The organism is Levilactobacillus tujiorum (assembly GCF_012641185.1).
GTDB classification, from domain to species: Bacteria; Bacillota; Bacilli; order Lactobacillales; family Lactobacillaceae; genus Levilactobacillus; species Levilactobacillus tujiorum.
This window is the reverse complement of sequence record NZ_JAAXLK010000008.1, coordinates 57,672-115,342: the sequence shown is the minus strand read 5'-3', so window position 1 is coordinate 115,342 and position 57,671 is coordinate 57,672. Positions and strand designations below refer to the sequence as shown.

The following is a 57,671-nucleotide window of genomic DNA, read 5'->3' as shown; positions in this document are numbered from 1 at the left end:
GGGAAGTGAAGAAGCACAACGAAATTGGGTGTACCAGCAGTTGGGCCAGCAAAACTCATTAGTCATTTCGCAGATTCAGTTGCTTCCTCAGATTTCAGGAATTAAGCCGCAATTAGAACGTTTGCAAGAAGAAACAGGTAATGTTTACAGCGGCGATGCCAGTCAGGTACTTACTTGGTATCTGATATGGCTAATCAATCGTCTAAAAGATAATTCGTATTTGCTAACTGAAAATCAGGACTATCCATTAGATTCGGTTAGTCGATGGTGTGATCGCTTTTTAACGGCGCATGCTCAAGCAACAACTGCTGAAATTAACCACTTGCGTACGTTGTTATTAGCTGGTCAGTTGCAACAAGTGAACGAGGATGATAAATTTGTACAGCAATTATTAGTAGTAACTGAAGAGGTAGCGCGGCGATTCAGTACCGTATCGGGCATTGATTTGGTCACTAGTTCGTTTTTAGAGGCACTAGCAACTCATCTGTACTCGACTTACTTTAGAATCACGTCGAATGTTCAATTTCATCATGCTAATTTAGCTGATGTTAAACTTACTTATAGCTACCTCATGAACATGACGAAATACGCGCTAAAGCCTTTCGAATCATTTTTGAATACGTCGATATCAGATGATGAGCTAGCATTGATCAGCGTTTATTTTGGGGGAGAAATAAAACGAGTTTCACCAGATTGGTTTGGAGCAGGAGAGAAATCTGATGTTCTCTTGGTTTGCACCAGTGGAATTGGGACTAGTCAGCTCCTGTATCAACAGTTGACTAAGCGTTATCCTGAGATTAACTTTTCTCAGCCAATTAGTCTTCAGGAGTTTCAAAAAATCAATTTAGAAACAGTCTCAGCTAAATTGATTTTGACGACGGCTAAACTTCAGATTAATGTAAATATTCCGTCAATGTGGGTCCAAGCTATTCCTACGCACAACGACTTTCAAAAAATTAGCCAGGAATTACGTCGGCTTGATTTGTTAAGTGATTCTCAGGAAAATAAATTGGTTCATGCAGTTTTGGATATCATTACAGACTATGCACGTGTCGATGACTTTAATGGTTTAGCGACAAGTTTACACGATTATTTTAAGAAAAAGGGCACAAAAGGAACTGTAGTGAATGAACGGCCTGCGCTTGATGAGTTGATACCGGCAGAAAATATACAAATTATAGATGGTGATTTGAAGTGGGATACTGCTGTCCACCAGTTGTTCCGACCGTTAGAAAAACGTGACATTGTTCAGCGTCGCTATGCCGATCAGATTATTAAGACAACGATTAAAAGAGGTCCTTATATGGTTATCAAGGAGGGGGTTATGTTAGCGCATGCCAAACCGGAAGATGGCGTCAATAAACTGGGAATGTCACTTTTGATTCTGAAGAAGCCAGTAGAGTTGAACACTAAAGGACAAGTACGAAAATTGCGGGTTCTTTTTGGACTAGCGCCCGTAGATCGGGAAATTCATATGCGAGCTTTGGGGCAATTGTTAGCCTTGTTGCAAAATAATATACTTTATCAGAAATTATTGGTAGCCAATGAGGTTGCACAGATTCAACAAATTTTGGGTGATGCTGAAGAGCTCTCTCAGTCTGAGTCTTAACCAATTAATTAAGGATTGGATACGATAGTGCTAAATAAAAAGAAGTTAACTGAGGGATTTCCCCTCAGCTAACTTCTTTTTACTTAAAGGCTAACGTTAAGCCTAATCCCACCGTGATCAGTCCGACAACGCCCAGCACCCAATAAATCAAGTGCGGCGTGTCGCGTTCCATCTTCCGACCGAAGCTCACTTCAATTAGTGCGATGGTCGCAATTCCTAAGACGAATTTTAAACTGATCAGCAGGGGGGCGTGGGCGAAGGTTCGAATACTCAGAACGACGCCGCTAATAATCATGACGAGGTAGGCCAATCTTGCAATTAACAAGAATTGTGTGACTCGTTTTTCAGAATGACGGGTCAACCCTACGATGACTAAAATTGTTAGGATAATCCACGTCCAAAAATGTAAGGCTAACCACATCGTAACCGCTCCTTAAACTCCATTTAAGTTAAGACTACCATATCTAATAGTCGAAAGTGAATTAATTTCTCCGGTGATAAACGACTTCCGCTAAGGGGCCGTACTGGTTAACCGCAGTGAGTTCGAATTGTTGCGGCCGCGAGAGGTCGCCGAATAGCCGCTTACCTTGTCCTAACAGGATGGGGGCGATCTGAACGTAGAGGTCGTCAACCAGATTAGCCGCCAATAGTGGCATGAGGACGCCGCTGCCACCGACAATCCAGACGTTACCTTGTTTCTGTAATCGCTGGGCCAGCGTAACGACAGATTCCGTGGTAAAGGTATAGCCAGGCGTGTTGGGAAATGTTCGTTGGGTCAGTACGTAGCTTTTCATCTGTGGATTGTGCGGATTTAAAGGGGCATCAGGCGCCATGTTCTGGACGGCTTCATAGGTGACCCGCCCGAGTATTGCGCTGGTCATCTGGGCCAGCGTTGTCGTGCCGACTTCTGCCGGAATTCCTGGCAGGGTGGTCAGCCAGTCAATTTGATCATCTGGCGTTGCGAGATAGCCATCTAGTGATGTTGCCCCATAAAACTGGATTTTGCCCATGAGAAGGTCCTCCTGTCGAATAAAAAGGAACGTTCCACCATGAGTGTTACGTTCCCTTAGTTGTTCATTTAGTTGACGCCATTGAGGCTAGTTGACTTCGCCCAGTACGTGTTACCCGCAATGGTAACGCGATACCAAGTTGATTTATCAGTGGCCTTGTAGCCCTTTTTGTTAATCTTAGCCGTGGTTCCCGCCTTGAAATCTTGCGTGTGGGCGATCGTTTTGGACAGGTAGTTCGAGTTCAAAACGTGGTTGTAGAGCGCCGCATTCTGATTCGTGTTCAGCGTAGGGGTGCCACTCGCATCGCTGTAAGTCACCTTAGGGAAGTTCAGCACCTTGTTGTAGACCCAGTATTTGGCGCTGGAATTCTTGCTGAACCGGATTCGGTACCAAGTTCCGCTCCAGCCACCGCGCTTCACACCGCGACTGTCGACGTAGACTTTAGCACCACGGTGATCGGCACTGAGGTTACCCCAGCCAATCTTGCGCGCACCACTGGTTCCTTTAACGTGATTGTAGACGGTCCAGTTAGTATAGTTGTTGGCTAACGTCGCGGTTTCGTTGTTACCACCATGGTAGTAGCTCACCGTCTTTGGCTTGGAAACGACGTGTTGCGTTGAGTCGTCCGTGTCTGGCTTGACACTACCACCAAGATCGGCGTATTGCGTCTTAACCAAGTTAACAAAGTCATTCATGGTGTAAGTTGTCCCAAAGTATTTTCTAGCGTTCGTTGACCAGTAACCATCCGGATCGGTATGGGTGGTCCCACCAAGTAAGTTAGAAACATCGTGGTGAGAAAGCACGGTCGTGTAGCGCTTAGGAGTCAGACCGTATTGCTTCAAAATGTAGGCCGTGTAGTAAGCCGCATTGTTCAATTCAGAAGCGAAGGCTGCCTTAGAGTGCACTTCAACTTGTTCAAATTGAACGTAGCGTTGGTTGGCTACGGGACCGGCACCCCAACATAAGTATTTCGTATTAGCAATGTTAATAATGTTGCTAGCATCGACAAAAGTGTGGACAAAGGCATTGTTGTAGTTGTTAGTCATATAAGTAATTTCGCCATAAATGTTTGAGTTGGGGTTCGCCGTTTCATGAACCACCACACCTTCTGGTTTATTATAGCGGTAGCTGTACTGTGGAAGCACCGACTTATACGCTTTGGTAATCTTAGGTGTTCCGTAATTCTGGTTGCCAATGTAAGTGTTGATTGCATTGGCGTTGGCGGTAGTGGATGACCAGAATAAGCCCAGACATCCAGCCGTCAGAGCAATTCCCCGAACTGCCCAACGTTGCCATTTCTTCATCATAACTTCTCCTCCTACTGATTATCTTGTTTCTTAAAAAAAGCTGTAACGCAACGTCTCAATTATAACGTATTTCCTAAAGATTGAATATTAAACAAGTTAGGGGGTGATAGATTGGCTTTATTCGGGATTTGTTCTGCTTTGCTCGAAAACTAGTGATTATTAATGGTAACAATCGGATTCTCGTCAATCATTTAGCAATAGGGTGGCTAAAGTTCGCGATTCACGGTTTATTTCAAACGTTTTACATTTAGATGGCAAAGTCGGGGGAGCGTAGATGCTTGCGCTTAATGTTAAGTTTGGCTATAATTGTTATTTGCATACGAAAGGAGCGACGAACAATGGCTGAGACTTCTGAGATTAAGATTGGCGATTACGTTGCGGCAAAGAAATTTGGTCCTTTGGAACATGACTTTACAGGTGAAGTGACCAAAGTGTATGATAATTCAGTTTTAGTCGAGATTCGGGACTATGATCCTGCTGACAAGACGGCGGTCGGAGATATGAATAACCGGGCCGTTGTGCGTAAGTCGGGAGCGAAAGTTACTGGAAATAAAGCGGATAAAAACTAAATTTCCATAATTATTTTGAATTTATTTGCAAAAAGATGATGACAACTCACAGATGGTATGCTATACTTTTCTGTGTTGTGCGGGTGTAGTTTAGTGGTAAAATTCAAGCTTCCCAAGCTTGCGTCGCGGGTCCGATTCCCGTCACCCGCTTTCGAATGGGGCGGCCTTAGGGTCGTCTTTCTTATTATTCGAAAGCACCTCAGACGAAATAGTACGTTAGCTATGATTTTCAGCGAATCCGGGAGGCTGTGAGCCGGATAGTCTAACTAACGGAACGGAGCGGCTGAGACAATTAAATTGATCATTTAAGTGGACTTTTAAGTCAAACAGAGTGGTACCGCGGGAAATCTCGTCTCTTACAAATATTTTTGTAGGAGACGTTTTTTTATCCCACCGGTTAATTGAGGTAAACTAAGAGCACAACGTCATTGAAGAAGCGAACATAAGGAGGATAATTAGCATGGATTACAAACAAACAGTGGTTGCAGCATTGGCTAAGGCACTCGACGGTCAACTGACCGCAGACGAGATCGCCGCAAAGTTAGAGCGGCCTAAGACGTCCGACAAGGGTGACATGGCTTTTCCAACATTTACTTTAGCTAAGGTCTTGCATCGGGCACCGCAACAAATCGCGCAGGACTTGGCAGATAAGTTAGAGACGACTGATTTTGAAAAGGTTGAGGTTGTTGGTCCTTACCTGAACTTCTTCTTTGACAAGGGCAGTTATAGTGAAGCCACGCTGCAAACGGTTTTGACTGACGGCGCTAGCTACGGCCAAAATGAAGACGGCCAGGGCGGTAACGTCCCAATTGATATGTCATCACCTAACATTGCTAAGCCAATGTCCATGGGGCATTTGCGGTCGACCGTCATTGGTAACTCCATCGCCGAGATTTTGACGAAGAACGGTTACCACCCCATTAAGGATAACCATTTAGGTGACTGGGGGACCCAATTTGGGAAGTTGATCACGGCCTACAAGCTGTGGGGGAATGAAGCCGACGTGAAGGCTGACCCAATCAACAAGCTGGTCGAATACTATGTTCGTTTCCACAAGGAAGACGTTGAAAAGCCAGAGCTGGACGATATTGCCCGCGAATGGTTCAAGAAGCTGGAAGATGGTGACGAAGAAGCTCACCGGTTGTGGAAATGGTTCCGTGAAGCATCGTTACAAGAATTTAACGACGTGTATGACGAACTCGGTGTGAAGTTTGACACTTACAACGGGGAAGCCTTCTACAATGATAAGTTAGAAGAAGTTGTGCAAATCCTCAAGGACAAGCACCTGTTGGTTGAATCACAAGGTGCGCAAGTCGTTGATTTGAGCAAGTACGACTTGAACCCAGCGCTGATTCTGAAGAGTGATGGGGCCTCGTTGTACATCACCCGTGACATCGCGACGGCGCTATACCGTGACCGGACCTACGCACCAGCCAAGAACTTGTACGTCGTAGGTTCCGAACAGACTTACTACTTCAAGCAATTGAAGGCTGTTCTGAAGGAAATGGGCGTGAAGTCTGCGGATAACCTGCAACACGTGCCATTTGGTCTGATCACCGTTGACGGGAAGAAGTTATCAACCCGTTCTGGACGAATCATTTTGTTGGCCAAGGTGCTGGAAGAATCCGTGAAGTTAGCGGCTGAAGAAATTAACGAAAAGAACCCAGACTTGGCTAATAAGCAAGCAGTTGCGCAACAAGTTGGGGTCGGGGCCATCGTTTTCGGTGACTTGAAGAACGAACGGACCAACAACATTGACTTTGTCTTGGCCGATCAATTGAAGTTTGAAGGGGAAACCGGACCTTACGTTCAATACGCCCATGCCCGTGCAGAAAGTATGTTACGCAAGGCGGCAAACGTCGACGTTCAACCAGCCGGCAATCAAATCACGGATCCAGAAGCCTGGGACACGATCAAGACGTTGGCTGATTTCCCAGCAATCGTGAAGATGGCTTGCAAGGAACTGGAACCTTCAGTGGTTGCCAAATACGCTATCCGGTTAGCGAAGACATTCAACAAGTACTATGCGCACTCCAAGATCTTGACGGAAGATGCCGAATTATCAGCTCGTTTAGCGTTGGTTAAGGCCGTGTCAACAGTTCTGAAGGAAGCCTTACGTCTGTTGGGTGTCCAAGCACCAGACGAAATGTAATTCTGTTTTTACACGTAACCTAGGCAAAAGCCGCTATTCCTGTTCAGTAAATTGATCAGGAATAGCGGCTTTTTTGGTGCCTATTAGCAATGCTGAGGACTAATTTAGTTCGCCTAAAGTTTTAGGACTGGCTCCATCCGCAACGAGGCGGTTAAAGGTTGCGTGCACGGCCGGGTCAACTTGATTGGTTCCGGGGAGGTAGTGGATGCTTTCAGTCCCCGCTTGCAGAGCGGTCTTGTAGTACCACTTTTTCCAACGCAGGAAGTCTAGGGTATGTTGTAAGCGTGCCATTTTGGCTTCTAACTTAGCTTCGTGGTCGGCTAAGAAATCATAGCGGTCCTGTAAAGTCGCGTCACCAGTCATACACAAATCGATGAATTCACCGATCTGCTTAACCGGCACGCCGGCTTCTTTGAGGCAAACGATGACCTCTAAGAAATTAAAATCGTTGTCTTTAAACCGCCGTCGACCTGCGGCGTTGCGATCGACAAAGGGAAGCAGTCCCTCCTTGTCGTAGTAGCGAAGCGTATAAGGACTAATTGCCAACTTGTCGGCAACCTCGCCAATCGAATAGCTCATAAAAAAATTCTCCTTTTTGCGATAAGATGGTTGACTTAGAGTTAACTCTAGATTATATACTACCATTAATCACTTACATGTAGAATATATTAGGAGGATTTTAAAATGTCAGAAACAAAACCATTAGTCGTTATTTCCGGTGCCAGTTCAGGCTTTGGGGCCGAAGATGCTAAGTTGTTTAATGCGGCAGGTTTCCCCCTGCTACTATTGGGGCGGCGAGTTGATAAGATTAAAGCTCTGCCGTTGAACTTCGATAATGTCTTGGTTGCGGCCGTGGATGTTACCGACCGCCAAGGCTTTGAAGCAGCCATCCGGGAAGCTGAAAAGCAATACGGCTCCACGGATCTCCTGATCAATAACGCTGGTGTGATGCTGCTGGGTAACGTGAAACGCCAAGACCCTAAAGAATGGCAAACGATGCTTGATACCAATGTGATGGGTGTTCTGAATGGAACCCAGATCGTGTTGCCGGATATGGTTGCTCGGCACCACGGAACGATCATCAACATGTCATCTATCGCTGGTTTCAAGGCGTTTGCCAACCATGCGGCTTACGTTGCTAGCAAGTTTGGCGTTCATGGCCTGTCCGAAACGATTCGCCAGGAAGTAGCGAATGACAACGTGCGTATTTCACTGGTTGCTCCGGGGGCAGGTGAGACGGAATTGCTGACGCACGTCACGGATGCCGGCGCTTTGAAGGACTATGAAGCTTGGAAAGAGACCATGGGCGGCTTAACGTTAGATCCTAAGTATGTTGCCCAAACGGTTAAGTTTATTTACGACATGCCGCAGGAAGTTAACATCCGCGAGATTGATTTGGCGGCCACTCGGCAAGATAGCTAGGTTTGTCAGTTAAGAAGTTTCCCAATCATTGGGGGGCTTCTTTTTGCGTTGAAAACGAATATTTGGTACACTTGCTTTATAAATATGCAGAGACGTGTGGCTAAATTCCGCATCCTTTGTTATACTTAATGCAATTTTATGCGGGAGGGTGGTCGCAATGAAGAAAAGCATGCGTCAATCACGGATCGAACAATTGATTAATCAATATCCCATCGGGACACAGGAAGAGTTAATGGAGCATCTTGAAGAGGTTGGCATTCAGGCTACGCAGGCCACCATCTCCCGGGATATTCGCGAAATGCAGATTGTAAAAGCCCAGGATGGCCATGGTCATCTGCGGTACACGATTTTTAAGGCTGGGAACCGTAGCGAGGAAGAACGACTACGCGAGACCATCAACGAAGTGGTGACGGGGTTAACGCGCGTTGAATTTGTCAATATTTTGAAAACGCTGCCGAGTAACGGGAACCTGTTAGCTGCGATCTTTGACGATCTTAATTTACCAGAAGTAGCGGGAACTTTGGCCGGTCATGATACGATCTTCATCATCAGTCCTAGTGCTGAGGTGGCAGAGAAGCTTCATGACATGATCGCCAACGAGATGAATCCAGATATTGTGCATTAAAATTAGTGAGTGATAGTAATAGCGGGTGTAGGGCGATGAATCAGTTGCCCTACACCCGTTTGTATTTGGGAAATTAAGCGCGGTAGCTCGGTGTTAAGCTATTTTAAAGCTTCGTAAAGTTTCGGCGAAATTAGAAGCTAATGGGCGGACTATGCTAGAATAATGATGTTACTAAAGGTTGAAACTTAAAAAGGTTCTGTAAAGGCTATGGCATTACGCTTGAATGATTGAAAAATAGATAATTTCTGCCGCCTTGCCGTTCGCCAAATTTGAGCTGGAGCGCTGTGGGGAGGCCGGCCTAAGCCATAGAGCGGTCTTAGGCCTCGCTTTGACCCGAAGAACACGTGTCAAAGTCGCCATTTACCAAGAAAACCACTTGGTAAATCCCACGGCTGAGCTCAAATTTAGCTCACTCTCGGCTGCATAGATATTGTCTTCTATATTTGCTAACTGCTGATGTACCAAGTGATTAAACCAATTTACTAATCAAAGCCTAATGTAGCCGGAGGACCGCCTCTCAGGCCGCAGGCGTTCCCCCACAGCAGGCGGAATCTCTGCCAGCCGCAGGTGACGGGTTTAGGCTATTCTTCAGACTAAAATCCTGGTCACTTCAGCATTGGGAATGATTTTAGTCCTTTCGACCTTTAGGACGTTATCTGTGGCTTCGCTAGGCATTAGCGAACACGCAGGGTTGGTCAGCTAAGTGGCCAGACGTGATATGGCGCGGGGGAGGAGCAGTCGGCGCTGGAATAATCAGCCAGCGTTGATCGTTTTCAGGTGCATACTCACGATTATATTTGAGATAAGAAGAGGCTATTTATGAATAACCAACAACCTAATCAAAAATGGGGGGCCGGATTCAAGGCTCGCTTTAAATATTTCTGGCATCGATTCCAATTAACGCGGTGGCTGATTGTCATTGCGCTGAGTGGCTTCCTGCTGCTGAGTGGTTATCTGACGTTTATGGCTAAGACGGCCAACGTGGGCGACCTGAAGGCAGCGCTGGAAAACCCGACACAGATTTATGATCGTAGCAATCGCAAGGCAGGTACCCTGTACTCGCAGAAGGGGACTTACGTACCGCTGAAACGGATTTCACCGAATGTACAGAGCGCGGTGATTTCAACGGAAGATCGTAATTTCTACCATGAATATGGATTCTCCTTTAAGGGATATGCGCGGGCTTTCTTCTTGTATGCTAAGAATAAGGTGTTGCGCCACAACTACATTAGTGGTGGGGGAAGTACCCTGACCCAACAGTTGGCCAAAAACGCTTATTTAACGCAGGAGCAAACCTTTACTCGGAAGTTTAAGGAACTTTTCTTGTCGATCGAAATTGAGAATGTCTATAGCAAGAAAGATATTCTGTCCATGTACCTCAACAACGCCTACTTCGGCAACGGGGTTTGGGGCGTTCAGGATGCCGCCGAGCGGTACTTTGGCACCTCAGCAGAGAAGTTAACCGTACCGGAGTCGGCGGTTTTAGCGGGGATGTTAACGTCGCCTAGTGCGTACAATCCGATTGACCATCCCGCAGCCTCCAGATCGCGGCGCAACGTGGTAATTGGGCTAATGGCGGAGACCGGGGCCATTACGAGTGAGCAGGCTAAGCAATACCAGGCAACGGCCTTAACGACGAGTGATAACTACGCCTACAAGAACACGTATAAGTATCCTTACTTTTTTGATGCTGTCATCAATGAGGCCGTCAGCAAGTATGGTTTAACGGAATCTGAGATTATGAACAAAGGTTATAAGATCTACACAACGCTGGATCAATCGAACCAACAGCAGATGCAGACACTATTTAAGAATGACAATTATTTCCCAGCTAATGCGAGTGATGGCACCAAGGTGCAAGCTGCCAGCATAGCGATTGATCCGGATACTGGCGGCGTTGAAGCCGTTGTCGGTGGGCGGGGTAAGCACGTCTTCCGGGGGTACAACCGGGCCACGCAGATGCAGCGACAACCGGGCTCAACCATTAAGCCACTGGCCGTCTACACGCCGGCGTTGGAGAATGGTTACTACTATGATTCGGAGATTACCGACAAAAAGAAATCTTACGGGTCCAATCACTACACGCCGGAGAACTATGGCAATCAGTACAGCGGGAAGATCCCGATGTACCAGGCACTGGCGCAAAGTACGAATGCGCCCGCAGTTTGGTTACTGAACAAGATTGGTGTGGATAAGGGATACGAGTCCGTGAAGAAATTTGGTTTACCCGTGACCAAGTCTGATAAGAACTTGGCCTTGGCCTTGGGGGGCTTAAAGACGGGGGTCTCGCCGCAACAACTAGGTCAGGCCTATACAGCATTCGCCAACAATGGGACGATGTCGTCAGCCCACTACATTCGGAAGATTGTTGATGCATCCGGTAACGTGGTGGTTAGCACCGATGATAGTCAGGCTAAGACGACCAAAGTGATGTCGCAGAAGACGGCTAAGCAGATGACCAGTATGATGATGGGCGTCTTCAACTATGGAACCGGGGCAAGCGCCAAGCCATATGGCTATACCATTGCCGGTAAAACCGGGAGTACGGAAGCCGATGGTGATGCGGATGCCACCCGTGATAAGTGGATCGTCGGGTACACGCCAGACGTGGTCGTGACGACCTGGGAAGGATTTGACAGCACGAGTAGCAAGCATCACTTGGAGAATGTCAGTGGGACTGGCGAAGGCCCGTTATTCCAGGCAGAAATGCAAGGAATTCTACCGAATACCAAGGGCACGTCCTTCACCACGAAGGATGCGTCGACCCTGGCTAAGGCGGAGAATAACGGTACCGGTTCTGGTTCTAGTGATATCTGGGATCAGGTGCAAAATGGCATTGATAATGCCGGGAAGACCTTCAACAATGCCGCCAATACGGTTAAATCTTGGTGGGAAAAGGCAAAATCCTACGTGGAATAGCTGAAACCCGCTGGGGTTGTCTTCAAAAGCATGGTACAATGGTGAATGATTAACCTATCCGGGCGGATGCCCATCAAGGAGGAACACTAATGGCAGACATGCACGCATTGGGCGAACAAGTAGCCCAAACCTTGCAAGAAACGCAAGAATTCAAAGATCTTCAAGCCGCTTTTGATACGATGAAGGCCGATGATGAAACGTACAAGTTGTTTAAGGAATTTGAACAAATTCAAATGGACTTACAACAAAAACAAATGACAGGTCAACAACCAACGGACGAAGAAATGAAGCACGTCCAAGAAGTTGCCGGTCGCGTTTCCGAAAAGGATGCCATCAAGGCTTTGATGGACAAGGAACGGGGCGTTAACGACCTGTTAACCGATTTGAACAAGATGATTACCCAACCGATCCAAGCAATTTACCAAGGTTAGGATGAAAAAGAATCGTCGGCGCGACCATTCCATTGGGAAGACGGTGCCGACGATTTTTTTGTCAGGTCAGTTTGGGGTTTTCGAAGCTAATGGGCGAGCGTAAAATCTGCGTGCCCAGTTATTGGGCTGCGGAAATCGAATCCAGCTGATATTTTGGCAGTTTATCGTCAAAGAAAGGTAGGCCCAAACGATGAAGTTTATTCATGCGGCTGATTTACATTTAGATAGTCCATTCTTGGGACTACAACACTTGCCGAATGTCTTGCTCACGCAGGTTCGCGAGTCAACGTTTCGAGCGGCAACTCGGGTCTTTGACCGGGCGCTGGCTGAAAAGGTTGATTTTGTTTTATTAACCGGCGATTTATTCGATCGTGCGGAGCAAAGCGTTGCGGCGCAAGCATACTTATTTAAGCAATTTGAACGACTCAATGATGCTCATATTCCGATTTTTATTAGTTTTGGCAATCACGATTATTTGGCCGATCAACACCAAACGGTCAGCTATCCTGAGAATGTGACGGTGTTTGGCGCGCAAGTCAGTACGCATACGTTGACCCTGACGACGGGTGAGACGGTGGCAATCAGTGGGTTTAGTTACCCGCAGCGCTGGGTGGCAACCGATCAGACGGGAGATTTCCCAGCCCGGGCAGCCACTGATTGGCATATTGGCATGCTGCATGGGGCAGTTAATTCAGGTGGCGAGGCCCACTATGCCCCGTTTACAGTGAATGAATTGTTGGAAAAACGGTACGACTACTGGGCGTTAGGACATATCCATCAGCATCAATGCCTAAACCAGCAGCCACCGGTCATTTACGCGGGCAATACGCAGGGCCGATCAGTCAAGGAAGCGGGTGACCGAGGGGCTTATCTGGTCACCAGCGACGGGCAGACGTTGCGGCCGACTTTCTTTAGCACGGCCGAGATTCTCTGGGAGACGTGTCAGCTGACCCTTTCCGAGACGGACACGTTGACGGCACTTAGCCAGCAGCTAGTGGCTTGGCTAAGTGACCACGCCGCCCAACGGTTGACGCTGACCACGGTGGTCATTCGGTTAGCGCAACAACTATCTGATGAAGATACCGCACAGTTAGCCAGCGGGGATTGGCTTACGCTCTGGCAACGGACGCAGCAGCGGGTGATGCGGGCCGCCAACCGTTACATCGTGGCGGTGGTGTTGAACGACCAGCCTGTCAAGATTGAGGCGCCGCAGCTGGATGAACAGTATTGGGATCAAGGTGCGGCCAGTGTGTTTACCCCGACCAACCTACAATCGTTATTTGGCAAATTAGCGCAGGAGCCGGCTTTGGCTGACTGGTTTGTTCAGCAACAGACGAGTGATGAGTTGGAACGCGCGGCCCGACAACAGTTGGCGCGACTAATGGGAGAGGAGGATGACCATGTATCTTAAACGGCTGACAATCTACGGTTTCGGCAAATTTCATGACCGGACGTTTTCGTTAACAGCAGGATTCAACGTCATGCTGGGTCCCAATGAAGCGGGAAAATCTACGCTGACCCAGTTCATCAGTGCCATTCTGTTTGGCTTTCCGACCAAGAAGCATCCGGAATTGCGCTACGAACCGTTAGACGGCAGTCGGTTTGGTGGCGAAGTGGTGATGACTTTGGCCGGGACGGATTACCTGGTCAGCCGAGTGGATGGTCCGCGGGGCGGTAAGGTCACCTTACACAATTGTACCCTCGATTTGGACTTGCCAGCGGCCAACCTGCCACGGCTATTGGCCCCGGTAGATAGTCAACTGTTCAAGAATGTCTACGCCATCACGGAACCTCAGCTGAGTACGGTCTTCTCGGCTTCCAAACAGGAATTGATTGATCGCTTACGTCACGTTGGTGCGGTGGGCAGTGATTTTTGGTTACAGCAAGCGCAACGACTGGATCGCTCAGCAGAGGCCTTATATAAGCCGCAAGGTCGCAAGCCGCAGTTGAATCAGCTGTTGCAGGCGCATCAGGAGTTGACGGCTAAGTTGACTAAGGCCAATGCCACTTATGAGACCTATTGGGGACTACTTAAGGAACAGACCGAGCAACGTCACCAGCAAGCTCACTTGCGGCAACAATTAAAGGTTCAGCGGGAGATCGCCAGTCAGTATGATCAACAACTGGCCATGTGGCCTATCTTTCAGCAATGGCAAAAGCTGGATGCCGCAATGGCTCCCGTGCCCGATGGTTTTCAGGAACGCGATGCGGCCACGCTGGAACGACTGGAAAATCAAGTCAAGGCGACCACGGCTGCACGACAAGAGACGCAGACCCAGTTAGCGCAATTACAGGAGCAGGCCCAGCTGCCACCTTTATTTCAACAGTACCTACTGGTGACGGCGCAGGTCGATCCCTTACTCAACCAATTGCCAGATATTACCATTGCGGAACGCGAACGGCGCCGCTTGCAGCAGGACCGCCAAGATCTGCAGCAACGCGCGACCACTCTGGAACAGCAATACGCGGTACAGGGTCAAATGCCACGAGCTTTCTCACTCGCCACAACGCAACGCGTGCAGCAATTGGCGGCTAAGTTAACGCTGGCAACGCAAAAACGCCGACGCTTACAGCAATCACTTAATCAGTTAAATGAGCAATACCGGCAACAGCAACCGGGACGCCAGCGGCAATCTAACCCGTTGGCGGATAAGCAGATAGGTTGGCTAGCGGCTGGCCTCGTTGTTTTGGTGGGGTCGATGTTTTTACCCGCCACGATTTTTAAACTAGCAGGGGCTCTTCTCGGGGTAGCTGTGGGGTATTACGGCGTCTTTATCGTGGATAGTAGTACGCCGGCTAGCCGGCAGCAACAGACGTTGGAAGATGATATTCGCGACGTTCAGGCCCAGTTGCGAGAGGGCAGTCGGACGATGGATCAGTTGACCAGTGAACTGGATGACATTGGTGATGCTCATGGATTAGGGAATTTACCCGTTGAGCAGTGGTCGGCAGCCCAGAAGGCAATTGTTGAGTGGGATCGGTTAACCCAACGAATTGAAGCAACGACGGCCCAATTAACCACCGTTGCCCAGCAGGTGGAGACTTTCAGGGCAGCGGTTCAGGCCGCCTTGCCCACGTTAGCGGGGGTCGACTTTAGTGAGGTATTAACCCAGCTCCAGGCGTTGCAGAACACGCAGCAGAAATTACAGCATCAGGAGAGTGACGTCGCAGCAACCGCGACCCGATTGAAGCGGGAGCAGACGGCGGTTGATCAGGCCCAACGCGCCATCACGACCTTTTTGCAGACGCGTAATTTGCGGAGCGCAACGGCCTTTTATCAACGCTACCAACAGGCACGTGAGCATGAGAATCTCACCGCACAGCGGACCGCCTTGGCCCAACAGATGGGGTCACAGTTGGCTAAACTCCAGCAGGTAACGACCCATGCAGATTTGATGAGCCAGGCGACGGCGGCCACCAACCAAGTGGTCGCGTTGCAACATCAACTGGATACGGTGACCGCGCGATTAGCCACGGTTGCTGGCCAGCTGGAGCATTTGACGGCGAGTGGCACCCAGGCAACGTTGCGGCAGCGGTTGGCCAACCTGGAAGCCCAGATGCAAGCGGTCACGCAGCAGTGGTTGGTGGATCGACTGGTGAGTCAGTGGATTGCGGCGACTTTGGCAGCGGCTTCGGGGGATCGGTTACCCCAGATCGTTAAAACGGCTAGTCAATTCTATGGTAAACTGACGGAAAACCGGTATACTGAAATTGAACTCACTTCAACTGACTTACGGGTACGGCGGCAGGATGGCGATTGGCGGTTAGTATCGCAACTATCCCGTGGAACGGCGGAACAGCTTGATTTTGCGATTAAGTTGGCCTTTGCAGTCGTGATGGCCCAGCAGGTAGCCATGCCCGTAGTGATTGATGATGGTTTGGTGAATTTTGATGCGCAACGACGGCAGGCGGCTTATCGCCTGTTAGCTGACATCAGTCGTCACGTTCAGGTTATTCTACTGACGGCGGATGCGCAGGTTGCAGCGGGGTTACCGACAGAAAATTTAATGAACTTAACGGATTAGGAGGGCTAGCATGGCAGCGACAAAACAATTAATGGATTATGCGGTGGATGAGGCAGTTGATCTGTTTGTACTTCTTAAGTCTGCCGATGTTCGGGTAGCAAAGAATGGCAAGCAGTATATCGCCTTGATTTTTGAGGATCGGTCTGGTGAAATCTCTGGAAAATATTGGGATGCTTCTGATGAAGACGTGACTAACTATGTGGCAGGGAAGATCGTGCACCTTCAAGGTAAACGGGAAAATTATCAAACCCATCCCCAGATTAAAATTTTCCACTTGCGGTTAGCTAAACCGGGAGAACCGGCTGATCCAGAGCTATTTATTGAACAGGCACCCATGAGTCGGGCGGCAATGGAAGATTACATCAATCAGACGATTTTTGAGATTACCCAGCCGACTTGGAATCGGTTAGTTCGGAAGTTGCTGAGTGAGTATCAGGATCAATTCTTCACTTTTCCAGCGGCCAAGAGTAATCACCATGCCTTTAAAGGCGGGCTGGCGTTTCATACCATTTCAATTCTGAAGTTAGCGCATGCCGTAACGAAACAGTACCCGGATCTGAATGCGCCGCTCTTGTTTGCTGGTGCGATTCTCCATGATTTAGGAAAGACCATCGAGTTGTCTGGTCCACAGTCAACCACCTATACGTTGGCTGGAAACTTAGTCGGACACATTGTATTGATTGATGGGGAACTCGTACGAGCATGCACGCCGTTGAAGCTAGACCCGCAAGCAGAGGACGTTTTGCTCCTGCGGCATATGATTTTGAGTCACCACGGCCTGTTGGAATACGGATCGCCAGTGCGGCCGGCGCTCCGGGAGGCGGATGTCTTGCATCAATTGGATGAGTTAGACGCGTCTATTATGATGCTGGATACGGTGGTAGAACACACCGAACCGGGTGAATTCTCAGAACGGGTCTTTGCGTTGGACGGCCGCCGCTTTTACCGACCAACGACGGATACGTCACAAGCCCCGGCTGATCCTCAGGAAAAATAAGCAGGTCAAAATTAAAAAGCGTGATCGCTACTTGAAGAGAGGGCGATCACGCTTTTTGAGTGACTAGATTAAATTGTCCACGCTCCGGCTGTCAGGGATGTGGGGACGATTCAGGATGGAAGACCCGCTCGTTTTGACGCCACGTGCGTTGTTAAGGTGGGGAGCATGGCGATCATCGGGGCAAAATGTCAAAAACTATTTACATTTACTGACAAACATGTTTTACTATAAGTGTCAAAAGTTTTTGACATTTTGAGAGGGTGATAAATAATGCGCAATAGTATTGCCGTTCGGCGTAAGCAGTTGAAATTGTCACAAGCGGCAATTGCTGAGCTTGCCGATGTGACGCGGCAAACCATTAATGCTATCGAGAATGATAAGTACGATCCATCCTTAACTTTAGCTTTCAAACTTGCAGAGATCTTAAACACCACAGTGGATACGTTATTTATGTACCAGTCGAAGGGGGAGGGCTAAATGACCCGTGCACAGCGAATTGTTCGGTTTACTTTTTGGAATAATAATTTAACTTTCGTCATCTTGGGAATTTTATTTTGGGTCGACATGCCAGTTTGGTTGAACTTGATGGTCGTCTTACTTATCTCAGCAAATTTAGCAGGGCTCATGTGGTACCTCAATCGGTTGGGGATCAAGAAAATAAGCGGTCTTTATTTTGTCGATGATGAACGCGACAAGGCAGTGGCCTTACGCGTCCATAACGCCTGCATGAATACACTGCTCCAAGGGATGTTCTTATTAATACTGGTGGTTTTTGTTTTGAAGAGTCCAGACTGGCAGCTAACGGTAACGACGTTTGGTAACATCATTTTGGGACTGCTACTGCTGGTTATGGTCGCTAGCAATTGCCAATATTACTATCTTTGGCAAAAGTATGACCGGGACTAGTCGGCTAGCACCCAGAGTGCGGCTAGTTCGATCTAATTTAACGGCGCCATTCTTTGCTAATCTGAGGTATTTTTGCGAAAAAAAAACGCTAGTCATCGCTGACTAACGTTTTTTTAATTCTCAATTACTTAGAAGATGAGGTAGCTGAGGAAGACTTGCTTGATGATAAGTAATCAGACAAGATGTTCTTCAAATCGTTATCCTTGATGGAAACGTCACCCTTCTTCAAGACCTTGGCAACCACGTTGTGAAGGATCGTAGAATCATTCATGTCGTTGTCAATGATTTGCTTCTTGAGTTCAGCCTTGTGTTGGTTAAGCGTACCCTTACCAGGGTTCTTCAACATCAAGATGACATGGTAACCGTATTGCGTCTTAACAGGCGTAGCGGTGTAGTCACCAGTCTTCAGCTTGAAGGCAGCCTTCTTGAAGGTTGAGTCCAGGGAAGTATCGGTGCTATCGAAGGCGCTCAACTTACCACCCTTGTTCTTGGTAGCAGTATCAGTGGAGTACTTCTTAGCTAACTTGGTGAATTCACTCGTCATGTCGCTCTTCTTGGTGTCCTTCAATTCACTGATAACTTTTTCAGCAGTGGACTTCTTAGAAACTAAGATGTGGGCAACCGTGACTTCTGGTTCGTAGCTCTTGAATTGCTTCTTGTATTGTGCGTCAGAAATCTTGACGTTGTCCTTAACAGCTTCCTTCAAGAGTAAGTTAGAACGGATTTCAGTCTTTAAACCGGATTCCGTCATACCACTTTGGGCAAGCACGCTCTTGAATGATGAACCGTATTGGGCCTTGTAAGTGTTAAACTGCTTGGTAACTTCGGACTTCTTAACCTTGTCACCATATTGTTTTTCCAAGACTTTGTTCAGGATCATCTGTTGCAGAACTTGCTTACCAGAAGAAGTTCCCTTCAGGCTGCTGTAATAAGCACTTTCGGTGATCTTACCACCACTAGTAGTGGCAACGGTTTGGTTCCCACAGCCAGCAAGCGTTACCGTCAGTAACAAACCAGCAAGGGCGATAAACCATTTCTTCATATTACTCAACACATCCATTCATCAAAATTGGTGTAAACACCATACTTGGATATCATAACACAAAAATTCGTAAACCGAAAAAGGTACGAGAAGCTTTACAAAAAGTTCAAAATTACAAGTTGTCCCAGCGAGAGACCGTCTCCTCGATGATGTCGACGCGGGGGGCCACTTTAAAGGCAAACTTTTCGACTTGCGACTGGATATCGTCAATGACGGGAGTCGCCGCAGTGACGGCCGTATTGAGTGCCTGAGCCTTGTCTGCGAGGCGATCCTTTGCGACCTTGATGTCATCGACTTGGTCGACCGTTGTCTGCGCCTGCTGGCTAATGTGCTTGGCCCAGGTCCGGGGATCTTGTTTAGTCAACGTAAAGTAGGCTGCCAAACCAACTCCGGTCGCCAAGGTGACGCCGGTTAAAAACTTTCCAATACCCATGATTACCCCTCCAGTTGAGCTGAAATCTTAGCTTGAATTGCAGCGTAGTCGGCTGATGAGTAGTTGCCAGAATTATCCTTAAAGATCATCTGGAAGTCATCATCGTCGGTGTAACGGGGGACGAGGTGAAAGTGGGAGTGAAAGACGGATTGGTAGGCAACTTTTCCGTTGTTATTGACAATGTTCATGCCCGTGATAGCGGGATTAGAAGCTTGAACGGCCCGCGCAATCTTAGGAATACGTGAGAAGACCGCCGCTGCCAGATCGCTGTCGTAGGCGAAGATATCCTTAACGTGGGTTTTAGGAATCACTAGGGTGTGGCCGGGAGTTCCCTGCGAGATATCTAAGAATGCTTTAACGATGTTGTCCTCATAAACGGTGTAGCTTGGAATGTCACCTTTTAAGATTTTGCAAAAGACACAGTCGTCTGCATAGTGCGGTTCGAGTGTCATTTTATCCATGAAATCTCCTTCTTTCGTGTCGATTTCGTTTATTATACACCATCAATAGGTCCGGATTCATCCCTATCGTTCGTTCACTAAGTGGAGCTATGGTATAATAATTGAGTTATGACTGAAAGATTGGTCAGGTGGCGGTCTCGGTAGCGATGGCCAGCCACCCGTAAAAGATAAAATTTTGAAAGAAACGAGGGAATGCTTATGGCACTAGAAGTTAGCCACGTGGTGGGCGGATACTCCCAGATTCCCGTCTTAAAGGATATTAGTTTTGACGTTAAGGACGGCGAGTTAGTTGGATTGATTGGACTCAACGGTGCGGGGAAGTCCACGACAATCAACCATGTGATTGGATTGTTGACGCCGCATCAGGGAACGATTACGTTAAATGGCGTGACGATCCAGCAAGACAGTCAGGCATATAAGCAACAGATTGCCTACATCCCAGAGACACCAGTGCTCTATCAGGAATTAACGCTGCGTGAGCATCTGGAAGTGACCATGATGGCCTATGACTTGGATCACGAGCAGGCGTGGGCAACGGCTCACGAGCTGTTGAAGACGTTCCGTCTGGACAATAAGCTGGACTGGTTCCCGGCTAATTTCTCCAAGGGGATGAAGCAAAAGGTTATGATTGTCTGTGCCTTCTTGACGCAGGCTAAACTGTTTATTATTGATGAACCTTTCTTGGGCTTAGACCCCCTGGCCGTTAATGATTTGCTGAATCTGATTGAAGAGCGTAAGCAAAAGGGTGCAAGTATTCTGATGTCGACTCACGTACTGGACACGGCGCAACGCTATTGCGATCGGTTCGTGCTGCTACACGACGGTCAGGTGAAGACTGAAGGAACGCTCAGCGAGTTACAAGCCGCTCTTCCGGAAGCGGGGGAATCACTGAACGATATTTACTTGTCGATGACGAAGGTTGATCGCGCATGACGGCTTTATTTAAGACGCGGCTGCAACGCCATCTCCGGGAAATGGCGAAGTATTTGCGGCTAGTATTCAACGATTTCTTCGTGTTTGCGTTGCTCTTCTTACTGGGTGGGCTAGGCTATGGCTATTCAAATATGTTGAAGACCCTACGATTAGGTGTTTGGTGGGCGCCGGTGGTCGTCTTAATCGTGTTGACCATCGTGGCCCAGATTGGCCGGTTCGCGACCTTAATTGAGGATGCCGACCGGGTCTTCTTGCTCCCCAAGGAACGGGCAATGCACGCGTACTTGGTGGCGGCACGGTGTTACAGTCAAGGATTGGCCCAGGCGACACAGTTGGTCGCGGTCTTCCTGTTAGCACCGTTTATCAGTGTCACGATGGGTTGGACCGTGTTGAGTATCATCGAATTAGGTGTCGCACAGGTAATTTTGAAGGACACGTTACTGCGGATGGATTTAGCCAGTGCCTATCAGGTGACTGGGCAAACGCGCATGAACCGCTGGGAGTTTAAGTGGGTACTCAGCCTGGTCGTTTTGGCGGTGGGGCTATGGACCTTACCGCTGGTGGCACTGGGCTTAGCAGTCGTTGTTGATGCGGTCGTGCTGGCATGGTTCAGTCAGCACTGGCAAAGTCAGCAGATTCGCTGGCGTGAGCAGATTAAGATTGAAGATAACCGGATGCTGGGCATTTATCGGTTCTTCAACATGTTTACGGAAGTGCCGATGCTGACGGGAACGGTCAAACGGCGGCGGTATTTGGATGGCCTCTTCAAGCTGATTAAGCCGCGGCATGATCACGTGTACCTCTATTTGTTTAGTCGGGGGATGGCCCGGGGCACCGAATTCAGTGGCTTGGTGGTGCGACTGACCGTGATTGGCATGCTCCTGCTGTACTTTGTGCGCGGCGCCTGGTTGCCGGTAGTCTTAGCGGCCTTGTTCATCTACTTGATTGGGTTCCAATTGCTCCCATTCTTTCAGCAGTATGATAGTGTGGTCTTTACCCATGTCTATCCGATATTGCCAGCGCAGCGAATGCACAGCTTCGTGACGCTGATGACGCTGATCCTGAGCGTCACCGCACTACTCTTATGGATCGTGGTAGCCATCGCTAATCCACACCTGATAACGGCTGGCGTTACCCTACTGGTCGAGGTCGTTGAAGTGTGGTACCTGGCCAGAATCTACACCCCGCAACGCTTAACCCGTTCGATTGAAAATAGGGGTTGACGTGGCTCGCGTTTGCCAATAGAATTAATAATAGCTGACAAATCGAGGAGGGGTGACCATGGCACTGGATATCAGTGACGGCTGGAGTTTGTATCCGCTGGGCGGTAATACCGGTACGGCATATATGGGGACAAAAGCGTCACAAAAAGTGTTCTTAAAACAAAATGCGTCACCGTTTCTTGCCGCGCTCTCGATGGAGGGCATCACACCGCGGTTGGTGTGGACTAAACGGCTTGCCAGTGGGGATGTTATGACAGCTCAGGAGTGGCTGAACGGCCGCACGCTGCATCGCGAGGAAATGCGTGAACAGCGAGTCGCGCGGTTACTCCATCGCGTCCATCATTCTCACCTCCTTCATGATATGTTATTAAAAGTCGGCGGACGATTTACCACGCCCGCCCAGTTGTTAACTCGTTTGCAGCCGGCCTTAGCCGCTGATTTGCGACGTCATCCGTTGATTCAATCAGCGTTTGCTGCGTTACAAGGCGAGCAACCACAACTGCCCAAGACGCATTATGAAGTTTGTCATGGTGATTTGAATCATAAGAACTGGCTGTTGTCTGATCGGCAACGCTTGTATTTGGTGGATTGGGATGCAGCTACTTTTGCTGATCCCGCTTATGACCTAGGGGCCTTGCTCTGCGAGTATGTTCCGTTAGAGGAGTGGCAACGTTGGTTACAAGACTACGGCGAGAAGATCACGGCAGACTTGACCGCGCGGGTTAACTGGTACGCACGGATTCACTGTCTGAGCGTGATTGCCGATAGTTATCACCAACAACGGTTCCAAATCATGAATCAACATTTAATTTTACTAGAAAAACTGACGAGAGCGTCAGTAACGGATTAGCCATTGGCGGGAGCGAGGAAAGACCTTGCGCCCGCCGTTGTGCTTAAAGGAGGAAGTAGCGTGCGTGTACGTAATAAACCATGGGCCAAGGATTATGTGGCCGACCATCCAGAACGATTAGTTGAGGAACCAGAACCGTTGAAGGGAAACTGGCAGAGCCGTTTTCCTAAGGAACAACCGTTGTATGTTGAAATTGGAACGGGTAAGGGCCAATTTATCGTGGAGATGGCCAAGGCCCACCCCGATCGCAACTTCATCGGTATCGAGATTCAATTCTCTGTGATCGCGGCGGCTTTGAAGAAGGTTGTAGCGAGCGAATTGACCAATATTCAATTGGTTCATACGGATGGCGAGGCAGTCAACACGTTCTTCGCAGCGGGGGAAGTGGCTGGTTTGTACCTCAACTTCTCCGATCCGTGGCCTAAGTCACGCCATGCCAAACGTCGCTTGACCTCACCCGTATTTCTAGCGCACTATGCCGATGTGTTGCAGCCAAAAGGTGAAATTCAATTCAAGACGGACAACCGGGGTCTGTTCGAATACTCCTTGGGGAGCTTGAACAACTTTGGCTTGGTATTTGATGGCGTCTGGTTAGACCTCCACGCGGCAACTGACGGGGTGGAAGACGTTCAAACTGAGTATGAACAGAAGTTTTCAGCCAAGGGACCGATCTATCAAGTGATCGCGCACTTCCCAACGGCACAGTAAGATTATTCGAATTGATGAGGGTGCAGTAGCTGACTTGCAGTCAGACTGCACTTTTTTTGCGTTCTGAAAATTTGATTACGTTTAGAAAAATAATCCCGCTGCTTTTACGGAGTTAGTCTGTAAAGAGGGGGAACTGAAATGCTAATTGCTTTGGCGGAGGGCCAGCTGATCGATGCGTTATACGCTGCGCGGTCACGTCACTACGTCTGTCCAGCTTGCCATCAGCCTGTCAACTTACGTCACGGCACCCGGGTTCAGCCCCATTTTGCCCATCGCGCGAAACAGCGTTGTACGGTTGTGAGTGAGGGTGAAACGCGCCAGCATATTCAGGGGAAACGTCAGTTGAGTCTCTTTTTCCAATCGTGGGGACCCGTTACCTTGGAGCGCATTATACCTGAGATTGCGCAACGAGCTGACTGCTGGATTCAACGGCCGGAGAAAGCCCCGGTAGCAATTGAATTTCAGTGTAGTCCGATTACTACCGCGCAAGTATTGGCCCGGACGAGGGGGTACCGGCGGCAAGCAACGTACCCCTTTTGGATTCTAGGCCAGCGTTACTGCCAATATGGCGTAAGTTGGTCCTTAATCGAGCGGTTTGCGACCAGATTACGTGGCTGGGGACTGTCCCTGTTATTCTGGGATGTTCGGCGGCATCAATTGAGAATCGATCACCACATTTGTCAAGACGCCTTAGGTAACTATCATTGGCGTACGACGTGGATTCGACGGCTAGCACAGTTAGAGGCGGGCAATCAAATGCCACTGCCTAGGGTGAGCCTGGACTATTCACGGTGGCGTTCGCGATTGGCCCGTGATTTACGGGTAAAAAACGCCGGCGTACTGGCTGTTCAGGAACGACTCTATGCGGCCGGCCACCATATTTTAGATGTTCCGGCATGCTTGACCACTAAGACAGCGACTCTCCCAATCTTCGGTCAGGGTTTATTATTATGGCGAGCGTTAGTCATTTCACAACTGTTTGCTGGCCCGGTAACGTGGATTTCTAGGCAGATGGTTGAGCGAGCGGGACGACAAAGCTTCGAGACAGTCGGTGGTCACCGTCACGCCGTCTGGTTTACGGGCGATCAAGCCGTAATCACCGCACAACGGGAATTGTTGCTGGAGTTGACCGCACAAGGGTATCTACGCGTTGCACATGACGGCTGGCAAATTCAACGGTGGCCTACCTGGGGGATAATTAGAAAATAATGAGAAAAATACCGGTTCATTCACCAATCCTTGAAATATAAGTGGTAAACTATGGATATGTAAAATTAAAGGAGGATTAGGAAGATGAAACAAATTCCCGAGCGTACGGCGGTTCCAGAGGCATTGACCTGGGATCTGACCCCCATTTATCCCGGCGATGCGGCGTTTAAGCAGGCGGTAGCAGCGGTTAAGGACCAAGCTAAAGAGGTGGCGACCCACCAAAATCAATTGGCCGAAAGTGCGGCCGATCTGTATGAAGTGACGGCAGCCATCTTTGCTTTAAATCGACAGTTAGAGCGAGTGTACGTCTACGCCTCCCTTAAGAATGATCAGGACACGAGTGACGCGAATGCCCAAGACTTATCTGGTCAGGCGGAGAGTTTAGTGGCAACGGTTGCCTCAGCGACGTCTTGGTATGAGCCGGAGGTGTTGGCCTTACCCCAAGTTGTCCTGCAAGCCTTGATTGACGCCGAACCACGGCTAACTGAGTACCAGCACTTTTTCGATGTTTTAGGTGAGCAACGGGACCATACGTTATCACCCGCAGAGGAAAAGTTACTGGCAGGCGCGAGCGATATTTTTGGCGCTTCAGCCAAAACGTACAGCGTGTTGAGTGACGCTGATTTGAAATTCCCAGTTGTTCAGGATGAATCGGGTCATGACGTGCGGTTATCTGAAGGATTGTATGGGGTCTTACTGCAATCCACGCAACCGCAAGTACGTGAGCAAGCATTTAAAGCCCTGTACAGCGTTTATCAGCAGTTCCGGCATACTTTTGCCAGCACCCTAGCCAGTGAGGTTAAAACGCATAATTTTAACGCACAGGTACGTCACTACGGGAGTGCTCGTGAAGCGGCGATGAGTAGCAATAATGTCCCAGCGGTGGTGTATGACACCCTCGTTAAGACCGTTAACCATCACTTGGATGCATTGCACGACTATGTTAATCTGCGTAAGGAAATTCTGGGCTTACCAGAACTGCACATGTATGATCTGTACACGCCAATCACCGGGGAACCAAGCCTAAAGTATACTTACCCAGAGGCGCAACAAGAAGCGCTCAAAGCATTGAGTGTCTTGGGCCCGGATTACGTGGCCAACGTCCAGAAGATGTTCGACGAACGGGCAATTGATGTGGTAGAAAATCAGGGGAAACGTACTGGTGCTTATTCAGGGGGGATGTACGACACTAAACCGTATATCCTGTTGAATTGGCAAGATAGCTTGGAGAGTCTCTTCACGCTGGTTCATGAAATGGGCCACAGCATGCACAGCCATTACACACGGACCAATCAACCTTACCAGTATGGGGACTATTCCATTTTCGTTGCGGAGATTGCATCGACGACCAACGAAAATCTATTGACGGATTACTTGTTGAAGACCCAGACCGATCCGCAAGTGAGAGCTTATGTACTAAATCATTATCTGGATGGGTTCAAAGGAACCGTGTACCGGCAAACCCAATTTGCGGAGTTTGAGGATTACATCCATCAACAGGCCGCTGCGGGAGAAACGCTAACGGCGGACTTCATGAGCAAGTTCTATGGTCAGTTGAACCAACGCTACTATGGGGATGGGGTCATTTCAGATTCACAGATCGCAGATGAGTGGACGCGCATTCCGCATTTCTACTACGACTACTATGTTTACCAGTATTCCACTGGTTTTGCGGCGGCCACGACTTTAGCTCAACGGATTCTCAGTGGTGATGCGACTAAACGTGATGCATACTTGAATTACTTGAAAGCGGGGAGCTCCGCGCTACCAATTGAGGTTATGCAAAAGGCCGGCGTGGATATGACCAAGCCGGATTACTTGGAGACGGCATTCAAGACGTTTGATGATCGGCTAGCAGAATTTAGCCAATTGGCGCATGACTTGAAAAAGAACTGATTTGATTAAAAAAAGTGGTGTCATGACAGCTGAAATGCTGTGATGACACCACTTTTTGGGTTAATCTGGAATGGATTGCCAATCCTGTTGCCAGAAGATCCCCATGGTTTTTTCGCCAGTATGGACACTGATGGCTGGGCCTAACGTACTGCGTGTGACCCGAATGGTTGGAAACTGTTCGTGCAAGGCTTGTTGCCAACGCTGAGCAGTTTCTTCATTATTGGCGTCGATCACGGTCGCATGCAGCGGATAGTCGACTCGTTGGAAGTCGGCTGCCAGGTGACGCGTCATAAAGTTGAAGGCCCGGCGCATGGTTCGTTCCTTGTCGATGGCGATGATTTGACCGGCCTCATTGAAGGTCAGCAGGGGCTTGATATTTAACAGGTTGCCGATCATGGCGGACCGATTAGTCAAGCGGCCAGTGCGAGCCAGGTGGCTGAGATTATCGACCGCAAAGTAGACGTGTTGCGTATCGCGCAGAGCGATCAGCTGGGGCACAATCTCCGCGGCTGATTGACCCGCAGCGATGAGCTTACCAGCTAATAGGCAGAGATTGGCTTCACCGACACTGGCAACTAATGAGTCGACTGGAAAGATTCGTGCCTTGGTGTAGGTCTTGCAGAACATCCGCAGATTGCTCATAAAAGACGTAATTCCGCTAGACAAGTGAATTGAGATGATTTCATCCACACCCTGACTGGCAAGGGTGTCGTAGGCCTCTTCAATCTGTCCCAGAGACACTTGGGCAGTGGTGGGCAATTCGTCAGCAGTTTTCAGATAATTGTAAAAAGTTTGTAGGCTTAGTTCAGACTCTGGATACTGTTGACCACCGAGAATAACCGTGATGGGTAAGACGGTAATCGGGTATTGAGCGATTTGATCGGTGGTGAGGTAAGCGGCAGTATCCGTAACAATAGCTGTGGTCATAAGCGTTCCCTTTCTGGGCAAAAAATAGTTGGGTCAATCATACCACATCAGCGGTGGTTTAGGACAGAATTAGCCACAATAAAAAACCCGAATGGCAGCCATCCGGGTTCTCGTGATTGAATGAATTATAAGACGCGTAAGTGGGGTGGAAAGGCACCCGCAACCGCTGAATTATGTTGGTTATTTGGTGAGTAATTAGGTTCACCCATTAACATTTCTCGCGTAGCAACCCCTTGGCTTTCGCAAACATCGCAGAGCGCATCATAGGTGACATCGTTGAGCAGTAACCCACACTGAGAAACGTCACAATTGAAGATTACTGCGGATGAGGATTGTTCGATCTTCATCTCGGCGGCCATTTTTTGGTCAGTCTGAAAGGCTTGTTTCGCCAAGTCAGACGTGCAATCTTCGGTAAACATGTCGAGGTCTAAGTGACAATCCTTGGCAACTTCTACCGCCAGATCTTGTGAGAACTTTTGGTGGTGATTAACCACGGCCGTCTGCATGTCGAGTAAGAAATCCCGTCCCTTACGTTTACCCTGGAAGAGCGCTGCCTTGTAAGCCAGAATAGCTTGGTAGTAAACGTTGAAGTAAGCGTTGCGTTGCGCCAAGCTATGGTGCTTAGGCAGCGCCTGTTCGATAATTTGTTGATTTAGCAGCGGGACGAATTGAAACGACACCTTGCTATTTAAATGGTCTGCCAACCGCATAATGTTCTGTTCTGAACGCATACAGCGCGCGCCCAGTGGGTTGACGAACAAATAGACTTCTAACACATTGCTTCCTCCTATATCTATCCTGTTGGTAATCAGCAAGGGTCACCAAACAAAAAGTAACAATAGCACTACTTTAGCAAAATTTCAAAAAATAGCAATCCAAACATCTGTTTGCTGGTAGCTCCGTTCGTTTAAAACGCAACCTAATCATGCAACATTTTTGCAGAGAGGTAAAGCTAAACGCCTCGTGAAATTGAAACGGGGGGCAACTTTCGAATTTCGCCGCAGTTAAGAAGTAATTAGTCTCGATTACGGCCAAGTTATGGTAAAATTCATAGGTAAGCTGTGTATTAAGGTTGGGGGATAGTCGTCATGATAGCAAACTGGGATCAATTTTTATTGCCCTATCAACAGGCCGTGAGTGAGTTGAAAGTTAAGCTCCGCGGTATTCGCAAACAATTTGAGAATCGTAATCAACGGCCGCCGATTGAGTTCGTCACGGGGCGGGTCAAGCCAGTGCCTAGCATCGTCGAAAAGATGACGCGGCGGCACGTGGCGGAGGAACGCTTGGAACAAGATATGCAAGACATTGCTGGTCTACGGATTATGTGCCAATTTGTTGAGGATATTTACCAAGTCGTCGATCTCTTGCGACAACGAACCGACCTCACGATTCTTGAGGAACGTGATTATATTCATAACGAAAAGCCGAGTGGCTACCGGTCTTACCATATCGTGGTGGAGTATCCGGTACAATTAGTCACGGGTGAAAAGAAGATTTTAGCGGAGATTCAGGTACGAACCTTGGCAATGAATTTCTGGGCCACGATTGAGCATTCATTAAACTACAAGTATCAAGGTGATTTTCCAACCGAGCTACGGGCGCGGCTACAGCGGGCAGCTGAGGCAGCGTTTAAGCTCGATACGGAAATGTCTGAAATCAGAGAAGAGATTCAGGAGGCGCAGCACTATACGCCTAAGAATGGCGCGGGTGGCGATGCACCAAACTCACCGCAAAGTAAGGAAGATTGACGTAATGAAGGTTTCCATTTATGGTAATAACGGCCAAGCTTCAACTAAAGTGGCGACGGCCTTAAAGAAGGGTCTGACGGCGGCGGGGATCGTCCTCGACAGTCTGGACCCGGATATTGTGATTACGGTTGGCGGCGATGGGACATTACTGTCGGCCTTTCATCACTATAACGACCGATTAGACCGGGTTCGATTTGTTGGGATTCATACGGGTCACTTGGGATTCTACACGGACTGGCGTGATTATGAGGTCCAAGAGCTGATCGACAGTCTAGTCGAGGATAACGGTCAGAGTGTCAGCTATCCGTTACTGACGATTAAAGTGGAGTATGCGGACGGTACGCATCCGGATCGGGCCTTGGCCTTGAATGAATCCACAATTAAGAAGGTATCCGGCACTATGGTGGCCGACGTGTACATCAAAGGTGAATTCTTCGAAAGTTTTCGGGGCGATGGTCTGTGTATTTCAACACCTACTGGCTCAACGGCTTACAATAAAGCCGTGGGTGGAGCGGTGTTAAGTCCTCAATTCGATGCGATTCAGATGGCGGAGATTGCGTCAATAAATAACTTGGTCTTCAGAACGTTGGGGTCACCATTGATTATCCCGGCAGACGAATGGATTCGCGTTGAGCCGGCTAGTTCGGCGAATAACGTGCTCATGTGCGATCAGCTCAGCATTGAGGGACGGCCCATCAAGGCAATTACATATCAGATTGCCCAGCAGCGCATCTCTTTTGCGGAGTATCGGCACACGCATTTCTGGCAGCGCGTGGAGTCTTCCTTCATCGGGAGGGAGAACGGATGACGTCATTTGCTTGGCGCGTTGAAGGGTCGAGTCCCATGCATGTCCGGACGGTTCTGATGGATCACGGCGTCACGCGGACCTTTCTAAAACAAGTTAAATTTCACGGTGGCGTGGTGACGCTCGATGGCGTTGAAGTTCGCGTGATTGCGATGGCCCAGCCTGGGCAGGTCGTGGGCCTACAGCTACCACCAGAGCCCGCTAATGATCACGTCAGCACCTCGTTTGCGCCGCTTGAGATCCTGTACGAAGATCCACACTTTCTAGTGGTGAATAAGCCCGCGGGCATGGCGTCGGTTCCGTCGCATCTATATGCCGACGATACCCTGGCTAATCGTGTCAAAGGACATTTGACCACGATCGCGGCGCCCAGTACGGTCACGCATATTGTGACAAGGCTTGATCGGGAGACCAGTGGGGCAGTGCTCTTTGCCAAACATCACTTTGCGCATTCGATTTTGGATAAGCAGTTGAAGCTGGGACAGTTGGATAAACGTTACGTGGCAGTGGCTGCGGGACGGGTGACGCCGCGTTTGCAGACCGTTGATGCGCCCATTGGACGGGCGCCCGACTCATTTATCAAACGGATGGTGCGGCCGGATGGGCGCCAGGCCCAGACGACGTTGCGAGTGGTTACCCAGTCTAAAACGGCCAGTCTGTTGGCAGTCAAGTTACACACGGGGCGAACTCACCAGATTCGCGTGCATTGTGAAGCGATTGGTCATCCGCTGCTAGGGGATTGGCTCTACGGTACGCAGACCAATCCATGGATTCATCGGCAGGCGTTGCACTGCGCCCGGTTATCTTTTTATCAACCGTTTCAACAGCGGTGGGTGACGTGTTATGCGCCCTTACCAGCGGATATGGCGACGGTGATCGCTCACGAGGGGCTCTCGTCGCTGGGGATGAAGCAGTCATAAAAGTTAGAAACTCACAAGGTCTGGGCTAAACTGCTCAGGCCTTTTTGGCATAGCGGATGGACTTAGTCAAAAGTGGCCGGTTGATGGTTACGACGGCGATCAAGGCCTATCTGGTTTGTAAGCCCACCTAACAGGGATCTGGTGAGGCCTATTTTGAAGTTGGATTAGTTGCTTGATCGCCTGTTTTGGCTTAAATTAAAAGTATAGAAAAATGCAAGTGCTTTCATCATTAAGGGAATTGAGGAAGTACGATTTTGCACAAAGGGGTGAGGATGTCGTGAATTATTTTGTCGATACTAGTTTGGGGTCTGCGGTTACGGGCATTGAAAAAGCCCAATTTAACCGCATGCAATTGTTTCAAACGGCAGGAATGCCTGCTACGTTACTTTACCTGTCCTATGGGTCACGGCTGCATGAACACCTGAAGAAGTTTGGCTATCAGAGTGTGGGCTTTTCGATGTACGATTACTTTCAGGAGAGCCGTAAATATGCAGATCCAGGTGGCTTTGATTGGCGTCACTATTGGCAAGCAACCTGTCACTATCAGTTACGGGATGTGCCGGACACCAGGGATGTACGGGTTGATAATGCGGACGGGCTATTTTTGATGTATGCGCATTTTTTGGATAAGGACTACACGCACGTCGATTACATCAACTATTTTGACCAGCATCACAATAAGATTCGCCGTGATGTGTATGACAGCCGGGGGTTCCTTAGCCGAACGAGTCTACTAGTCGACAAGGGTGCGACGAATACCGAACTCTATTACAGTCCGGATCAACAAGTGAAGATGATTAAACAATTTGAAGAAGTTGACGGGAAAACGGTCCTGCGTGAAGTGACGTTGAAACAGTACCAACAACGAGACTACTACTTCAAGGATGAAGAGGAACTCCGGACGTTCTTTTTCAATGAACTGGCCCGGCCGGGAGATATCTTCTTTACTGATCGCAATGGTCAAATGGCACCGTCACTGGTCAAAACGCGGCCGGACATTAAGATTTGCCCAGTCTTTCACAGTACCCACGTCCGTGCGGGACAAGATATTGTGACGGGTGAGCTCAAGCATGGTATTTATGACTTTATCTTGGCGCATCCGGAACGGTTCAACGGGATTATCGTCTCGACGGAACAGCAACGCGTTGACCTGTTGGCCCGTTATCAGAATTTGCCACCGATTACCGCGATTCCCGTGGGGTTTGCGACACCACATCCGGTAGACGTGGTGCGGCGCGACCCGTATCGCATTATCAGTGTGGCCCGATACTCACCGGAAAAGCAATTGTTGCATCAAGTCAGAGCAGTTGAGCGCCTGATTCCCGAATTTCCTAAAATTCAGTTACACATGCTGGGATTTGGGCAAAAGATACAAAAACAGCTACAACAGTATATTGATGACCATCATTTAGGGGACCACGTCTTTCTACGCGGCTTCCAAAAGGACCTGACCCATGAGTATCAGAAGGCCTCTTTAGCACTGATGACGAGCGTAGAGGAAGGCTTCTCACTGTCAACGGTTGAGGAGCTGAGCTATGGCGTTCCAGTCATTGGCTATGACATTCGCTACGGGCCTAACGAAATGATTCATGACGGTGAAAATGGTTTCTTAGTGCCAGCAAATGATCAGGAACAACTCTACCAGAAGATCCGCGAATACTTGTCAGATGTGAATTTGCAATACACATTCATGGGAAATGCCCAACGCTTAATTCAAGCGTATTCACCAATCAAAACGATGCAAAAGTGGGAAAACTTGGTTCAAAGTTTGAATAATCCATCAGAATGATTTTTTCTTTCGAGGGGCAATTAGTTTTAATTATAAAAGAAATTAGGTATAATTAAAGGCATTGATGCGTGATTGCCCGGTGTAGGGGTGATCACCTACATAAAGAGAGTAATTGATTAAACACAAGAGGAATGGGAGTGCTGCGCTGTGTATTATTTTATTAACGAATATATTCTACAGAAGAACTCAAGTGTTGAGCACACGGCGATGAACCGGGTGAAATTGTTCAATCACTATAAGGCACCAGCTAAAATCGTAACGAAAATCTACGATCGTTTGTTGCATCGGACCATTACGGACTTTGGGGTAACCGATGGTCAGGTCGTCAACATGTTTGATTACTTCCAAGAGGCCACGGATCTGCCGGCTGTTAAAGTGAAGACGGAAGATCTGAATATTCCAATTGAGTATGAGATTACGGTGGGCGCCAATTTTAGTGGCGTTGCCAACGGTGATCGCCTGGTAGAAAACGTGGGCTTTATTCCCGGAACTATCGGTCGTGTCTTCTATCAAGAGTTCTTTGATCCACAAGGTAATCGGATTGGCACCGATCTGTGGGATTGGCGGGGATTTAAGTCCGCGACGCAATACTTTGGTCAGAATGGCCAGTTAATTTTGCAGCGGTACTATACGCCGACCGGTCGGATTGCCTTGGAAGAATATTATGCACAAGACACGGAAGGTAAGCCACTGCTATCACGGATCATTTTGAAAGATTATCGTGGCGAGGGCGATCGTTTCTTCCAGAATACGGACGACCTCTTCACCTTCTTCCTGAACGAATTGAGCAATCGGGATACTGATACGACCACGTTTATTGTCGATCGTCCGGGAACCGGGGTCAAACCGTTGCTGGCCTTGAACGATGCGTCCCGTAAGTATCTCTACATTCCGATTAACCACGCTGTTGATCCCAATGATCCGGTGCACGCCAACCTCGATGGCTTTCTGGAACCGGCCTTTGAGCACTTTAGCCACTTCGATGGGTTTATTACCGCGACGCAGCAACAAGCAGATCATTTAACGACGCGCTTCCCTAAAGCTAGAATTTTTGCCGTGCCAGCAGTTACCACGGTGCCACTGACTAAGGAACAGACGGAAAAGGTAGCCCCCAGTCAGCGACGGTCGCACAGCTTGCTTTACGTTGGCCGAATTGGTCAAGACAAGCAGATTGATCAGCAACTCCGGCTCTTTGCACTCGTGAAGGATCGGGTTCCCGATGCCACCTTTACTTTGTATGGGTATGGTGACCCTAAGTACGTTACCGAGATGAAGAAGTTGGCTGATAGCTTGAAGTTAGCGGATAGTGTGGTATTTAAAGACTACGTACCGGATTTACAGGACGCTTATGACCACTACCAAGTTCTGATTAACACGTCGTTGGCGGATGGTAGTCCGTTAGCCATGATGGAAGCGTTAATTCATGGGATTCCAGTTGTGAGTTACAAGTTCAACTACGGCCCAGCTGATTTGATTACGGACGGCAAAGACGGTTACCTAATTGATCCCGGCCAGACTTTGGCGATGGCGGAAAAGATTGTCGCCTTGTTTACGGATGATGCCCAATTGGCGGCGTTCAGCGATGCCGCCTACGTCGCTGCACACACGCAATGGACGCGGCGGAAGATTTGGAATCGCTGGCAAAAAGAACTTAAAACTAACGTGACAGTTTAGAGAGGGATGGTGGCAGTATGTATTATTTCTTAAACGATAATATGCAATATTCAAAATCTGGGATTGAACAGGCTGAGATTAATCGGCTGCGGCTATTTAACAAGCACCAAGTCCCTGCTAAAATTGTGACCCGGGTCTTTTCGATGGAATTGACCAACGTGCTCAAACAGGCGAAGATTCCACGGCAAAACTTTGTGAACTTGTTTGAGTTCTTCTGTAATAGTGGTGACGTGAGCGGTCAACCGTTTACGCTGAATGAATTCTCATTGCCGGCAAACACCACGACTACCCGAAAAGATAATCAGCTACAGGTCTTCGCGCAGGGCAAGATGATTATGATCGTTTACTTCCGCAAGGATAGCGATGAGATTAGTAACGTCCAATACTTTGATGTAAACGGGCGGACCATCAAGATGGTTTGGTGGGATGTTCGGGGTTTCAAGAGTCTGGAGCAATTCTTCGATTGGGAAGGCAAGATTACCCAGGAACAATACTTTGGACCGGATGGTCAAGCACACATTGAGAAGAACCATTATCTGAATCGAGCAGGCAAGGAATGTCTGTCTTGGCGCGTGTTTAATTATAAACATAGCGATTGGGTCTTTACCGGTATGAATGAGCTGACCCGCTTCTTTTATGACGAGTTAAATCAGCAGACTGCCGACAACGTCTTCATCTGTGATCGGACTGTGGAGTGTGACTGGGCCCTGTTCCATATGGCGACGCCGGCCTTTAAAGTCTTGCATTTACACAATGATCACGTCAGCGATCCCAGCGACATGCTCCACTCGCCCCTTAACAACAACTACACTAATGCGTTGAACAACTGGGACCAGTGGGATGCGGTCATTTCGGCCACACCAGAACAGTCTCAGGATGTGACGGATCGGTTTGGCACAGCTATTCCGGCCTTCACGATTCCGGTGGGGTACGTCACGGATGAAGAGATTGCAGCCAAACACCAGAATTTCGATCAGCGGCAAAAGGACTTAATTGTTCACGTGGCGCGGTTGGCACCAGAAAAGCAACAGAACCACTCGATTGAGGCCTTTGCGCAAGTCCATCAGAAGTTCCCCGACGCCCGTTTGGAACTGTGGGGCTATGCCAATGGCGATATCGAGAAAAAGTTCAAGCAGCAGGTAGTTGATGCTGGACTGACAGATGTGGTGAGCTTTAAAGGGTACACCCACGATATCGGTGCCGTCTATGATCGCGCCCAGATTGGGGTATTGCCTAGTCGGGCCGAAGGATTTTCACTCACGTTGCTGGAGGCGCAGTCGCACGGTGTACCAATGGTGGCTAACGATGTTAAGTATGGTCCAAGCGACATCATTCAGGATGGTCAAACGGGGATCTTAACCGAAAATGGACAGCCACAGCAATTGGCCGATGCGTTAATTAAGTTGTTGGGTGATCGCCAACTGTTACAGCAATATAGTGAAGCAGCCTATGAAAATGCTAAGCGCTATTCCGAAGATGCTGTTTTCGCGCAGTGGCAAAAGTTACTGGATTATTTTGAAAGTTTAACATCAGCTAAGATTGCTGGCTAACAGCAGTTTTTGATGAAATGAGGCCGCCGAAGACTATTTAGTTTAGGCGGCTTTTCTTTAGGGGGGATTTGATATGCATCGGACAGGGGGCATCTGGCTGGCGGCGATTCTAGCGGTTATTTTGATTGGGTTCCTGGGGTATCGTGTGACCAATTATGTTATTAAGGGTCCTAATCAACAGTATTACCAACGAACTAAAGCAGATCGCCGCGGTAAAATTGACCGGTCGATTTATTCTCAGTCAGAGTTGCGGCAATTAACGGTACTGACGCACGGGAGTCGTTACAATGGGAATACGAGTTTGGATACGGCGGCCACGCAACATGTTTACCAGTTAAATGGCCATAACCTTCCCAATATTGTGGGGGCAGATGGCGTTTTAAAGCTGTACAGTAAGTCAACGTTTATGACGCCAGCGATGGTACGTGACGCGGCAGAATATTGGAATAAGCTGGCTGGTAAACAGATTGTCGTTATCGTTAATAAGCAATATCAAAGTGATGAGGTGATTCACGACGGTCAGCATAGTCAGCATGTTCTAGGCGGTCAGACCTACAATGGTCAAGGGATTAAATTTTATCCAGCCAATTGGCAGATCTCACATCTTTCGGCTAAGAATCAACAGAATTGGAAAGAAGCGGCGTTAATTCATGAGATCGGTCATGCGTTGGGCATTCCGCATTTAGGCGGGGGCCTATTGGGAAGCAACGCAGCTAACGCGGGAATTGCGATCACGGATTTCATGGGTCCCTGGGCGGTTGGTGGCGCCCATACACCAGCGCAAAATGAGTATGGGGTGCGCAGTACAGCGGTTGATGCGGCAGCGTTGGCCCTAGCTGGTGCCAGCTGGCAAAAGCCACGACGTCTTGCCAGTTGGGTGCTGACGTCGCCTACCCGCGCGGTGATTTATAATCATGGTCGCATCACGTCGACTATTCCTTAGGGGGGACTTGCATGGCAAAATTTTGGAGACGTTTGGGTTTGCTAGTCGGACTAGCATTGGTGATCGCTGGTGTCTTTGCTGGGATGAACCGGCTGCATATTCTGATGTATGGCAACAGTCGCTACTATCAGCGAACTAAGCCGTCTAGCACGACCGATGGCTTAGTGAATCGTAAACTCTTCTCGCAGGGACAATTAGCACAGCTGACCAAGCTGACGCATGGCACCCAATACACGGGAAATACGGGATTAGATGCCGTTGCGACACATTATGTGTATCGTCAGTCGGAAAAAAATATCCGGAACTTTATGGGAAGTGATGGCGTGCTACAACTGTACAGTGAATCTAAAATGATGCGGCCAGCGATGGTTAAAGATGCCGCAGCGTTTTGGAATCAGGTGGCGGGCTATCGAATTGTCCAAGTTGTCGATTCGGCCAAGGCTAGTGATGAGGTCATTCACGATGGCAAGACCAAGGATAAGGCGGTTGGCGGTCAACAATATAATGGGACTGGTATCCAGTTCTTCCCAGCCAATTGGCAGACGAAAGGGTTTAGTGCGCGTGAGGACTTGAATAATCGCGAGGCGATCCTCATTCGTGAAATCGGTCACGCACTGGGGATTCCTACCCTGGGTGGTGGCAAGCTGGGTGAGAATGCGGCATCCGTTGGTTATATTACCTCAGAGGTCATGGGCGTCTGGGAGAGTGGCCCTAATCGCTTGCCCGCCAATCAAAAGGGGATTCACAGCACGCGGATGGATGCAGCGGCTGTAGCGTTAGCCGGGATCAGTTGGCAGCATCCTCGGCGTTTGGCCACGAAAGTATTGACTAACCAGCAGCCTGTTGTGATGTATAATGCCGGGCGGCTAACCGTCAAGTAAGATCGATGTTTAATAGAATAAGCTAGAAGGGCCTGGGATCTTTTCCAGGTCCTTCTTTGTTTACTTGATGTATTAACTGATCAGAAATTAGGCGTTCAGAAGGCGTGACCTAGGGGAAGTTTTGCGGTGTCTGAACGATGGTTACAAAAAATGAAAAATGAAACATTATCCAAGAAAACGTGATGTAGCAACAGTTGCTGCTGCCAAATTCTTTTGGGCACCCCAAATATCAATTTAAACCCCTGAAAAACTAATGTTACATTATTACTGATATGTGAGTAAAATAGTCAAACTCAATCAGATTTTTTGCAAAAAATAGGTGTTTTTGAAGACGCTTTACTTGCATTTTAGTGGGCAATATAAACGTGGACAAAACGATGTAGATCTCTAACTGTACGTATTTTTTAATCGAAATATAATAAATGGTCGTAAAAAAATAAACTAACTAAGCACGAACTGTTAATGGTATCGGACCTGCATGAATTTGTAAGCAAAATTAAAGAATGGGATATACATATACAAATGCTGGTATATAGGCAATGGTAAACTGACGTGTGTAGTTTAAAAACTTTTATAATAACGGCAAATGTCTAGTTAATCAGTTGTACTAAAAATTAAAGCTAACTGATAATAAATTAGGGAAAACCAATTTTTTACCGTTTTCTCAGATAGACCAATAATAAAGTTATCTTTAAAATAGTATGTATACTGAAATTATGATAGAATGAGCAGTGTTGAAGGGCTCGTTTATAGGGGTATACGTTTATACGGACGACTCTTCATTATAGAAAAGTGTATAGACCGGTTAATAATCGATCTTTAAATTGTAGGTATGTGTAACTGGGAGGCTTACCTACAACGAATTGAATCACAGACAACTTAAGGAGGACGATTAAAAGTGAAATTCATGCGGAATAAAGCTTTTAATGGCGACCCCAAGCTACGTTACAAGATGTATAAGGTAGGGAAGACCTGGGTCTTCGCTGCGTTAGCATCATTTTCGCTTTTGGGGGCGGGATCACTGACTGCGAGTGCTGATACCACCAGTCAAGCTGATACCGATAGTAATGTGAAAGTCGTTTCATCGGCGGCAAGTTCGGTTAGTTCAGCCGCGGACGAGTTAGAATCGAGTACATCTGAAGCTGCGTCGAGTGCGGGAAGTACTTCCGCTAGTCACGCAGAATCAACGGCTACTTCTAATGCAGCTTCATCTGCTGCGACGGCGGTGCAAGAGGACGAAAAGGTTTCTACCAGCAGTTATTCAGAAACAACACCATCTAGTGCAACAAGTTCTGCCACGGCAACGACGACTTCAGCCGAAGCCACCAGTGCTGCGAGTGCCGTCGCTGATACAGCTACGGTAGCGGCTAGTCTGGCTACTTCTGCCAATGTGGATGTCACGTTGACGTCCAACGTTAATAAAGTGGTAACTAAGGTCGCAACGACTAAGAAGACAGTTGCAACGCCAGTTTATGAAAGCGCTGCGGTGGGCTCAAGTGCGGCTAACAATAGTGATACTTCAGCTGAAAATTCTTCAGCAGCCGCCGATTTAGCTACGGCTGCTTCCGCTGCGAGTGCCGCTAGCAGCTATGCAGCTGTCGTGGAAACGCAGAACGCTTTAGACGTTCAAACGGCTAATAGTGCTACGCAAAGTGCATTTAAACAAGCAGAAAAAGCCTATGACTTTGTTAAGCACTACAACAGTCTGGCAGCGATGTATTCTCAAGCGTCGATTGATATTGCCGCTGGGAGTGCTGCCGGGGATGTTGGGAGCAACACCATGGCTTACGTGAATGCTTTGTCCATGGCAAGTTCCTACTCGGGTGACGTGAGTTCCTACGCTTCAATGGCAATTTCAGCTGCCACTGCAACGCGGAACGCTGCAACTGCCCAAATTGTTTACCTAGTCAGCAGTGCCAATGTTGACGTTAACTCAGCTGCGAGTGTCGCAACGGATCTGGCTTCCGCAGCCGCCGCTGCTGCAAGTAGCGCCTACACTGCGACCCAATACGATAAAAATAACTCAGCAGCCTTAGCAGCTTATTCTTCTGCTAACAGTGCCGCTGCCGTAGCCTCAAGTGCTGCCGCTGCACTGAATGAAGCAGCAACGAAGGCTGCCCAGGCTTGGACGGTAGCCAGCAGTGCCGCTGCCGCCGCAGCTAATGCTACGGATGACACCGAGTACAACGCAGCGATGGGCGCATTATCCGCGGCTAATAGCTTGGCCAGTGAAGCCGTGACAACTCTATCCACGGCAACTGATGCCAAGAGTACGGCTGAAGAAATGGCGACCCAAGCCTCAACGTTAGCAATCGCTAATATTGCCAGTGCTGCATCAGCTAGTGCTACCAATGCGGCCAGTGATGCCAATGATGCAAGCAGTTATGCTAGTGAGGCCAGTCAGTACGAAGGGGATCAATCCGTTCAGTACGCTGCAGCAGCCTCAAGCGCTGCCTTTGTTGCTGCCGCTGCTGCTACCGCTGCTTCAACCGCAGCAGTCAACGCGGCGAATGCTTCAACCGCTAAGGATGCGACATCTTACGCGAAAGCCGCTGCTAGTTCTGCCGTCATTGCTTCATCGGCGGCCAGTGAAGCAGAGGTTGCCGCAATGTTAGCTAAGGAATTTGATACACACGTTTCAAATGCCGATAGCTCGGCGGATGGTGCGACGCTGGTAACCTCAATGGATACGGATACGGTTTCAGTAGGGAGTGCCGTGACTGTTACGACGACGATTTCAAACTTAGTTAGTGGTATCTGGCTGTACTCATTGACTGGAACGCAAACGTATACTTGGTATTACTCCACCGATGGTCAAACTTGGAATGTCTTACAGCAAACAACAGGAAAGAATACCACCACAACCAATAGTTTCACGTTACCGACCGCCGGAACGTATTATTTTCAAGCCGTCGTCAGCGGGAAGAAGAGTTACCTAGGTCAACTTGGCTCCACGGCATTTAAAGCAGCTTCCAACGTCTTGACCTTGGTAGTTACAGATGCTAACGGAAATTACACGGAACAAGCTTCAAGTTCAGCAAGTCTGGCTGCGGGTTATGCCAGCTCGGCTACCGCAGCAACGTCCAAAGCGAATAGTGCCATTGCCAACGCCTATGAAGTTGCGGATATCAACAGTAATGTCTCAGCACAATCTTACGCAAAAAAGGCGCAGTCACAGGCTGATAGTGCTGCTAAGATGGCCGAAAGTGCGACAAGTGCCGCAACAGCAGCTAGCCTGGCATATAGCAATGCGGCAGCTCACGAAGCAGCAAAAGATTATTCAGCTGCCAGCTCCTATGCATTAGAAGCAGCTGCGGCAGCTTCAACGGCCAGCTCTTACAATGTTGAGGCTACTTCTACCGCTAACGACGCGTTAGACAATGTCAATACGGCACTGGAACGGGTTCAGGCTAATGATTATTTAGCATCAAGCTATGCAGAAATGGCCGCCAGTGTGGCCAGTGAAGCAGCTAGCCTGGCAACGACTGCCGGTTCTCATGCCAATGATGCAACTAACGCATATTCATCAGCCGCGGACTTTAACTCCGGAGCTACTGAATTTTACGAAAACGCTAATTCGGCGGGATCAGCGGCATTGGACAATGCTAATTCAGCTGCCAGTGAAGCTGCCAACGCGGCTGCAGCAGCAGCTACCGGTGATGTTAATGCGGCTAGAACGGCGTATGAAAATTCGGTAACGTATTTAGCTTACGCGAACGATGAGTTAAAGGCAGCTTCGGCAGCGGCCAGTTCAGCAACCAAGACTATTGTCGACGCACAGTTGGATAACACCACGATGTTATCAGATTCAGCAGCTGCAGTTATTTCTCAAGCAGCAACCGCAGCTAGTGCAGCCTCATCCGTTGCTAATTCGCTGGCGACTGCCATGCAAAATAACACGAGCATGGGTGCTTCCTACGTTGCACAAGCAGCTTACTACGCACAATCCTCATTGTTAGACGTTGCTTACGGTGCCGACGCAGCCTCAGCAGCAACTAGTTACATGACATTAGCCTCATCAGCGGTTAGCGCCGGTAACTTTGTGGAGGCTAGTCAGTTTGCATCCTCAGCTGATTCAGCCATGGCCGATGCCAGTTCATACGCGGTAACGGCAACGGCAGCAGCGTCCGATGCAACGATTGCAGCGAGCTACGCGGTTAATTACTCAAACAACATGAGCAGTTATAAAGGTAAACCAAGCGGAAATGCGTCAACGCTTTGGGGAATTACCATGAGTTCTGGCTACACGCAACAGCCAGCGGCATTAACGACGACGGTTGCCGGAAGCACGATTTCCTTAACCGGGACGTCAAAAGTTGCGGGGCTTGGAAATCTTAGCGCTTCAGGAACTTGGTATGTTCAAGCTAACGGTAAGTGGATGACCACTGCTCAAGCAGTCTCGGCTGGATATTTGGAATCAGCACAAGATCCTGATAATAATACAGGTGGCTTCCTTACAACGTCAACGTTGAGCTCAACGTTGACTGTTAAGACTAGTGCAACTTATACAGGAACATTAATTTTCCAACTTAAGTCTTCATATGGTCTTATCGGCGATACGCTTTACAGTAATTTAGCCGAAGTTGACATTTATGACAGTGAAATTCCAGCTACTGGGATTGACATCATCGGTGATGACTATGTCTTCACCAATGATGTGACGAACTACGTTGCTAGCACGAATCCGGCTAATGCGACTGGAAATGTGACTTGGACAAGTAGTAATACTTCCGTAGCAACGATCAACGATTCAGGTGTGTTAACGACGGTATCTGGTGCTAAAGGCACGACTACAATTACTGCGACAATTACCAATGCTGATGGGACGACTTACCGTGCAACTAAGCTTGTCACAGTTGGTAGTGGTTTGAACGATAAGACGGTTAACGCCGGTGATGATTTGGAATGGACACCTGCAACGGACGCAGGGACTGGTTCTGATTCCGCAACTTACCAATGGTACTTCGCTAGTACCGAAGATGGTGCCCAAACAGCGATTGACGGCGCAACGAGTGCTACCCTTTCCTTAAAAGATGTTAAGACTGGTCAGGGCGGTTACTACTTCCTGAAGATTACTTCTGGTGGCAATACAACCACGCTGGGTGCGGGTCTGTTAACGGTTAATGGAACGACATCCGAAGATGCTGAATCAGCAGCCTCTGATGCAGCTTCAGCAGCTGCCGAAGCTGATCATTACGCAACGGTTGCTAGTTCTTACGCAAACGTTGCCGATCAGTATGCTGGTAATAATTCTTCCGCAGCGTCATATGCAACTTTGGCCCAATCCGCAGCGACTGCGGCTTCATCTGCAGCAACTGAAGCGTCTATGGCAGCTTCAACTGCTGAAGAAAGTCGTAACAATGCAAAATCGGCCGAAGCAGCTGGAGATAATGCAGCGGCTAAGGAATACGCATCACAAGCCCAATCCGCGGCTTCAGCAGCTAAGGATGCTAAGGACAAGGCTTCCAATGCAGCAAATGACGCATTGAGTTACGCTGAGTTAGCAATTGCAGCGGAAGATAATTCGGATTCTGACAGCGACTCAGATTCAGATAGCGACTCCGACTCTGACAGTGATTCAGATTCAGATAGTGACTCTGACTCCGATAGTGATTCTGACTCCGATAGCGATTCAGATTCAGACAGTGATTCCGACTCTGACAGCGACAGTGATTCTGACAGTGACTCAGATTCAGATAGTGACTCGGACTCCGACAGCGATTCGGACTCCGATAGTGATTCAGATTCCGATAGTGATTCCGACTCCGATAGCGACTCAGACTCAGATAGTGATTCGGACTCGGACAGTGATTCAGATTCGGATAGTGACTCAGACTCCGACAGTGACTCCGATTCAGACAGTGATTCGGACAGCGACTCCGATTCAGATAGTGATTCTGACTCCGATAGTGATTCCGACAGCGATAGTGATTCCGACTCCGACAGTGATTCGGATTCCGATAGTGACTCGGACTCCGATAGCGACTCCGATTCAGACAGTGATTCGGATTCTGACAGCGACTCCGATTCCGATAGTGACTCGGATTCCGACAGTGACTCAGATTCCGATAGCGACTCAGACTCTGACAGTGACTCTGACTCAGACAGTGATTCTGACTCCGACAGTGATTCTGACAGCGATTCGGACTCTGACAGTGACTCCGATTCAGATAGCGACTCTGATTCCGATAGTGACTCCGACTCAGACAGTGACTCAGATTCCGATAGCGACTCCGATTCCGACAGTGACTCAGACTCAGATAGTGACTCAGACAGCGACAGTGACTCCGACTCCGATAGCGATTCGGATTCAGACAGTGATTCCGATTCTGATAGTGACTCCGACTCGGATAGCGATTCAGACTCAGATAGTGACTCGGATTCCGACAGTGACTCGGACTCAGATAGCGACTCGGATTCTGACAGTGACTCAGATTCCGACAGCGATTCAGACTCCGATAGTGATTCAGACTCTGACTCAGACAGTGATTCCGACTCAGATAGCGACTCAGACTCAGATAGTGATTCGGACAGCGACAGTGATTCCGACTCAGATAGCGACTCAGACTCAGATAGTGATTCGGATTCGGATAGTGACTCCGATTCAGACAGTGATAGTGACTCTGACAGCGACTCGGACTCCGACAGTGATTCAGATTCCGACAGTGATTCTGACAGTGATTCCGACTCCGATAGTGATTCGGATTCCGATAGTGACTCTGACTCCGACAGTGACTCAGACTCAGATAGCGACTCAGACTCAGACAGCGATTCAGACTCTGACTCAGACAGTGATTCCGACTCAGATAGTGATTCGGATTCGGATAGTGACTCCGATTCAGACAGTGATAGTGACTCTGACAGCGACTCGGACTCCGACAGTGATTCCGACAGCGACTCAGATTCCGATAGTGATTCAGACAGCGACAGTGACTCAGACAGCGACAGTGACTCTGACTCCGATAGCGATTCCGACTCGGATAGTGACTCAGATTCCGATAGCAACTCAGATTCAGAAAGTGATTCTGATTCCGATGGCGATTCTGATGCTGGTAGCGACTCTGATAGCGATTCAGATTCTGATAGTGAATCAGGTTCAGATGGTGACAATGGTTCCGATTCAGAGGGTGATTCCGACAGTGATGCTGATTCTGACATCAATACTGGTAACGGCGGATCCAATGGTGGTAATAACGGATCAAATACTGGCAACGGCGGTAACGTTGGTGGTTCAGTTGCTGGGACAGGAACGCCTGGTATTTCAGGAACTGGCACTAACCCAAGTTCAGGCTCGTTTGGAGCAACGGCTACACCGCTTAGCTACACGACAGGTTCTGCAACGGCAATGCCAGCAGGAACTGCACAACCAATTAGTAGCGATTTGAACAGTTCGGCAAACGATGATCGTGCCGCTTCTACTGACAAGTCGACGGATAAGAATGCCGCTGATAAATCAGCAGCTGCAAAGAGTGGTGCGGCAGCAGACGCGACAACTGGTGGAGATACTGCTAGTCAAAATGATCAGAACAACATGACACTTTGGGGTTCAATCTTGGCAGCTATTGCAGCTGTAACCGGTGGAACATGGTGGTACAGCAGCAAGCGGCGGAAAGACGACGACAACTAGGCAAGAGTAGTAAATAGTAACAAAATGTACTAAGAGTGGGTATACTTGATTTATACCCAGACGGGTCCTCTTCGGGTCAAACTGGGAGGACTCTTATATTAGAAAAAAGTAAAATTGAGGGGCGGTTTTACATTATGAAGAAATCATTAATCAGCGAATTTCGAGAGGCAGTTATGAATCTTGGAACTGCAAAGGATTTAGCAACGGGGAAAGTGACATTAGCAGTATCTGTTTCTGACAAGCGGCATCGTGCCGCCACGCAATTTATTCATGGCAATAGCCTGGAAAGTGCATGGTCCAAAGTAACGACTGAACTAGCACCAGTCCCTCAGCATTCATGGGTGCGGGTTGAAGCAATTACGGGAACCCAGCGGCGGCCACTATCTGATTTTCAGCAGGATCTAAAAAAGATGATGCGCATGAATTTCTGGCGGCGCGGTATCAGTTTCGATCCGGAGTTTAAAACAGCGCTGCTGGAGATGGAAATTAATGGACATGAATTCTTTCATCCGAGTGATCAGCATGTTATTGGAAAGAACGCTACGGAAAGCTGGATTGATTTTGATGCGATAGCTCAGTATTTAACTGAACGTAACGGTGAGTCCTGTGCCAACTTAGCGGATAGTCGTTATATCTGGAGCTTCTCAACGATTGGGATCTTTTCGGATGGTCAGAACATTTGGCCACTGTCTGATCGTGAGGATGGGACGACAGGCGTTCGGCAACTACGACAACCCAAGCAAGAGATTGAGAATTACTTGACGGTGGCTGAAGCCTATCTCACTCGGCAGATTAAGGATGAAGGTAAATTTATTTACGGCTATTTTCCAGCTACGCAGCGGGTATTAACGAACTACAATAGCGTTCGGCATTTCTCATCAATCTACGCTTTATTGGAAGCGATTGCCTATACCGGCAAAGTTGAGGATTTGGACCGTGTGAAGTTAGCCTTACAGTGGGGGATTGACGAACTTACCCTTGCGAAGGATCACGCGCGGTTTGCGATTGAATACCCTAAGAAGGGAACTCCGGAGATCAAGTTGGGTGCCCAAGCCATGTTAATCTTGGCGCTTTGCAAGTATCAGGAAGTCACGCAAGACAACCAATTTGCAGATGTGGCGTTGCAAGCATGCCGGGGCGTTGACGTCTTCCGTCAGCCATCTGGGAAATTCAATCATGTGTTGAATCCAGATCTTTCAGTTAAGGATAGCTTCCGGGTTATCTACTATGAAGGAGAGATTGCCTTTGCTCTAATCCGGTTGTTCGAGTTAACTAATGAGGAGAGTATTCGTAAGCAGGTGCAACAAACGTTGGATTTCATGGTCCAAAATGACTTTGGTAAGTACCACGATCATTGGATTGCCTATGCCGCTAATGAGGCCGCACAGGTATTTCCCGAGAATCGTGACTACATGGCAATGGGGTTACAGAATGCCTTTAGCAATTTGGACTTTATTGAAAAACAGGTCAGTCCGCATCCGACTCGCTTAGAGCTTTTGGACGCAACCGTTAGATTGATTGATACGATTCGGCGGACCGGAAATGATGATTTGCTAGAAAAATACGATAGTCAACATTTACGAGAAGTTTGGCAACGGCGTGCAGAGTTTGAATTAATGGTTGGGGCATTCGAGCCGGAAGTGGCGATGTTCTTCTACAAACCAAGCAAATTTTACGGTGGTTTCTTTACCCGTAACGATCACTTCCGCACACGAATTGACGATTGTGAACATTTTCTATCCGGCCTGATTAACTACATTAACTACAAATACTAGGAGGTGACGGCGAATGATTATTTTAACCAGCGTTTTTGCTTATAAAAAGGTGCAAATGTTCCTCAGAATGCTGATTTACATCGTCTTAGGGATCGTGGTACTCGTTGTCCGCCATCGCAATAAGAAGAAGACCCGTAAGCGAATGGACGAACGAACGGAATATATGATGAAGCACACCAAGAAAGATAAGGATGGCAAGTATCCGTGGGAAGTCTAGTAAATTGGAGGAATGGGCATGAACTACTTTGTGGGTGCTTATCTCAATGGTCAATTAACGGGGATTGAGAAAGCCCAAGTCAACCGCGTTAAATTATTTGCGGATGCTGGCTGGCCAGCCCAGTGTCTGTATACCAAGTACAATCCAAAAATTCACGAAAATGCGGCGAAATTTGGTCTGCAAGGACGTTGCTTTACCCTCTATGATTATTTCCAAGGCGTAACGGATGATGAGGTGACGTCACAAGACTGGGTGGACTACTGGCGGACAACTTGTCATTTCAAATTGGACTTCGTAGATATTGCACCAGATATCCGTATCGTGGATGAACAGGGACGGTATGTGGCGTATGCCCACTTTGCAGCTAAAGATTATCGGCAACTGGTTTACGTGAATTACTTTGACAGTGACCATCAGAAGGTTAAGCGCGACATTTATGATTCACGTGGGTTCTTAAGTCAGACTAAATTTTTAAAGGAACAGCAGCGCGTTCAAGCCGAAGTTTTCTTCAGTCGTGATGGTCAGATCAAGATTGAAAAGACGTATCAAGAGGTTAACGCACAAACAGTATTGAAACGAATTATGTTAAAGGATTTTCAACAACGTGATTGGTATTTTGACACGGAAGAGGAGTTCCAAACATTTTTCTTCAACACGCTTTATGAACAGGGCGATATCTATTTTTGTGATAAAAATGGCTATATTGGGCAGGCGATGGCCAATACAGCGGATAATGTCACAGTTTGTGCAGTCTTCCACAGCACCCACGCACGGCAACAAACCGATGTGTTGGGGTCGCCGTTGAAAAGTTCGTATCGTGTGCCGTTGTCTCAACCGGAAAAATTCGACCGCTTTATCGTCTCCACCACGCTCCAGAAACAAGATTTAAGGGCGCGCTTCGACAATTTGCCGCCGATTGACGTGATTCCGGTGGGGTATATTCAGCCGGTAACGGTTGACTTGCAACAAAAAAAGCGACATCGGATTATTGGCGTTGCCCGCTTTTCACCAGAAAAGCAGGTGCTTCACCAGATTCAGGTCGTTAACCGCTTAGTGGCCGAATTTCCGGACGTTGAACTGCATTTATTTGGATTTGGCAGTCGGCCTGAAGAGCAAAAACTGCGTGATTATGTCAGAGAGCATCACCTGGAGCAGCATGTCTTTTTCCGCGGCTTTGTCACGGATCTCTCGTCCGAATACGCCCAGGCCTCCTTGCAGATGGTGACGAGTAATGAAGAAGGCTTTTCGCTGGCAACCTTGGAAGCGTTGAGTTTCGGGGTACCAGTCATCAGTTACGACATTCGCTATGGGCCCACTGAATTAATTGAGGACGGTGTCAACGGAAACTTGGTGGAACGTGACAATGTGGATCGGTTGTACAGCGCCGTGCGCTCGTATCTGCGGAATCCACAGCTGCAAGAAACGTACATGCAGAATAGTTTGCGCTTAGCTAAGCGCTATACCGAGCAAGCAACGAAAGAAAAATGGCAGCATTTACTGGCCGCGTTGCGTGACCGGCGTGATGTCTAACTTAGGTTAAGTTAGGAGAGACTATGATATGGCTACAGAAATTGGTGGGGTGACTTTCTTTCAAAGTGGCCTAACGTACCAGGTGAAGCATTCGCGCAAGCTGATTCAGTTTTCACCGCGAATTGCGCAGTTGTTTCAACAGCGACAGGTCTTCACGCAGTTGACCAGTCCGCGCACGCGGTTTACGGCTGGCGATGTTTTAACGGTTAGTCAAAATGTATCGATTGAGCCCTTTGCCACTTTTCCCGTTGGTGATCGCTTCTATCCCATGGGGGCGTTCAGTTATTCACGTAGTTTGCTGCCGGTGAATACCATTGTTGGCCGGTACTCTTCGATCGCAACTGGAGTTGAGCGCATGGGTGCCAACCATCCCATGCAGCGTTTTTCAACGTCAATCGTGACGTACGAACAGCATAGCGCGGCATTAAATGCTTACTTGGCAACACAGAGTGGCCCGGCTCAATTGCATGCAGCACCGCCGGCAGTTGATCTGCCGGTGGTGATTGGTAACGATGTGTGGATTGGTCAAGACGTGACCTTTTCTTCTGCGGGTATCGTGGTGAATGATGGTGCCGTAGTTGCGGCCAATGCGGTAGTAACGAAGGATGTTCCCCCGTACGCTGTGGTGGCGGGAAATCCAGCGCGGATCGTTAAGTATCGTTTTCCATTTGCAACCATTCAGCAGTTGCTGGAATTGAAGTGGTGGCAGTATGATCCTGGTCAATTCTCGACGGTGCGTGGCGATGACGCGATTGATGAATTCATTGCCAAGCTTCAAGCGTTGAAGGCGGCTGGCCAGTTACATCCGTTTGAACCACGGCCCGTAACGTTAGCGGATTTTAGTGAATAGAAAAAATTGTGGGTACACGGACATTTGGGTGGATCAATCGCGAAGATTCTTTCTCGGGAGTACGGCTTTTGAGAAGATTGCATGCGGCAACTCGACGGTTGATGGGCGTTCGTGATGACTTAAAAAGAGCCTCACCGAATTTAATTCGATGAGACTCCTTTATTTTGAAACGCTTAGAGGGCCAAGACTTTCTTACCATAGAGAATCTTGGTGCCTAATTGAGTGGCAATTTTTTGGGCTTCGTTGGCAGCTACGCCAGCGGGGATGAGTGTGATGCCAACTGAATCCGTTAGCCGTTTCGTCATCGTCCAATCTTCCATGCGGTCTTCGTTAGCTAGGCCGGTGCTGAGGATGTGGTCGAATCCCTGATTGGCTAGCCAATCGACGGCAGCGCCACGATCCTGTGGTCGGATCTGATCGAAGGCGGTACTAAAGGTCATCGTCATACCGCCAGCGGCAGCAATCAGCGGACGCAGTGCTTCCTGGTCAAGTTGATGTTGTAGCGTTAACGCACCGAAAATGGCGCCGTCAACCCCGAGTTGCTGGGCTTCCAGCAAGTCAGCTTCCATCATCTTGAGTTCAACGTCATCGTAGGGGCTGTGGCCACCGCGGGGGGCGATGACCACGTCTAACGTCACCTGGTGTTCATGGGCATAGCGGACAGCTTCACCCATCACGCCCTTACTAATGGTGGTGCCGCCAACCGCTAGATTGTCAGCGAGGGCAACGCGCTTCACCCCAGCCTCAATAGCCGCAGGGAGTTGGGGGTAATTTTCTAATAACGGTTCAACTAACAGCAAAATCGTCAAATCCTTTCTCAAATGAGATAGTCGTCATGGAGACTAACGGTATGTTACAATAAATGCACTCTATTAACGGGAGTGACGTCATTGAAAACAGATACGCGTAAGCCTCATTCCTGGTTCTGGAATTGGGTCATTAATAATCGTCTGGTTTCTATTTTAACAATTACGCTTCTTATTTTACTCATTTTACTCGTCCTAAGTAAAGTCCCATGGCTCGCTACGCCGTTTATTTTGGTTTGGCAGATTGTCGGCCTGCCGATTATTTTGGCGGGGGTGGGGTATTATTTGCTTAATCCACTGGTCGATCGGCTGGAGAAGTACCACGTGGGCCGAACCTGGTCAATTTTAGGGCTCTTTGTCATCGTTGCGTTACTGTTGGTCTGGGGGATTGGCAGCCTAATTCCGATGGTCCAACGCCAGCTCACAACGCTGATTGCGGAGTGGCCCCATTATTGGCATGACGTGACCAACACGGTGTCAACGTGGTTACAAGATGACCGGCTGAGTGGTTTAAAAGACCAATTAGATCAGTTCAATCAACAATTGTCAGCGAGTTCGTCATCAGCGGTGTCCACGTTTGCCCAGAGTACGGTTAGTTCCGTTGGGGGAATCGTGAGTCGCGTGGTGTCGATTGCCGTGGGTGTGGTTACCGCGCCATTCATCCTATTTTACTTGCTACGAGACGGACATCAACTGCCGAGTTATTTGGCAAAGGTGTTACCGATTAAACACCGTGCTTCGGCCCAAAAATTACTGGTTGAGATGAACCGTCAAGTCAGCAACTATGTTCGTGGCCAACTCGTTGTGGCCTTTATCGTGGCGGTCATGTTTTATGTTGGTTTTCTGATTATTGGCCTACGCTTTGCGTTACTGTTGGGAATTGTGGCCGGGGTGCTCAACCTAGTGCCTTACCTGGGTTCATTTCTGGCCATGGTACCAGCGGTAGTCGTCGCGGCGTTTATCTCACCCTGGATGCTGGTCAAAGTGTTGATTGTTTTTGCTATTGAGCAAACCCTTGAGGGACGGTTCATTTCGCCATTAGTTTTGGGCAGCTCCTTGAAGATTCACCCGTTAACGATAATTTTTATTTTACTGGTTGCCGGAAAGGCGTTTGGCGTTCTTGGCGTGGTGCTGGGAATTCCTGGATATGCTGTCATTCGCGTGGTAGCCACCGAGATCTTCCGCTGGTATCGCCAGTTCGTTGGTGGATACGACGTGGCAACGCCTGCTTCGGTTACTGAACAAGGAGAAACGACACCTGATGAAAAAAATTGATACAGCCGCTGCTTTTTTAACGGCCCATGTAAACTTATTCCGTTGCCCAGTCTGTCTAGCACCATATGACCACGTGGCGGTACATAGCCTCGTTTGCCCCAACGGCCACAACGTCGATCTTTCTAAGAAGGGCACACTGTACTTCATGCAGCGTGCCGTGGAGAGTGAATACGACAATGCCATGCTCGCTGCTCGCCGGCGCATGCTGCAAGCCGGGCTATTTGCCGGGATTACGGCTGAATTCGCGGCGAACATGCCCGCAACCCCACAAACGATTCTAGATGTTGGTTGTGGGGAGGGGACTCCGTTAGCAGACGTCTTACAACGGCGGCAGAACCTGGACACCGCAATTGGTTTCGATCTCTCGAAACCGGGGATTAACCTGGCAACGCAATTGGAAAGCCCGGCCTTTTTCTGTGTTGCTGATCTGGCCCAAATGCCATTCAGTGACGGTGCGTTTACGACGGTTTTGGATCTTTTTTCACCGTCCGCGTACAAGGAATTTAACCGCGTGATTGCACCAGGTGGCCGGTTACTCAAGGTCATTCCTAATGCGGATTACCTGATTGAGCTGCGGCAAGCCATCTTTCCTGCTGGTAGTGCCCATGCCACGTATGATAATGGCAATGTTCTCAGCCTGTTCAAACAACACTACCCAGACGCCACGGTTCAACGAATTCGCTATCAGGTCCCCGTACCGGCTGAGTTGTTTGCAGACTTGATGCTGATGACCCCCATGCATTGGGGCGCCGACGAGGCACAGTTGGCCCGGGTTAAGGCGGATCCATTTAAAGCGATCACGGTGGATGTCACTTTGTTAAGTGCGCAAGTGAATTGAGTAAATGTTAAAGAATCTTATGCAGAGGACTTGCGAACCTGACAAAGCGGTGTTATATTACCAATTGAGAAATCGTTTGGCGGTCGATATCAGTGTAAGCTGTTAGCGGCTGACAAGTAGCACTTCACTAAAGCAGCTCCTCGCCGTGCCCACACCGAGGAACTGCTTTTTTTCTGCCATCGTGACGTCACGTGGAAGCGGCGTTAGCCCCTTGTCAAAAGGGCCTCGAAATGGCTATAATGATGGGACAGAACGAATGTTTGATAGACAGAACGGAGAGAGAGTATGACTAATCATATTGCATTATTTGAACCACTGTTTCCGGCCAACACAGGAAACATTGCGCGGACTTGTGCAGGGACCGACACCGTCTTGGATTTAATTAAGCCACTAGGTTTTTCGGTAGACGATGCCCACTTAAAACGTGCAGGACTGGATTACTGGGATAAGGTGGATGTCCGGTACCATGAAAATTTACCAGAATTTTTGGCGTCCATCCCAGATCCCACGCAGCTTTACTTAGTTTCTAAGTTTGCCGATCAGGATTATACGGAGCCGGATTACAGCTTGAATGAAAATGATCACTACTTCTTGTTTGGCAAGGAGACCACGGGGCTACCAGAGCCATTTATGCGTAAGAATGCTGAGAAGTGTATTCGGATTCCCCAGGATGATCGTCACATTCGGGCGCTGAACCTGTCCAATTCCGCAGCGATTGTCATCTATGAAGTGTTGCGGCAACAACAATTTCCTAATTTGGAACGGGTTCACAAGTATCCGCACGATAAACTAAAATAACTTTGAAAAACGAAAGGGGGCCGCTTCTTGGCTACGAAACGAAAGACGGCGCGACGTCGGCCAGCTAAACGTAAACCGACCAAGCGGCGGACGACGAAAAAGCAGCCGTTTCCATATACCAGTAATGTCATTGGCTTGGTGCTTTTAGCGCTAGCGGCACTGGGCCTCTTTAATTTAGGACTGTTAGGAACGTTGTGGGCGAATCTCGTGCGCTTAGTCATTGGCGACACTTACCAATTTGGTCTAGTGCTCATCGGCGCGTTAGGGGCTTCATTGGCCGTCACTGGCGTCTTACCACAGCTGGCCCGGCATTATTGGCTCGGTGGGGGACTGATCTATGGTGGTTGGCTACTGTGGATTACGGCCAACCACTTTATTGAGGTCAACCAACACAGTCAATTCTTGCCGATTACTTGGCAGGCGGGGCTGGCCGATCTGTGGAGTGGTGGATTGACGTCGCAACTTGGCGGCGGCGTCGTGGGTGCATTTGAGCTGAGTATTATTGCTTGGTTGATTGCGCTCGTGGGCGCACAAGTCGCGGCTTGGCTGATCATGGCGGCTGGGGTCATCGTCTTTTTCCAGATTCCGTTAGCGGATATTCAACGCTGGCTGCAGACCATTTGGCAGGCCCTGCATCATGGCGTCCAAGCCAGTGGGGATGCCCTGCGGCGTGGAAATGAAAAGGCGAAGACCTTGCGAGCTAAACGGACGCCGGCTAAGCCTGCTCAACCGACCGTGACGACGCCCAGCGATCCAGACGAAAAGGATTTGCCAACGCCTGTTGCCGATGCACAGCCAGCGAGTCAGGAACCTAGCTACCACATTACTGTGGCCGCTAACGAGACGCCGGCCAAGTCAGCACCAACTTCAGCTACTGAAGCGTCAGAGCCGGATGATGAGGCTGGTTTAGTGAACAGTACGCCGGTCGATCCGAACTATCAGTTACCGGGAGCGGATTTGCTGAAGCAAGTGCCGCCGACGGATCAAACGGATGAAGTGAATGCAATTGACGCGAATACGAAAATTCTCAAGCAAACCTTAGACAGCTTTGGGGTTGATGCCGAGGTTAAAAACGTTAGTCTGGGTCCTTCGGTGACTGAGTATGAGTTGCATCCGGCAATTGGCGTGAAGGTCTCCAGAATTGTTAATTTGGCGGACGATTTGGCGCTGGCACTGGCAGCCAAGGGAATTCGGATTCAAGCGCCGATTCCTGGTAAATCCTTAATCGGGATCGAAGTGCCTAATAAAGAAGTCTCGACGGTAGCGTTCCGCGATGTGGTCGAAGCACAACCGCCGCACCCTAACAAGCCGCTACAGGTGCCATTAGGGCGCAACGTGACCGGGCAAGTCGTCAGCATGGACCTCACGAAGATGCCGCACCTCTTGATTGCCGGGGCCACTGGAAGTGGGAAATCCGTGGCAATCAACGGGATTATTACCAGTATCTTGATGAATGCGCGTCCTGATCAGGTGAAGCTCATGTTGATTGACCCGAAGAAAGTAGAATTGAGTGTCTACAATGGCATTCCACATTTGCTAACGCCGGTGGTCTCAGAACCGAAGAAGGCCGCGCGCGCGTTACATAAGGTTGTGGCCGAGATGGAACGTCGGTATGAATTATTTTCTCAATTCGGACAACGGAAAATCTCCGGGTACAATGCGTTCGTGCAAAAGGCCAATGCTGAGGACGATCAAGCACGGCCAACCTTGCCTTATATCGTGGTCGTCGTTGATGAATTGGCTGATTTGATGATGACAGTTTCCAGTGAAGTTGAAGACGCCATCATTCGGCTAGCTCAGATGGGACGAGCCGCTGGGGTCCACATGATTCTGGCGACTCAGCGGCCATCCGTTGATGTGATTACCGGTTTGATTAAGGCTAACGTGCCTTCACGGATAGCTTTTGCCGTCTCCAGTGGGATTGACTCACGCACGATCCTTGATACGAATGGGGCAGAGAAGCTCCTGGGTCGAGGGGACATGCTGTATCAGCCCGTTGATGCCAATTCACCGGTGCGGGTCCAAGGGGCATTCATTCCTGACGAGGACGTGGCTAACGTGGTTGATTTTATCAAGCAACAGCAAACCGCGGACTACGATGAAGACATGATGGTCAGTGACGAAGAGATCCAGCAAGAAGAGGCGGGCGACAGCGATGATGAGCTGTTTGACGACGCTCTGAAATTCGTGGTGGATCAGCAGAAGGCCAGCACGTCACTGTTACAACGGCGCTTCCGGATCGGGTACAATCGGGCTGCACGGATCATGGATGACCTTGAGCAACGCGGCTACATTGGGCCGCAAGAGGGCAGTAAACCGCGGCAAGTTTACAAGCAGCCGGATGCCCCCGCTGATCACTCTGAGCCATCGGCATAGTCGCGAATGAAGCGTCATTAACTGAGTGATTGGTTAACCTAGTAAGTGACCTAACAAAGTCTCCTCCTAACCGTCTAAATTGTTGGACGGCAACACTAACGGGGTTATCCTGTGAGTTAAGGGGGAGGCTTTTGCGATGGAATTGGGAACGTGGTCCGATTGGTTTGAGGCTGTTAGCGAACTGTTGGCCGTAGTCGTGGCACTTTTCCTACCAGTCTTTCAAGAGCGCAAACGAAAACGAGAAACACGATTACGCGTTAATCAGAATATCCGGCGACTCACGCTGGATCTGCTAGCGAACCCGCAGCGGGATATGCAGTGGAAAACCGATTTTCACAGTTTACAAACGTTGTTGCGTTTGTATTCGTCGTTGATGACGGATGAGTTGGGGGAGCCGATTGTGGCGATTGGCGAAAAATTGCTGATGGCGGTCGAACAAAAGGTACCCGATCAACAGACGATTGATCACCAACTGGCGGCACTGGCAAAGTGTGAGTAGGGTATTGTGTGCGTCGTCATTACTTAAAGAGACTAAAGGTTGAAAAATAGACAAACAGATAATTTCTGCCGCCTTGCCGTTCGCCAAATTTGAGCTGGAGCGCTGTGGGGAGGACGGTTCGAGCCATAGAGCGGTCTCGAACCTCGCTTTGACCCGAAGAACACGTGTCAAAGTCGCCATTTACCAAGAAAACCACTTGGTAAATCCCACGGCTGAGCTCAAATTTGGCTCACTCTCGGCTACACAGATATTGTCATCTATATTTGTACCAAGCGATTAAACTAATTTGCTAATCAAAGGCTAACATAACCGGAGGAGGGCAGAGGTGGAGCCGGCTGTGTCGACGGTGTTAGCCGATTTTCGGCTTACAGCGTGGGACGTGTTTGGAGATCGGTGAACTTCCGAGCTTCAAACCGAACCGGAGGACCGCTTCTCAGGCCGCAGGCGGTCCCCACAGCAGGCGGAATCTCTGCCAGCCGTAGGTGACTGGGTTAGTCTACTTTTCAATGTTGGGAATGATTTTAGTCCGTTCAACCTTTACCTAAAGAGACTAAACTTAGAGGCATAGGCGTTATCCGGTGGGATGCGTCTATGCCTCTATTTATTTATTCAAATGTTGACGCTTTCAGGTAAGTCCTTTGAGTTAATTAATTTAGTTTACTTGTGCACAAACAAATTAAGTGGGTAAACAACTCATGGTAACAGGGTGTTAGTCTGACCACAAGGTGTGGATTTTATGCAAAATTAAAAGGTAGGGTATCCAGTCAGCAATATTGCTGTGGTCCCTACCTTTTAGCGATGTTTAGTTCATGAATGCAGTAATGGCACCGAAAACAAGTGACCCGATCGTTGCAATGATCATAATCCAAACAAAGACGTTCAGGATTTTTTGAAATGTTGATTTCTTTTTCTTTTCCATACGTGAATAGCCACCTCTTTACGTCCCATTTTACTCAACTAGTTTACCGTGGGCTCGCTAGAAATGCAACAGCTTCAGTCAACTTGTCAAGGAGTTGTTACAAAACCCGGATTGCAAGTCACGCCTGAAATCTCTATAATATAACGCAGACTAGCAGTGGGGGAATGCAAAATGAATTTTTGGACGTCGCCAGGGGG

48 protein-coding genes and 1 tRNA gene (2 of these 49 cut by a window edge) are annotated in these 57,671 nt (G+C 48.7%); 38 read left to right on the top strand and 11 right to left on the bottom strand.

What is annotated here, in order from left to right; all coding sequences use genetic code 11:
• On the top strand, positions 1–1,609 hold the 3' portion of the coding sequence (locus HF569_RS05630; protein WP_168901639.1) for a BglG family transcription antiterminator. Its footprint begins 455 nt before the window's first position; only the last 1,609 of its 2,064 coding nucleotides appear in the window; its start codon lies off the left edge, out of view; its stop codon occupies positions 1,607–1,609.
• Positions 1,610–1,688: 79 nt separating this feature from the next.
• Here HF569_RS05630 and HF569_RS05625 read toward each other — a convergent pair whose 3' ends face one another.
• The 3 genes from HF569_RS05625 to HF569_RS05615 form a co-directional block, all read right to left on the bottom strand.
• The gene (locus tag HF569_RS05625; protein ID WP_168849276.1) at positions 1,689–2,030 is read right to left on the bottom strand and encodes a YisL family protein; all 342 of its coding nucleotides are present in this window, start codon (positions 2,028–2,030) and stop codon (positions 1,689–1,691) included.
• 61 nt (positions 2,031–2,091) lie between these two features.
• The gene (locus HF569_RS05620; protein WP_168901638.1) at positions 2,092–2,619 is read right to left on the bottom strand and encodes a dihydrofolate reductase family protein; all 528 of its coding nucleotides are present in this window, start codon (positions 2,617–2,619) and stop codon (positions 2,092–2,094) included.
• Between the two features lie 68 nt (positions 2,620–2,687).
• A complete protein-coding gene (locus tag HF569_RS05615) occupies positions 2,688–3,926 on the bottom strand; it encodes a peptidoglycan recognition protein family protein (RefSeq protein ID WP_232842572.1) in 1,239 nt (412 codons plus the stop codon).
• Between the two features lie 338 nt (positions 3,927–4,264).
• Here HF569_RS05615 and HF569_RS05610 point away from each other — a divergent pair, with 338 nt between their 5' ends.
• The 3 genes from HF569_RS05610 (at position 4,265) to argS (ending at position 6,647) form a co-directional block, all read left to right on the top strand.
• A complete protein-coding gene (locus HF569_RS05610) occupies positions 4,265–4,495 on the top strand; it encodes a DUF2187 domain-containing protein (protein WP_168849278.1) in 231 nt (76 codons plus the stop codon).
• Between the two features lie 79 nt (positions 4,496–4,574).
• Positions 4,575–4,645, top strand: a tRNA-Gly gene (locus tag HF569_RS05605).
• 310 nt (positions 4,646–4,955) lie between these two features.
• Positions 4,956–6,647, top strand: a complete 1,692-nt coding sequence (gene argS, locus HF569_RS05600; protein WP_168901637.1) for an arginine--tRNA ligase — start codon at positions 4,956–4,958, stop codon at positions 6,645–6,647.
• Between the two features lie 99 nt (positions 6,648–6,746).
• Here argS and HF569_RS05595 read toward each other — a convergent pair whose 3' ends face one another.
• Positions 6,747–7,226, bottom strand: coding sequence for a MerR family transcriptional regulator (locus HF569_RS05595; protein ID WP_168901636.1), 480 nt, complete (start codon positions 7,224–7,226; stop codon positions 6,747–6,749).
• Between the two features lie 105 nt (positions 7,227–7,331).
• Here HF569_RS05595 and HF569_RS05590 point away from each other — a divergent pair, with 105 nt between their 5' ends.
• The 9 genes from HF569_RS05590 to HF569_RS05550 all read left to right on the top strand — a co-directional run bounded on the left by HF569_RS05590 (position 7,332) and on the right by HF569_RS05550 (position 17,972).
• Positions 7,332–8,069, top strand: a complete 738-nt coding sequence (locus HF569_RS05590; protein ID WP_168901635.1) for an SDR family oxidoreductase — start codon at positions 7,332–7,334, stop codon at positions 8,067–8,069.
• A 157-nt stretch (positions 8,070–8,226) separates the two neighbouring features.
• Positions 8,227–8,694 carry an arginine repressor gene (locus HF569_RS05585; RefSeq protein WP_168849282.1) on the top strand — a complete coding sequence of 156 codons (468 nt, stop codon included), beginning with the start codon at positions 8,227–8,229 and terminating at the stop codon, positions 8,692–8,694.
• An 819-nt stretch (positions 8,695–9,513) separates the two neighbouring features.
• Positions 9,514–11,613, top strand: coding sequence for a PBP1A family penicillin-binding protein (locus HF569_RS05580; protein WP_168901634.1), 2,100 nt, complete (start codon positions 9,514–9,516; stop codon positions 11,611–11,613).
• Between the two features lie 89 nt (positions 11,614–11,702).
• Positions 11,703–12,044, top strand: a complete 342-nt coding sequence (locus HF569_RS05575) for a YlbF family regulator (RefSeq protein WP_168849284.1) — start codon at positions 11,703–11,705, stop codon at positions 12,042–12,044.
• Positions 12,045–12,234: 190 nt separating this feature from the next.
• Positions 12,235–13,455: a metallophosphoesterase family protein gene (locus HF569_RS05570; RefSeq protein WP_168901633.1), complete on the top strand. Its 1,221-nt coding sequence runs from the start codon at positions 12,235–12,237 to the stop codon at positions 13,453–13,455.
• Positions 13,445–16,069, top strand: coding sequence for an ATP-binding protein (locus HF569_RS05565; RefSeq protein ID WP_168901632.1), 2,625 nt, complete (start codon positions 13,445–13,447; stop codon positions 16,067–16,069). The genes HF569_RS05570 and HF569_RS05565 overlap by 11 nt, the downstream gene beginning before the upstream one ends.
• 10 nt (positions 16,070–16,079) lie before the next feature.
• Positions 16,080–17,066: a 3'-5' exoribonuclease YhaM family protein gene (locus tag HF569_RS05560; protein ID WP_168901631.1), complete on the top strand. Its 987-nt coding sequence runs from the start codon at positions 16,080–16,082 to the stop codon at positions 17,064–17,066.
• Positions 17,067–17,336: 270 nt separating this feature from the next.
• Positions 17,337–17,543, top strand: a complete 207-nt coding sequence (locus HF569_RS05555; RefSeq protein WP_168901630.1) for a helix-turn-helix transcriptional regulator — start codon at positions 17,337–17,339, stop codon at positions 17,541–17,543.
• Positions 17,544–17,972: a hypothetical protein gene (locus HF569_RS05550; RefSeq protein ID WP_168901629.1), complete on the top strand. Its 429-nt coding sequence runs from the start codon at positions 17,544–17,546 to the stop codon at positions 17,970–17,972. It abuts the gene before it with no gap.
• Positions 17,973–18,096: 124 nt separating this feature from the next.
• Here HF569_RS05550 and HF569_RS05545 read toward each other — a convergent pair whose 3' ends face one another.
• From HF569_RS05545 to HF569_RS05535, 3 genes are all read right to left on the bottom strand, one after another.
• The gene (locus HF569_RS05545) at positions 18,097–19,014 is read right to left on the bottom strand and encodes a peptidylprolyl isomerase PrsA (RefSeq protein ID WP_168901628.1); all 918 of its coding nucleotides are present in this window, start codon (positions 19,012–19,014) and stop codon (positions 18,097–18,099) included.
• A 112-nt stretch (positions 19,015–19,126) separates the two neighbouring features.
• Entirely contained in the window at positions 19,127–19,447 is a 321-nt protein-coding gene (locus tag HF569_RS05540) for a hypothetical protein (RefSeq protein WP_168901627.1), read from the bottom strand.
• A 2-nt stretch (positions 19,448–19,449) separates the two neighbouring features.
• Complete coding sequence (locus tag HF569_RS05535; RefSeq protein ID WP_211089641.1) at positions 19,450–19,908, bottom strand: HIT family protein; 459 nt, start codon at positions 19,906–19,908, stop codon at positions 19,450–19,452.
• 198 nt (positions 19,909–20,106) lie between these two features.
• On the opposite strand from HF569_RS05535, the gene HF569_RS05530 reads away from it, so the two are divergent.
• The 6 genes from HF569_RS05530 to pepF all read left to right on the top strand — a co-directional run bounded on the left by HF569_RS05530 (position 20,107) and on the right by pepF (position 26,727).
• The gene (locus HF569_RS05530) at positions 20,107–20,841 is read left to right on the top strand and encodes an ABC transporter ATP-binding protein (RefSeq protein ID WP_168849290.1); all 735 of its coding nucleotides are present in this window, start codon (positions 20,107–20,109) and stop codon (positions 20,839–20,841) included.
• The gene (locus HF569_RS05525; protein ID WP_168901626.1) at positions 20,838–22,064 is read left to right on the top strand and encodes an ABC transporter permease; all 1,227 of its coding nucleotides are present in this window, start codon (positions 20,838–20,840) and stop codon (positions 22,062–22,064) included. The genes HF569_RS05530 and HF569_RS05525 overlap by 4 nt, the downstream gene beginning before the upstream one ends.
• Before the next feature lie 58 nt (positions 22,065–22,122).
• Positions 22,123–22,914 (top strand): phosphotransferase, encoded by a 792-nt coding sequence (locus tag HF569_RS05520; RefSeq protein ID WP_168849292.1) that lies wholly within the window; start codon positions 22,123–22,125, stop codon positions 22,912–22,914.
• A 60-nt stretch (positions 22,915–22,974) separates the two neighbouring features.
• Positions 22,975–23,622 carry a tRNA (guanosine(46)-N7)-methyltransferase TrmB gene (trmB, locus tag HF569_RS05515; RefSeq protein ID WP_168901625.1) on the top strand — a complete coding sequence of 216 codons (648 nt, stop codon included), beginning with the start codon at positions 22,975–22,977 and terminating at the stop codon, positions 23,620–23,622.
• 138 nt (positions 23,623–23,760) lie between these two features.
• Positions 23,761–24,831 (top strand): competence protein CoiA, encoded by a 1,071-nt coding sequence (locus HF569_RS05510; protein ID WP_168901624.1) that lies wholly within the window; start codon positions 23,761–23,763, stop codon positions 24,829–24,831.
• Positions 24,832–24,915: 84 nt separating this feature from the next.
• Positions 24,916–26,727: an oligoendopeptidase F gene (pepF, locus tag HF569_RS05505; RefSeq protein WP_211089639.1), complete on the top strand. Its 1,812-nt coding sequence runs from the start codon at positions 24,916–24,918 to the stop codon at positions 26,725–26,727.
• Positions 26,728–26,787: 60 nt separating this feature from the next.
• Here the strand turns inward: pepF and HF569_RS05500 are convergent, their stop codons facing one another.
• Both HF569_RS05500 and HF569_RS05495 read right to left on the bottom strand, forming a co-directional pair.
• On the bottom strand, positions 26,788–27,654 hold the full coding sequence (locus HF569_RS05500) for a DegV family protein (protein WP_168901623.1): 867 nt from the start codon (positions 27,652–27,654) through the stop codon (positions 26,788–26,790).
• 125 nt (positions 27,655–27,779) lie between these two features.
• Positions 27,780–28,430: a DsbA family protein gene (locus HF569_RS05495; protein ID WP_168901622.1), complete on the bottom strand. Its 651-nt coding sequence runs from the start codon at positions 28,428–28,430 to the stop codon at positions 27,780–27,782.
• A gap of 312 nt (positions 28,431–28,742) precedes the next feature.
• Here HF569_RS05495 and HF569_RS05490 point away from each other — a divergent pair, with 312 nt between their 5' ends.
• The 13 genes from HF569_RS05490 to HF569_RS12510 all read left to right on the top strand — a co-directional run bounded on the left by HF569_RS05490 (position 28,743) and on the right by HF569_RS12510 (position 49,963).
• Positions 28,743–29,402, top strand: coding sequence for a GTP pyrophosphokinase (locus HF569_RS05490; RefSeq protein ID WP_168849297.1), 660 nt, complete (start codon positions 28,743–28,745; stop codon positions 29,400–29,402).
• Positions 29,403–29,406: 4 nt separating this feature from the next.
• Positions 29,407–30,210, top strand: coding sequence for an NAD kinase (locus HF569_RS05485; protein WP_168849298.1), 804 nt, complete (start codon positions 29,407–29,409; stop codon positions 30,208–30,210).
• Entirely contained in the window at positions 30,207–31,127 is a 921-nt protein-coding gene (locus HF569_RS05480; RefSeq protein WP_168901621.1) for an RluA family pseudouridine synthase, read from the top strand. The genes HF569_RS05485 and HF569_RS05480 overlap by 4 nt, the downstream gene beginning before the upstream one ends.
• Before the next feature lie 277 nt (positions 31,128–31,404).
• Positions 31,405–32,916: a glycosyltransferase gene (locus HF569_RS05475; protein WP_168901620.1), complete on the top strand. Its 1,512-nt coding sequence runs from the start codon at positions 31,405–31,407 to the stop codon at positions 32,914–32,916.
• Between the two features lie 147 nt (positions 32,917–33,063).
• Positions 33,064–34,590, top strand: a complete 1,527-nt coding sequence (asp1, locus tag HF569_RS05470) for an accessory Sec system glycosyltransferase Asp1 (protein WP_168901619.1) — start codon at positions 33,064–33,066, stop codon at positions 34,588–34,590.
• Between the two features lie 17 nt (positions 34,591–34,607).
• Positions 34,608–36,140 carry a glycosyltransferase family 4 protein gene (locus HF569_RS05465; RefSeq protein WP_168901618.1) on the top strand — a complete coding sequence of 511 codons (1,533 nt, stop codon included), beginning with the start codon at positions 34,608–34,610 and terminating at the stop codon, positions 36,138–36,140.
• Positions 36,141–36,213: 73 nt separating this feature from the next.
• Positions 36,214–37,083 carry a zinc metalloprotease gene (locus tag HF569_RS05460; RefSeq protein WP_168901617.1) on the top strand — a complete coding sequence of 290 codons (870 nt, stop codon included), beginning with the start codon at positions 36,214–36,216 and terminating at the stop codon, positions 37,081–37,083.
• An 11-nt stretch (positions 37,084–37,094) separates the two neighbouring features.
• Positions 37,095–37,964: a hypothetical protein gene (locus tag HF569_RS05455; RefSeq protein WP_168901616.1), complete on the top strand. Its 870-nt coding sequence runs from the start codon at positions 37,095–37,097 to the stop codon at positions 37,962–37,964.
• 907 nt (positions 37,965–38,871) lie between these two features.
• Positions 38,872–45,591 (top strand): KxYKxGKxW signal peptide domain-containing protein, encoded by a 6,720-nt coding sequence (locus HF569_RS05450; protein ID WP_269801547.1) that lies wholly within the window; start codon positions 38,872–38,874, stop codon positions 45,589–45,591.
• Between the two features lie 134 nt (positions 45,592–45,725).
• Entirely contained in the window at positions 45,726–47,366 is a 1,641-nt protein-coding gene (locus HF569_RS05445; protein ID WP_168901615.1) for a glycosyl transferase family 1, read from the top strand.
• Between the two features lie 13 nt (positions 47,367–47,379).
• Positions 47,380–47,583, top strand: a complete 204-nt coding sequence (locus HF569_RS05440; protein ID WP_168850487.1) for a hypothetical protein — start codon at positions 47,380–47,382, stop codon at positions 47,581–47,583.
• An 18-nt stretch (positions 47,584–47,601) separates the two neighbouring features.
• The gene (locus HF569_RS05435; RefSeq protein WP_168901614.1) at positions 47,602–49,113 is read left to right on the top strand and encodes a glycosyltransferase; all 1,512 of its coding nucleotides are present in this window, start codon (positions 47,602–47,604) and stop codon (positions 49,111–49,113) included.
• Positions 49,114–49,141: 28 nt separating this feature from the next.
• On the top strand, positions 49,142–49,963 hold the full coding sequence (locus HF569_RS12510; RefSeq protein ID WP_168901613.1) for a CatB-related O-acetyltransferase: 822 nt from the start codon (positions 49,142–49,144) through the stop codon (positions 49,961–49,963).
• Between the two features lie 173 nt (positions 49,964–50,136).
• Here HF569_RS12510 and HF569_RS05425 read toward each other — a convergent pair whose 3' ends face one another.
• Entirely contained in the window at positions 50,137–50,763 is a 627-nt protein-coding gene (locus tag HF569_RS05425) for a copper homeostasis protein CutC (protein ID WP_168901612.1), read from the bottom strand.
• Between the two features lie 90 nt (positions 50,764–50,853).
• On the opposite strand from HF569_RS05425, the gene HF569_RS05420 reads away from it, so the two are divergent.
• The 5 genes from HF569_RS05420 (at position 50,854) to HF569_RS05400 (ending at position 56,555) form a co-directional block, all read left to right on the top strand.
• Positions 50,854–52,044: an AI-2E family transporter gene (locus HF569_RS05420; RefSeq protein WP_168901611.1), complete on the top strand. Its 1,191-nt coding sequence runs from the start codon at positions 50,854–50,856 to the stop codon at positions 52,042–52,044.
• Positions 52,031–52,882 (top strand): methyltransferase domain-containing protein, encoded by an 852-nt coding sequence (locus HF569_RS05415; RefSeq protein ID WP_168901610.1) that lies wholly within the window; start codon positions 52,031–52,033, stop codon positions 52,880–52,882. The genes HF569_RS05420 and HF569_RS05415 overlap by 14 nt, the downstream gene beginning before the upstream one ends.
• Before the next feature lie 285 nt (positions 52,883–53,167).
• A complete protein-coding gene (locus HF569_RS05410; protein ID WP_168850482.1) occupies positions 53,168–53,680 on the top strand; it encodes a tRNA (cytidine(34)-2'-O)-methyltransferase in 513 nt (170 codons plus the stop codon).
• A gap of 27 nt (positions 53,681–53,707) precedes the next feature.
• Positions 53,708–56,056, top strand: coding sequence for an FtsK/SpoIIIE family DNA translocase (locus HF569_RS05405; protein WP_168901609.1), 2,349 nt, complete (start codon positions 53,708–53,710; stop codon positions 56,054–56,056).
• Positions 56,057–56,192: 136 nt separating this feature from the next.
• Positions 56,193–56,555, top strand: a complete 363-nt coding sequence (locus tag HF569_RS05400; protein ID WP_168901608.1) for a hypothetical protein — start codon at positions 56,193–56,195, stop codon at positions 56,553–56,555.
• A gap of 802 nt (positions 56,556–57,357) precedes the next feature.
• Here the strand turns inward: HF569_RS05400 and HF569_RS05395 are convergent.
• Complete coding sequence (locus HF569_RS05395; RefSeq protein WP_020088822.1) at positions 57,358–57,474, bottom strand: DUF4044 domain-containing protein; 117 nt, start codon at positions 57,472–57,474, stop codon at positions 57,358–57,360.
• Between the two features lie 171 nt (positions 57,475–57,645).
• Here HF569_RS05395 and HF569_RS05390 point away from each other — a divergent pair, with 171 nt between their 5' ends.
• Positions 57,646–57,671, top strand: the 5' portion of a protein-coding gene (locus HF569_RS05390; RefSeq protein ID WP_168850072.1) for a DUF3397 family protein. Its footprint extends 328 nt past the window's final position; the window shows 26 of its 354 coding nt (coding positions 1–26); it begins with the start codon at positions 57,646–57,648; its stop codon lies off the right edge, out of view.

Bases quoted from the DNA above. Each gene is read 5' to 3' on its own strand.
- HF569_RS05435 (WP_168901614.1), top strand. From the start codon at position 47,602: ATGAACTACTTTGTGGGTGCTTATCTCAATGGTCAATTAACGGGGATT.
- HF569_RS05520 (WP_168849292.1), top strand. From the start codon at position 22,123: ATGGCACTGGATATCAGTGACGGCTGGAGTTTGTATCCGCTGGGCGGT.
- HF569_RS05615 (WP_232842572.1), bottom strand. From the start codon at position 3,926: ATGATGAAGAAATGGCAACGTTGGGCAGTTCGGGGAATTGCTCTGACG.
- HF569_RS05400 (WP_168901608.1), top strand. From the start codon at position 56,193: ATGGAATTGGGAACGTGGTCCGATTGGTTTGAGGCTGTTAGCGAACTG.
- HF569_RS05540 (WP_168901627.1), bottom strand. From the start codon at position 19,447: ATGGGTATTGGAAAGTTTTTAACCGGCGTCACCTTGGCGACCGGAGTT.
- HF569_RS05440 (WP_168850487.1), top strand. From the start codon at position 47,380: ATGATTATTTTAACCAGCGTTTTTGCTTATAAAAAGGTGCAAATGTTC.
- HF569_RS05585 (WP_168849282.1), top strand. From the start codon at position 8,227: ATGAAGAAAAGCATGCGTCAATCACGGATCGAACAATTGATTAATCAA.
- pepF (WP_211089639.1), top strand. From the start codon at position 24,916: ATGAAACAAATTCCCGAGCGTACGGCGGTTCCAGAGGCATTGACCTGG.
- HF569_RS05550 (WP_168901629.1), top strand. From the start codon at position 17,544: ATGACCCGTGCACAGCGAATTGTTCGGTTTACTTTTTGGAATAATAAT.
- HF569_RS05455 (WP_168901616.1), top strand. From the start codon at position 37,095: ATGGCAAAATTTTGGAGACGTTTGGGTTTGCTAGTCGGACTAGCATTG.
- HF569_RS05565 (WP_168901632.1), top strand. From the start codon at position 13,445: ATGTATCTTAAACGGCTGACAATCTACGGTTTCGGCAAATTTCATGAC.
- HF569_RS05610 (WP_168849278.1), top strand. From the start codon at position 4,265: ATGGCTGAGACTTCTGAGATTAAGATTGGCGATTACGTTGCGGCAAAG.
- HF569_RS05415 (WP_168901610.1), top strand. From the start codon at position 52,031: ATGAAAAAAATTGATACAGCCGCTGCTTTTTTAACGGCCCATGTAAAC.
- HF569_RS05510 (WP_168901624.1), top strand. From the start codon at position 23,761: ATGCTAATTGCTTTGGCGGAGGGCCAGCTGATCGATGCGTTATACGCT.
- HF569_RS12510 (WP_168901613.1), top strand. From the start codon at position 49,142: ATGGCTACAGAAATTGGTGGGGTGACTTTCTTTCAAAGTGGCCTAACG.
- HF569_RS05570 (WP_168901633.1), top strand. From the start codon at position 12,235: ATGAAGTTTATTCATGCGGCTGATTTACATTTAGATAGTCCATTCTTG.
- HF569_RS05500 (WP_168901623.1), bottom strand. From the start codon at position 27,654: ATGACCACAGCTATTGTTACGGATACTGCCGCTTACCTCACCACCGAT.
- HF569_RS05545 (WP_168901628.1), bottom strand. From the start codon at position 19,014: ATGAAGAAATGGTTTATCGCCCTTGCTGGTTTGTTACTGACGGTAACG.
- HF569_RS05595 (WP_168901636.1), bottom strand. From the start codon at position 7,226: ATGAGCTATTCGATTGGCGAGGTTGCCGACAAGTTGGCAATTAGTCCT.
- HF569_RS05445 (WP_168901615.1), top strand. From the start codon at position 45,726: ATGAAGAAATCATTAATCAGCGAATTTCGAGAGGCAGTTATGAATCTT.
- argS (WP_168901637.1), top strand. From the start codon at position 4,956: ATGGATTACAAACAAACAGTGGTTGCAGCATTGGCTAAGGCACTCGAC.
- HF569_RS05485 (WP_168849298.1), top strand. From the start codon at position 29,407: ATGAAGGTTTCCATTTATGGTAATAACGGCCAAGCTTCAACTAAAGTG.
- HF569_RS05395 (WP_020088822.1), bottom strand. From the start codon at position 57,474: ATGGAAAAGAAAAAGAAATCAACATTTCAAAAAATCCTGAACGTCTTT.
- HF569_RS05465 (WP_168901618.1), top strand. From the start codon at position 34,608: ATGTATTATTTCTTAAACGATAATATGCAATATTCAAAATCTGGGATT.
- HF569_RS05410 (WP_168850482.1), top strand. From the start codon at position 53,168: ATGACTAATCATATTGCATTATTTGAACCACTGTTTCCGGCCAACACA.
- HF569_RS05590 (WP_168901635.1), top strand. From the start codon at position 7,332: ATGTCAGAAACAAAACCATTAGTCGTTATTTCCGGTGCCAGTTCAGGC.
- HF569_RS05555 (WP_168901630.1), top strand. From the start codon at position 17,337: ATGCGCAATAGTATTGCCGTTCGGCGTAAGCAGTTGAAATTGTCACAA.
- HF569_RS05535 (WP_211089641.1), bottom strand. From the start codon at position 19,908: ATGGATAAAATGACACTCGAACCGCACTATGCAGACGACTGTGTCTTT.
- HF569_RS05530 (WP_168849290.1), top strand. From the start codon at position 20,107: ATGGCACTAGAAGTTAGCCACGTGGTGGGCGGATACTCCCAGATTCCC.
- HF569_RS05575 (WP_168849284.1), top strand. From the start codon at position 11,703: ATGGCAGACATGCACGCATTGGGCGAACAAGTAGCCCAAACCTTGCAA.
- HF569_RS05620 (WP_168901638.1), bottom strand. From the start codon at position 2,619: ATGGGCAAAATCCAGTTTTATGGGGCAACATCACTAGATGGCTATCTC.
- HF569_RS05625 (WP_168849276.1), bottom strand. From the start codon at position 2,030: ATGTGGTTAGCCTTACATTTTTGGACGTGGATTATCCTAACAATTTTA.
- HF569_RS05460 (WP_168901617.1), top strand. From the start codon at position 36,214: ATGCATCGGACAGGGGGCATCTGGCTGGCGGCGATTCTAGCGGTTATT.
- HF569_RS05580 (WP_168901634.1), top strand. From the start codon at position 9,514: ATGAATAACCAACAACCTAATCAAAAATGGGGGGCCGGATTCAAGGCT.
- HF569_RS05525 (WP_168901626.1), top strand. From the start codon at position 20,838: ATGACGGCTTTATTTAAGACGCGGCTGCAACGCCATCTCCGGGAAATG.
- HF569_RS05450 (WP_269801547.1), top strand. From the start codon at position 38,872: ATGCGGAATAAAGCTTTTAATGGCGACCCCAAGCTACGTTACAAGATG.
- HF569_RS05480 (WP_168901621.1), top strand. From the start codon at position 30,207: ATGACGTCATTTGCTTGGCGCGTTGAAGGGTCGAGTCCCATGCATGTC.
- HF569_RS05560 (WP_168901631.1), top strand. From the start codon at position 16,080: ATGGCAGCGACAAAACAATTAATGGATTATGCGGTGGATGAGGCAGTT.
- HF569_RS05490 (WP_168849297.1), top strand. From the start codon at position 28,743: ATGATAGCAAACTGGGATCAATTTTTATTGCCCTATCAACAGGCCGTG.